The organism is Streptomyces sp. AgN23, assembly GCF_001598115.1.
Lineage (GTDB): Bacteria > Actinomycetota > Actinomycetes > Streptomycetales > Streptomycetaceae > Streptomyces > Streptomyces antimycoticus.
In genome coordinates, this window is record NZ_CP007153.1 from 10,321,040 (window position 1) to 10,376,668 (window position 55,629).

At 69.2% G+C, this 55,629-nt stretch carries 55 protein-coding genes and 5 pseudogenes (2 of these 60 only partly in view); 36 read left to right on the forward strand and 24 right to left on the reverse strand.

The window, feature by feature from the left end:
• The 3 genes in view from AS97_RS43975 to AS97_RS43985 are tightly spaced (each overlapping or abutting the next) and all read right to left on the reverse strand, a layout consistent with a single transcriptional unit that may run on beyond the window.
• Nucleotides 1-634 carry the 5' portion of an acyl-CoA dehydrogenase family protein gene (locus tag AS97_RS43975; protein ID WP_086707353.1) on the reverse strand. The gene continues 356 nt to the left of window position 1, outside the view, so 634 of the gene's 990 nt are visible here — the first part of the coding sequence; its start codon is at nt 632-634; the stop codon falls past the left edge of the window.
• Nucleotides 634-1,803, reverse strand: a complete 1,170-nt coding sequence (locus AS97_RS43980; protein WP_210566878.1) for an acyl-CoA dehydrogenase family protein — start codon at nt 1,801-1,803, stop codon at nt 634-636. The genes AS97_RS43975 and AS97_RS43980 overlap by 1 nt, the downstream gene beginning before the upstream one ends.
• Entirely contained in the window at nt 1,803-2,651 is an 849-nt protein-coding gene (locus tag AS97_RS43985; RefSeq protein WP_210566879.1) for an enoyl-CoA hydratase, read from the reverse strand. The genes AS97_RS43980 and AS97_RS43985 overlap by 1 nt, the downstream gene beginning before the upstream one ends.
• A gap of 80 nt (nt 2,652-2,731) precedes the next feature.
• On the opposite strand from AS97_RS43985, the gene AS97_RS43990 reads away from it, so the two are divergent.
• The 3 genes from AS97_RS43990 (at nt 2,732) to AS97_RS44000 (ending at nt 5,362) form a co-directional block, all read left to right on the forward strand.
• The gene (locus AS97_RS43990; protein ID WP_086707350.1) at nt 2,732-3,523 is read left to right on the forward strand and encodes an SDR family oxidoreductase; all 792 of its coding nucleotides are present in this window, start codon (nt 2,732-2,734) and stop codon (nt 3,521-3,523) included.
• 69 nt (nt 3,524-3,592) lie between these two features.
• On the forward strand, nt 3,593-4,180 hold the full coding sequence (locus tag AS97_RS43995) for a TetR/AcrR family transcriptional regulator (RefSeq protein ID WP_059142366.1): 588 nt from the start codon (nt 3,593-3,595) through the stop codon (nt 4,178-4,180).
• Between the two features lie 24 nt (nt 4,181-4,204).
• Nucleotides 4,205-5,362: an acetyl-CoA C-acetyltransferase gene (locus AS97_RS44000; RefSeq protein WP_125756700.1), complete on the forward strand. Its 1,158-nt coding sequence runs from the start codon at nt 4,205-4,207 to the stop codon at nt 5,360-5,362.
• A gap of 80 nt (nt 5,363-5,442) precedes the next feature.
• Here AS97_RS44000 and AS97_RS44005 read toward each other — a convergent pair whose 3' ends face one another.
• Genes AS97_RS44005 through AS97_RS44020 form a run of 4 tightly spaced genes read right to left on the reverse strand, consistent with a single transcriptional unit; the run spans nt 5,443 to nt 8,889 of the window.
• Complete coding sequence (locus AS97_RS44005) at nt 5,443-6,507, reverse strand: nitronate monooxygenase (RefSeq protein WP_210566880.1); 1,065 nt, start codon at nt 6,505-6,507, stop codon at nt 5,443-5,445.
• Nucleotides 6,504-7,262 carry a CoA-transferase gene (locus AS97_RS44010; RefSeq protein WP_059142280.1) on the reverse strand — a complete coding sequence of 253 codons (759 nt, stop codon included), beginning with the start codon at nt 7,260-7,262 and terminating at the stop codon, nt 6,504-6,506. Before AS97_RS44010 ends, AS97_RS44005 begins: the two co-directional genes overlap by 4 nt.
• Nucleotides 7,259-8,125 carry a CoA-transferase gene (locus tag AS97_RS44015; protein ID WP_059142281.1) on the reverse strand — a complete coding sequence of 289 codons (867 nt, stop codon included), beginning with the start codon at nt 8,123-8,125 and terminating at the stop codon, nt 7,259-7,261. Before AS97_RS44015 ends, AS97_RS44010 begins: the two co-directional genes overlap by 4 nt.
• Nucleotides 8,122-8,889, reverse strand: coding sequence for an enoyl-CoA hydratase family protein (locus tag AS97_RS44020; RefSeq protein WP_125756704.1), 768 nt, complete (start codon nt 8,887-8,889; stop codon nt 8,122-8,124). Before AS97_RS44020 ends, AS97_RS44015 begins: the two co-directional genes overlap by 4 nt.
• Before the next feature lie 76 nt (nt 8,890-8,965).
• Between AS97_RS44020 and AS97_RS44025 the strand changes: the two genes are divergently transcribed.
• The 7 genes from AS97_RS44025 (at nt 8,966) to AS97_RS44060 (ending at nt 15,260) form a co-directional block, all read left to right on the forward strand.
• Nucleotides 8,966-9,748 (forward strand): SDR family oxidoreductase, encoded by a 783-nt coding sequence (locus AS97_RS44025; protein ID WP_247204875.1) that lies wholly within the window; start codon nt 8,966-8,968, stop codon nt 9,746-9,748.
• Between the two features lie 2 nt (nt 9,749-9,750).
• A complete protein-coding gene (locus tag AS97_RS44030) occupies nt 9,751-10,662 on the forward strand; it encodes an SDR family oxidoreductase (protein WP_059142284.1) in 912 nt (303 codons plus the stop codon).
• 51 nt (nt 10,663-10,713) lie between these two features.
• Nucleotides 10,714-10,941 (forward strand): hypothetical protein, encoded by a 228-nt coding sequence (locus AS97_RS44035; protein ID WP_210566882.1) that lies wholly within the window; start codon nt 10,714-10,716, stop codon nt 10,939-10,941.
• Nucleotides 10,942-11,067: 126 nt separating this feature from the next.
• Nucleotides 11,068-11,838 carry an SDR family oxidoreductase gene (locus tag AS97_RS44040; protein WP_059142285.1) on the forward strand — a complete coding sequence of 257 codons (771 nt, stop codon included), beginning with the start codon at nt 11,068-11,070 and terminating at the stop codon, nt 11,836-11,838.
• Entirely contained in the window at nt 11,835-12,287 is a 453-nt protein-coding gene (locus AS97_RS44045; RefSeq protein WP_185929754.1) for an SDR family NAD(P)-dependent oxidoreductase, read from the forward strand. The genes AS97_RS44040 and AS97_RS44045 overlap by 4 nt, the downstream gene beginning before the upstream one ends.
• 520 nt (nt 12,288-12,807) lie before the next feature.
• Nucleotides 12,808-13,344 carry a flavin reductase family protein gene (locus tag AS97_RS44050; RefSeq protein WP_247204692.1) on the forward strand — a complete coding sequence of 179 codons (537 nt, stop codon included), beginning with the start codon at nt 12,808-12,810 and terminating at the stop codon, nt 13,342-13,344.
• Nucleotides 13,345-14,324: 980 nt separating this feature from the next.
• A complete protein-coding gene (locus AS97_RS44060; protein ID WP_059142288.1) occupies nt 14,325-15,260 on the forward strand; it encodes an aldo/keto reductase in 936 nt (311 codons plus the stop codon).
• Nucleotides 15,261-16,445: 1,185 nt separating this feature from the next.
• Here AS97_RS44060 and AS97_RS44065 read toward each other — a convergent pair.
• Nucleotides 16,446-16,790, reverse strand: a pseudogene (locus AS97_RS44065) (winged helix-turn-helix domain-containing protein); the annotation flags it as partial.
• A 91-nt stretch (nt 16,791-16,881) separates the two neighbouring features.
• On the opposite strand from AS97_RS44065, the gene AS97_RS44070 reads away from it, so the two are divergent.
• Entirely contained in the window at nt 16,882-17,028 is a 147-nt protein-coding gene (locus AS97_RS44070) for a hypothetical protein (RefSeq protein WP_156107351.1), read from the forward strand.
• Here the strand turns inward: AS97_RS44070 and AS97_RS44075 are convergent.
• From AS97_RS44075 to AS97_RS44090, 4 genes and pseudogenes are all read right to left on the reverse strand, one after another.
• Nucleotides 17,010-17,245: pseudogene (locus tag AS97_RS44075) on the reverse strand (hypothetical protein). The gene AS97_RS44070 and the pseudogene AS97_RS44075 sit on opposite strands and share 19 nt — an antisense overlap.
• Nucleotides 17,246-17,453: 208 nt before the next feature.
• Nucleotides 17,454-18,371 (reverse strand): NADP-dependent oxidoreductase, encoded by a 918-nt coding sequence (locus AS97_RS44080; protein ID WP_059142289.1) that lies wholly within the window; start codon nt 18,369-18,371, stop codon nt 17,454-17,456.
• A gap of 55 nt (nt 18,372-18,426) precedes the next feature.
• Nucleotides 18,427-18,579 (reverse strand): hypothetical protein, encoded by a 153-nt coding sequence (locus AS97_RS48175; protein WP_247204693.1) that lies wholly within the window; start codon nt 18,577-18,579, stop codon nt 18,427-18,429.
• A 511-nt stretch (nt 18,580-19,090) separates the two neighbouring features.
• Nucleotides 19,091-19,423: an isocitrate lyase/phosphoenolpyruvate mutase family protein gene (locus AS97_RS44090; protein WP_247204694.1), complete on the reverse strand. Its 333-nt coding sequence runs from the start codon at nt 19,421-19,423 to the stop codon at nt 19,091-19,093.
• Nucleotides 19,424-19,644: 221 nt separating this feature from the next.
• Between AS97_RS44090 and AS97_RS44095 the strand changes: the two genes are divergently transcribed.
• The gene (locus AS97_RS44095) at nt 19,645-20,289 is read left to right on the forward strand and encodes a TetR/AcrR family transcriptional regulator (protein WP_210566885.1); all 645 of its coding nucleotides are present in this window, start codon (nt 19,645-19,647) and stop codon (nt 20,287-20,289) included.
• Between the two features lie 614 nt (nt 20,290-20,903).
• Here AS97_RS44095 and AS97_RS44100 read toward each other — a convergent pair.
• Nucleotides 20,904-21,287 carry a hypothetical protein gene (locus tag AS97_RS44100; protein ID WP_210566886.1) on the reverse strand — a complete coding sequence of 128 codons (384 nt, stop codon included), beginning with the start codon at nt 21,285-21,287 and terminating at the stop codon, nt 20,904-20,906.
• Nucleotides 21,288-21,422: 135 nt separating this feature from the next.
• Here AS97_RS44100 and AS97_RS44105 point away from each other — a divergent pair, with 135 nt between their 5' ends.
• Nucleotides 21,423-22,190: an ADP-ribosylglycohydrolase family protein gene (locus tag AS97_RS44105; RefSeq protein ID WP_210566887.1), complete on the forward strand. Its 768-nt coding sequence runs from the start codon at nt 21,423-21,425 to the stop codon at nt 22,188-22,190.
• Nucleotides 22,191-22,513: 323 nt separating this feature from the next.
• Here AS97_RS44105 and AS97_RS44110 read toward each other — a convergent pair whose 3' ends face one another.
• On the reverse strand, nt 22,514-22,981 hold the full coding sequence (locus AS97_RS44110; RefSeq protein WP_125759652.1) for a DUF417 family protein: 468 nt from the start codon (nt 22,979-22,981) through the stop codon (nt 22,514-22,516).
• Between the two features lie 160 nt (nt 22,982-23,141).
• A complete protein-coding gene (locus AS97_RS44115; RefSeq protein WP_247204695.1) occupies nt 23,142-23,810 on the reverse strand; it encodes a class II fructose-bisphosphate aldolase in 669 nt (222 codons plus the stop codon).
• Between the two features lie 483 nt (nt 23,811-24,293).
• On the opposite strand from AS97_RS44115, the gene AS97_RS44120 reads away from it, so the two are divergent.
• From AS97_RS44120 to pgi, 4 genes and pseudogenes are all read left to right on the forward strand, one after another.
• Nucleotides 24,294-26,534: an FUSC family protein gene (locus AS97_RS44120; RefSeq protein ID WP_210566888.1), complete on the forward strand. Its 2,241-nt coding sequence runs from the start codon at nt 24,294-24,296 to the stop codon at nt 26,532-26,534.
• 59 nt (nt 26,535-26,593) lie between these two features.
• Nucleotides 26,594-26,821, forward strand: a complete 228-nt coding sequence (locus AS97_RS44125) for a hypothetical protein (protein ID WP_210566889.1) — start codon at nt 26,594-26,596, stop codon at nt 26,819-26,821.
• Between the two features lie 151 nt (nt 26,822-26,972).
• Complete coding sequence (locus tag AS97_RS44130; RefSeq protein ID WP_210566890.1) at nt 26,973-27,119, forward strand: hypothetical protein; 147 nt, start codon at nt 26,973-26,975, stop codon at nt 27,117-27,119.
• Between the two features lie 69 nt (nt 27,120-27,188).
• Nucleotides 27,189-27,824 (forward strand): annotated as a pseudogene (gene pgi, locus AS97_RS44135) (glucose-6-phosphate isomerase); the annotation flags it as partial.
• Nucleotides 27,825-27,850: 26 nt separating this feature from the next.
• Here the strand turns inward: pgi and AS97_RS44140 are convergent.
• Nucleotides 27,851-28,779, reverse strand: a pseudogene (locus tag AS97_RS44140) (IS5 family transposase).
• 113 nt (nt 28,780-28,892) lie between these two features.
• On the opposite strand from AS97_RS44140, the gene AS97_RS44145 reads away from it, so the two are divergent.
• The 3 genes from AS97_RS44145 to AS97_RS44155 all read left to right on the forward strand — a co-directional run bounded on the left by AS97_RS44145 (nt 28,893) and on the right by AS97_RS44155 (nt 30,598).
• Nucleotides 28,893-29,558: a nitroreductase gene (locus tag AS97_RS44145; RefSeq protein ID WP_125759646.1), complete on the forward strand. Its 666-nt coding sequence runs from the start codon at nt 28,893-28,895 to the stop codon at nt 29,556-29,558.
• A gap of 278 nt (nt 29,559-29,836) precedes the next feature.
• Complete coding sequence (locus tag AS97_RS49130) at nt 29,837-30,268, forward strand: hypothetical protein (protein ID WP_349017627.1); 432 nt, start codon at nt 29,837-29,839, stop codon at nt 30,266-30,268.
• Between the two features lie 3 nt (nt 30,269-30,271).
• A complete protein-coding gene (locus AS97_RS44155) occupies nt 30,272-30,598 on the forward strand; it encodes a SpoIIE family protein phosphatase (protein WP_210566891.1) in 327 nt (108 codons plus the stop codon).
• A gap of 387 nt (nt 30,599-30,985) precedes the next feature.
• On the opposite strand, the gene AS97_RS44160 is transcribed toward AS97_RS44155, so the two are convergent.
• From AS97_RS44160 to AS97_RS44170, 3 genes are all read right to left on the reverse strand, one after another.
• On the reverse strand, nt 30,986-31,441 hold the full coding sequence (locus AS97_RS44160; protein WP_125759658.1) for a cupin domain-containing protein: 456 nt from the start codon (nt 31,439-31,441) through the stop codon (nt 30,986-30,988).
• A 23-nt stretch (nt 31,442-31,464) separates the two neighbouring features.
• Complete coding sequence (locus AS97_RS44165; RefSeq protein WP_185930005.1) at nt 31,465-32,385, reverse strand: NADP-dependent oxidoreductase; 921 nt, start codon at nt 32,383-32,385, stop codon at nt 31,465-31,467.
• Between the two features lie 197 nt (nt 32,386-32,582).
• Nucleotides 32,583-33,011, reverse strand: coding sequence for a hypothetical protein (locus AS97_RS44170; RefSeq protein WP_125759642.1), 429 nt, complete (start codon nt 33,009-33,011; stop codon nt 32,583-32,585).
• Between the two features lie 133 nt (nt 33,012-33,144).
• On the opposite strand from AS97_RS44170, the gene AS97_RS44175 reads away from it, so the two are divergent.
• Together AS97_RS44175 and AS97_RS44180 are read left to right on the forward strand one after the other, a co-directional pair.
• A complete protein-coding gene (locus AS97_RS44175; protein ID WP_086711006.1) occupies nt 33,145-33,390 on the forward strand; it encodes a hypothetical protein in 246 nt (81 codons plus the stop codon).
• A gap of 576 nt (nt 33,391-33,966) precedes the next feature.
• Entirely contained in the window at nt 33,967-35,328 is a 1,362-nt protein-coding gene (locus AS97_RS44180; protein WP_210566892.1) for an FAD-dependent oxidoreductase, read from the forward strand.
• 215 nt (nt 35,329-35,543) lie between these two features.
• Here the strand turns inward: AS97_RS44180 and AS97_RS44185 are convergent.
• Nucleotides 35,544-35,633: pseudogene (locus AS97_RS44185) on the reverse strand (ribose-5-phosphate isomerase); the annotation flags it as partial.
• A gap of 755 nt (nt 35,634-36,388) precedes the next feature.
• Here AS97_RS44185 and AS97_RS44195 point away from each other — a divergent pair.
• Together AS97_RS44195 and AS97_RS44200 are read left to right on the forward strand one after the other, a co-directional pair.
• Nucleotides 36,389-36,991, forward strand: coding sequence for an ALF repeat-containing protein (locus tag AS97_RS44195; protein ID WP_059142291.1), 603 nt, complete (start codon nt 36,389-36,391; stop codon nt 36,989-36,991).
• 198 nt (nt 36,992-37,189) lie between these two features.
• Nucleotides 37,190-37,393, forward strand: coding sequence for a hypothetical protein (locus AS97_RS44200; RefSeq protein ID WP_161500530.1), 204 nt, complete (start codon nt 37,190-37,192; stop codon nt 37,391-37,393).
• 271 nt (nt 37,394-37,664) lie between these two features.
• Here AS97_RS44200 and AS97_RS44205 read toward each other — a convergent pair whose 3' ends face one another.
• Nucleotides 37,665-38,636 carry a MarR family transcriptional regulator gene (locus AS97_RS44205; RefSeq protein ID WP_247204696.1) on the reverse strand — a complete coding sequence of 324 codons (972 nt, stop codon included), beginning with the start codon at nt 38,634-38,636 and terminating at the stop codon, nt 37,665-37,667.
• Between the two features lie 228 nt (nt 38,637-38,864).
• Between AS97_RS44205 and AS97_RS44210 the strand changes: the two genes are divergently transcribed.
• From AS97_RS44210 to AS97_RS48185, 3 genes are all read left to right on the forward strand, one after another.
• On the forward strand, nt 38,865-39,134 hold the full coding sequence (locus tag AS97_RS44210; RefSeq protein ID WP_143670532.1) for a hypothetical protein: 270 nt from the start codon (nt 38,865-38,867) through the stop codon (nt 39,132-39,134).
• 202 nt (nt 39,135-39,336) lie between these two features.
• Nucleotides 39,337-40,470 (forward strand): hypothetical protein, encoded by a 1,134-nt coding sequence (locus AS97_RS44215; protein WP_125759636.1) that lies wholly within the window; start codon nt 39,337-39,339, stop codon nt 40,468-40,470.
• 186 nt (nt 40,471-40,656) lie between these two features.
• Complete coding sequence (locus AS97_RS48185) at nt 40,657-40,824, forward strand: aquaporin (protein WP_247204697.1); 168 nt, start codon at nt 40,657-40,659, stop codon at nt 40,822-40,824.
• A gap of 200 nt (nt 40,825-41,024) precedes the next feature.
• Here the strand turns inward: AS97_RS48185 and AS97_RS44225 are convergent, their stop codons facing one another.
• Nucleotides 41,025-41,918 (reverse strand): LysR family transcriptional regulator, encoded by an 894-nt coding sequence (locus AS97_RS44225; protein ID WP_059142295.1) that lies wholly within the window; start codon nt 41,916-41,918, stop codon nt 41,025-41,027.
• 102 nt (nt 41,919-42,020) lie between these two features.
• Between AS97_RS44225 and AS97_RS44230 the strand changes: the two genes are divergently transcribed.
• From AS97_RS44230 to AS97_RS44250, 5 genes are all read left to right on the forward strand, one after another.
• On the forward strand, nt 42,021-43,127 hold the full coding sequence (locus AS97_RS44230; RefSeq protein WP_079059151.1) for a zinc-binding dehydrogenase: 1,107 nt from the start codon (nt 42,021-42,023) through the stop codon (nt 43,125-43,127).
• A 393-nt stretch (nt 43,128-43,520) separates the two neighbouring features.
• On the forward strand, nt 43,521-43,757 hold the full coding sequence (locus AS97_RS44235; protein WP_148181136.1) for a hypothetical protein: 237 nt from the start codon (nt 43,521-43,523) through the stop codon (nt 43,755-43,757).
• A gap of 255 nt (nt 43,758-44,012) precedes the next feature.
• Nucleotides 44,013-44,555 (forward strand): PadR family transcriptional regulator, encoded by a 543-nt coding sequence (locus tag AS97_RS44240; RefSeq protein ID WP_059142298.1) that lies wholly within the window; start codon nt 44,013-44,015, stop codon nt 44,553-44,555.
• Complete coding sequence (locus tag AS97_RS44245) at nt 44,552-45,391, forward strand: ABC transporter ATP-binding protein (RefSeq protein ID WP_059142299.1); 840 nt, start codon at nt 44,552-44,554, stop codon at nt 45,389-45,391. The genes AS97_RS44240 and AS97_RS44245 overlap by 4 nt, the downstream gene beginning before the upstream one ends.
• A 2-nt stretch (nt 45,392-45,393) precedes the next feature.
• The gene (locus AS97_RS44250) at nt 45,394-47,169 is read left to right on the forward strand and encodes an ABC transporter permease (protein WP_125756982.1); all 1,776 of its coding nucleotides are present in this window, start codon (nt 45,394-45,396) and stop codon (nt 47,167-47,169) included.
• A gap of 29 nt (nt 47,170-47,198) precedes the next feature.
• Here AS97_RS44250 and AS97_RS44255 read toward each other — a convergent pair whose 3' ends face one another.
• Complete coding sequence (locus tag AS97_RS44255) at nt 47,199-48,227, reverse strand: LacI family DNA-binding transcriptional regulator (protein WP_059142301.1); 1,029 nt, start codon at nt 48,225-48,227, stop codon at nt 47,199-47,201.
• Nucleotides 48,228-48,805: 578 nt separating this feature from the next.
• Here AS97_RS44255 and AS97_RS44260 point away from each other — a divergent pair.
• From AS97_RS44260 to AS97_RS44275, 4 genes are all read left to right on the forward strand, one after another.
• Nucleotides 48,806-50,116, forward strand: coding sequence for an extracellular solute-binding protein (locus AS97_RS44260; protein WP_086708767.1), 1,311 nt, complete (start codon nt 48,806-48,808; stop codon nt 50,114-50,116).
• Nucleotides 50,113-51,015 carry a sugar ABC transporter permease gene (locus AS97_RS44265; RefSeq protein ID WP_059142302.1) on the forward strand — a complete coding sequence of 301 codons (903 nt, stop codon included), beginning with the start codon at nt 50,113-50,115 and terminating at the stop codon, nt 51,013-51,015. The genes AS97_RS44260 and AS97_RS44265 overlap by 4 nt, the downstream gene beginning before the upstream one ends.
• A 1-nt stretch (nt 51,016) precedes the next feature.
• Complete coding sequence (locus tag AS97_RS44270; RefSeq protein ID WP_210566895.1) at nt 51,017-51,913, forward strand: carbohydrate ABC transporter permease; 897 nt, start codon at nt 51,017-51,019, stop codon at nt 51,911-51,913.
• Nucleotides 51,914-52,028: 115 nt separating this feature from the next.
• Nucleotides 52,029-54,410 carry a glycoside hydrolase family 3 N-terminal domain-containing protein gene (locus AS97_RS44275; protein ID WP_125756985.1) on the forward strand — a complete coding sequence of 794 codons (2,382 nt, stop codon included), beginning with the start codon at nt 52,029-52,031 and terminating at the stop codon, nt 54,408-54,410.
• Nucleotides 54,411-54,487: 77 nt separating this feature from the next.
• Here AS97_RS44275 and AS97_RS44280 read toward each other — a convergent pair whose 3' ends face one another.
• A protein-coding gene (locus AS97_RS44280) for a fumarylacetoacetate hydrolase family protein (protein WP_059142305.1) crosses the window boundary here: on the reverse strand, nt 54,488-55,629 show its 3' portion. Its footprint extends 46 nt past the window's final position; only the last 1,142 of its 1,188 coding nucleotides appear in the window; its start codon lies beyond the right edge, outside the window; it ends in the stop codon at nt 54,488-54,490.

Below are 55,629 nucleotides of genomic sequence, written 5' to 3' on the forward strand. Positions count from 1 at the left end.
GGTCCAGCAGCGCGCGGCCGAGCCCCAGTGCCTGGGCGGCCGTTGTCAGGGCCGCCACAACGGTGGCGTACGCGGTCGCTGCCCGGACCGCGGGTCCCTCGACGAGGACCGTCGCGCCCGTCGGGCGGGACAATCGGCGGGCCGGGTCGGAGGAACGCTGCGGCGGGCCGCACCCCACTGCCCGCCATACGGTGTCGTCCTCGACGACGAACACGGCGTCGGCCGCGTCCGCGTCGAGTGCGTAGGGGCTCCCGGCATCGGGCGCGCACAGGGATACGAGCGCCGCGCCGGTGGCGATCCGCGGCAGCCACGTCTCGGCAGAGGCGCGGTCGCCGAGCCGGTCGAGGAGGGCCGCCGCGGCGACGGTTTCCACCAGCGGGCCCGGTACGGCGTGGCGGCCCAGTTCGGTGAAGGCGACGGTCAGTTCGACAGGCAGTGGGCCCAGGCCCTCGTGTCGCTCCGGTACGGCGAGGCCGAAGACTCCCGCCTCGGCGAGCCGGCTCCACAGGGTGCGGCCGGGGCCCGCGTCCCCGGCCGCCCAGGACCGTATCGTGCCCGGTGTGTCCGACGATCCGAGCATGCCGTCCAGGGTCTTCGCGAACGCACGCTGCTCGGTGTCGAGGAGGAAGCGCATCACCGGCGTCCTTTCGGCAGGCCGAGCAGCCGCTCGGCGATGATGTCGCGCTGGATCTCGTTGGTTCCGGCGTAGATGGGGCCCGCGAGGGAGAAGGTGTAGCCCTCGGCCCAGCCACCGTGTGCCGGCGCGTCCGTGGCGTCATCGGCGAGCTCCCCATAGGGGCCGAGCAGGTCGAGGGCGGTCTCGTGGAGCGCGATGTCCAGCTCCGACCAGAAGACCTTGTTGAGGCTGGACTCCGCGCCGATCGACTCTCCGGCCGCGATCCGCGAGACGCTCGCGTAGGCGAAGAGTTCATACGCGCGGGCGCCGATCACCGCGTCGGCCACGCGGTCGCGCAGGGCCGTGTCCGCCGGGTCGGCCTCATCGCGCCACAGCCGCGCCAACCGGTCCGCGGCGGCCGTGAAGCGGCCGGGGCTGCGCAGGGTCAGCCCGCGCTCGCTGCCCGCGGTGCTCATCGCCACGCGCCAGCCCTCACCCGGCTCTCCGATGACGTCCTCGTCGGGTACGAAGACATCGTCCAGGAAGAGTTCGGCGAAGGCGGGCTTGCCGTCGAGGCGTCCTATGGGCCGCACCGTCACGCCCGGCGCGTCCAGGGGGAACATCACATACGTCAGCCCCCGGTGCGGCTTGTCCGCCGCCGGATCACTGCGGAAGAGGCCGAAGGCCCGGTCGGCGAAGGCGGCCCGTGATGACCAGGTCTTCTGACCGCTCAGGCGCCAGCCGGCCTCGGTCCGCTCGGCGGTGGAGCGCAGCCGCGCGAGGTCGGAGCCCGCCTCCGGCTCGGACCAGGCCTGAGCCCAGATGACTTCGCCACTCGCCATGGGCGGCAGGACGCGGGCGCGCTGCTGCGGTGTGCCGTGCTCGAAGAGGGTGGGGGCGAGGAGATTGATGCCGTTCTGGCTGACCCGGCCGGGTGCGTCCGCCGCGTAGTACTCCTCCTCGAAGATCAGCCATTGGAGGAGCGAGGCACCCCGGCCGCCGTATTCCTCCGGCCAGGAGACGACCGACCACTGGTCTGCGAAGAGGGCGCGCTCCCACTCCCGGTGGGCGGCGAACCCCTCTGCGGTCTCCAGGGAGGGCAGGCGAGAGGTGGGCACATGCGCGCTGAGCCAGGCGTGGGCCTCCGCCCGGAACGTGTTCTCGGCGGTGCTGAAGTCGAGGTCCATCAGGTGCCGGCCTCCTTCATCGCGCGGATGTCCATGCCGCCCAGCGAGTCCGGGGCGGTCTCCGCGTTGTGCGCGTGGGCGAGATGGTGCAGTCCGAAGACCGAGTCCAGCCCGGTGTGCAGGCCCTGCAGGTCCTCGGCCTGGTTGACGGCGCGTTTGGCCAGCGCCAGCCCCAGGCGTGGCATGTCGGCGATGCGCGTCGCCAACTCCATGGTGCGCTCGGAGAGTTCGGCGCGCGGCACGATTCGGTTGACCATCTGGACTTCGTACGCCCGCTGGGCGCTCATCCGCTCGCCGGTGTAGAGGAACTCCTTGGCGATCCGCGGGGGCATCACCCATGGGTGCGCGAAATACTCGACCCCGGGGATGCCCATGCGGACCACCGGGTCGGCGAAGAACGCGTCGTCGGAGGCGATGATCAGGTCGCAGACCCAGGCGAGCATCAGCCCGCCCGCGACGCAGGCGCCCTGTACCGACGCGATGAGCGGCTTGGGCAGCTCACGCCACCGTCGGCACATGCCCAGATAGACCTCGGACTCGCGGGCGAAGCGGCTCTCCGCGCCCGTCTTGTCCGAGTGGTCCCACCACAGTCCGGCTTTGCGGTCGAACGGCAGATGGGCGTCCCGCTCGGGGGTGCCGATGTCATGCCCGGCGGAGAAGTGTTTCCCCGACCCGGCGAGGATCACCACCTTGATCTCGTTGTCCTCGGCGGCGCGGTAGAACGCGCGGTCCAGGGCGTAGGTCATGGCGGAGTTCTGGGCGTTGCGGTACTCCGGCCGGTGCATGGTGACGAGTGCGACCGGGCCCCGTGTCTCGTAGCGCACCGGTTCGTCATGGGCAGCGGGCATCCCGCACACTCCTTTTCTAACAAGTGTTTGGTAGGTTAGCGTACGGCCATAGCGCCGTCGAGGTTCGAGGAGGCCCATGTATGACTGCCATCGGCCCGCCCCCGTATGTCCCCGGCCACGCCCTGCTCGACGGCCGCACAGCAGTGATCACCGCGGCCGCGGGCGCCGGGATCGGCGGAGCCACCGCGCGCAGATTCCTCGACGAGGGCGCCCGCATCGTCATCGGTGACGCCCACGCGCGCCGGCTGAAGGAGACGTGCGACGCGCTGTCCGAGGAGTTCGGCGTCGACCGGGTCGCGGGCCTGCCCTGCGATGTCACCGACGAGCGGCAGATCTCGGACCTGCTCGACCTCGCCGAGGAGCGGCACGGGCACCTCGACATCGTGGTCAACAACGCCGGGCTCGGCGGCACTGCCCCGCTCACGGAGATGACCGACGAACAGTGGGGCACGGTCCTCGACGTCACCCTGAACGGCACCTTCCGCTGCACCCGCGCCGCGCTGCGCCGGATGAAGTCGGCGGGCGCCGGAGGCGTGATCGTCAACAACGCCTCGGTGGTCGGCTGGCGCGCACAGGCCGGGCAGGCCCACTACGCCGCCGCCAAAGCCGGAGTCATGGCGCTGACCCGCTGCGCCGCCGTGGAGGCGGCCGACTACGGCGTGCGGGTCAACGCGGTCGCCCCGAGCCTGGCGATGCACCCGCATCTGGTGAAGGTGACCACGGCCGAGCTGCTGGCCGAGCTCACCGAGCGGGAGGCGTTCGGCCGCTATGCCGAGCCCTGGGAGGTCGCCAACGTGATCGTCTTCCTGGCCGGCGACTACTCCTCGTACATGACCGGCGAGATCGTCTCGGTCAGCGGCCAGCGGGCGTGAGACGACAATGGCCGGGTGCCGAACACAAGGAACACCAGCGTGCCGGGGACCGGCAAGAAGAAGCCCGCGATGAGCCCGTCGCCCGCGCGACGTGCCGAACTGCTCGCGGTCGCGGCCGACGTCTTCGCCGAGCAGGGCTACAGCGCGACGACCGTCCGGCAGATCGCGGACGCGGCGGGAATGCTGGCGGGCAGCCTCTACTACCACTTCGACTCCAAGGAGTCGATGCTCGACGAGATCCTGTCCGGCTTCCTGGACGAGCTGTGGGCCCGATACGACGCCGTACTGGAAGCGGACCTCGCCCCCCGGGCGACCCTCGAGGCCCTGGTCACCGAGTCCTTCCGGGAGATCGACCGGCACCGCGCCGCCGTGGCGATCTACCAGAAGGAATCCCGGCAACTGTCCGCGCAGCCCCGCTTCGCCTACCTCTCCGCAGCGCAGGAGAAGTTCGAGAAGGCGTGGTTGGGGACGTTGGAACGGGGCGTCGCGGCCCACGCCTTCCGTGCCGATCTGGACGCCCGGCTCACCTACCGCTTCGTACGGGACACCGTCTGGGTCGCCGCGTCCTGGTACCGGCCCGGCGGCCGTCACAGCCCCGAGGAAATCGCCCGCCAGTACCTGTCGATGGTGCTGGACGGGATCGCCGTACAGACATAGAGACCCCGCGAAGGAGCAGCAGCCATGCCCGAGGCATTCATCGTCGAAGCAGTACGCACCCCGGTCGGCAAACGCGACGGCGCCCTGTCCGCCGTGCACCCCGCCGACCTCGGCGCCCATGTGCTGAAGGCGCTGATGGAGCGCTCCGGTGCCGACCCCGCCGCCGTCGAGGACGTCGTCTTCGGCTGTCTGGACACCGTCGGCCCGCAGGCCGGGGACATCGCGCGCACCTGCTGGCTGGCCGCCGGGCTGCCGGAAGAAGTACCCGGGACCACGGTGGACCGTCAGTGCGGCTCCTCCCAGCAGGCCCTGCACTTCGCCGCGCAGGGCGTGCTCTCCGGTACCCAGGACCTGGTGGTCGCGGGCGGGGTGCAGAACATGTCGATGATCCCCATCGCCTTCGCCAGCCGCCGGGCCGCCGAACCGCTCGGCCTCGACGAGGGCCCGTACGCGGGCTCCGAGGGCTGGCGGGCCCGCTACGGAGACCGGCCCGTCAACCAGTTCTACGGAGCGGAACTGATCGCCGAGAAGTGGGGCATCAGCCGGGAGGCGATGGAGGAGTTCGCGCTCCGCTCCCACCAGCGCGCGATACGGGCCATCGACGAGGGCCGCTTCGACCGCGAGCTTGTCCCGTACGGGGAGGTGACGGCCGATGAGGGGCCGCGCCGGGGCACCTCACTGGAGAAGATGGCTTCTCTGGCACCGGTCGTCGAGGGCGGCCGGCTGACCGCCGCTGTCTCCTCGCAGGTCTCCGACGGCGCCTCCGCGCTGCTCGTCGCCTCCGAGCGGGCGGTCGCCGAGCACGGCCTGACCCCGCGCGCCCGCGTCCACCACCTGTCGGTGCGTGGAGAGGACCCGATCCGGATGCTGTCCGCCCCCATCCCGGCCACGGCCTACGCCCTGAAGAAGTCCGGGATGTCACTCGACGACATCGACCTGGTGGAGATCAACGAGGCGTTCGCACCCGTCGTGCTGGCGTGGCTGAAGGAAACCGGCGCGGACCCGGAGAAGGTCAACGTCAACGGCGGCGCCATCGCGCTCGGCCACCCGCTCGGCGCGACCGGCACCAAGCTGATGACGACGCTGCTGCACGAACTGGAGCGCACCGGGGGCCGGTTCGGTCTGCAGACCATGTGTGAGGGGGGCGGCCAGGCCAACGTCACCATCGTCGAACGGCTCTGACGCACACACCCCCGCCTGCCGCCGCCGACCCGGTCACCCGGGTCGGCAACGGCCCGCGGATCGGCCGGTGCGCAGGGCGCTCAGGTGGCCTGAGGCAGGCGTCCCAGCGCGGCATGCGCCTCAGCCATGATCCTCTCGACCAACTCCGCGCACGACGGCAGGTCTTCGATGAGGCCCGCGACCTGTCCCGACGCCATCACTCCGAGGTCCGTGCGGCCGTCGACCATGGAGGCCCGCAGCAGCATCGGGGTGTTGGCGGCCAGCAGGACCTGGCTCCAGGTGAGCTCCTTGCCGTGCTTCATGGCCAGACCGTCACGGACCATCCGCGCCCAGCTCAGGCCGGACAGCTTCCTGAAGGACGCGGCGTGGCGTACGGCGCGCAGCAGCGCCGCCGTCCGGCCGGAACGCTCCAGGGTGTCGACCAGTTCGCTGCGCAGCATCCGGTGGGGGAGCCCGTCCACCTTCGTGGTGACCGTGACGTCCTGGACCGAGGCTTCGAGATAGCGGGCCTGCACGGCGCGTGGGACGGTGCTGTCCGACGTCAGCAGGAATCGGGTGCCCATCGCCACCCCCGCCGCCCCGTAGGCGAGCGCCGCGACCAGGCCACGGCCCTCGAAGAAGCCGCCCGCGGCGACGACGGGGATGTCCACGGCGTCCACGACCTGGGGCAGCAGGACGGTGGTGGCGACGTTGCCGGTGTGGCCGCCGCCCTCGGAGCCCTGGACGACCACCGCGTCGGCGCCCCAGGCGGCGACCTTCTCCGCGTGCCGGCGCGCGCCGATGGACGGGATCACGATGACTCCGGCGTCCCTGAGCCGGGCGATCAGCTCACGGGAGGGGGCGAGGGCGAACGAGGCGACCCGCACGCCCTCCTCCACGATGATCCGTACCCGCTCGGCCGCGTCGCTCGCGTCCGCCCGCAGATTGACTCCGAACGGCGCGTCCGTACGGGACCTGACCTCGCGGACCGCCGCCCGCAGCTGACCCGGTGTCATCGTCGCCGAAGCGAGGATGCCCAGCGCACCGGCGTTCGCCGTGGCCGAGACGAGCCGGGGTCCGGCCACCCATCCCATGCCCGTCTGGACGATGGGATGGCGGACCCCGACCAGTTTGGTCAGTGGCGTCGCGATCGTGACGCCGTTCATGCCCGCACCTCGCGGTCGCGCAGCGCCTTCGGGTCGAGGACCTCCCGGATCAGGCGCAGTTCCTCCGCCGACGGCATACGGGTGTGCGGCACCTCGTCCGGGACGGTCAGTGGGAAACCGGTGGCCTCCCGCACCTGGTCCACCGTGACGCCGGGATGCACGGAGCGCAGCCGCAGCGAGCGGTCGGGGGTGGCGAAGTCCAGCACCGCCAGATCGGTGACGACACGGCGGATCTCGTGGAAACGCCTCGTCGCGGGCTCGGCGGCCGCCGCCCGGTCGTAGCCGACCCCCGAGACCATGTCCACCCGCTCGACGAAGACGCGTGGCGAGTGCCGGGGGACCCAGTAACTCGTCGGGTTGTTGAGCGTGTTGATGGGGGCGCCGCGTACGCCGAGGAGCTGCCGTCGTGGCTTTGCCCAGTCGCCGACGCACGAGATGTTCTGGTTGCCGTAAGCGTCGAGCTGGCTGGCGCCCATCATGACGTGGCGCCGCCCACCGGCGACCATCGCCAGGTGCCGGCGGTACGGCAGCCAGCCCTCGGTCACCTGGGAACCGCTGCCCACCGCCGGGACGTCGCCGATCAGCAGCGCCTCACCATCGGTCAGCAGCAGGTCGGGGGAGAAGGTGAGCTTCGCCAGCCGCGCGCCGATCGTGGGCACGGTGCCCATCGGGCTCGCCAGGATCTCCCCGTCGCCGCGCCACGCCTCGGCGCAGGCCACCACACAGCATTCGGCCCGGGTCACGCTCTCGCTCATGTGGCCTCCTTGGCGAACGCCGCGACAGCGGCCTGATAGGCGTCTTCGTCTCCCGAGAGGAACTGTTCGGCGAACTTCCACCACGCCTCAGGATCGGCGGCGGCCTGCGCGTACGCCCGCTGGAAGGTCTCGTCGCGGCCGTAGTCGGGGACGCATGAGGTGAAGTGCGCACCGCCCGGGGCCTCGACCACTCCGCTGACGAACGCCCGGCTCACCAGCAGGGTCTGCGGGCCGTGTTCCTTGAGTAACTCCGCGCTGTCCACGATCCGTTCACAGGAGAGATACGCCTGGTCCGCGGCCTCGCAGAACAGGTCGTCGAAGTAGGGATCGGGCCCGAGGTACTGGCCGTTGCCCTGCGCGTCGGCCCGGTTGAGGTGGACGAGCGCGGCATCCAGGCGCAGTGCCGGGACGGCGACGAGTTCCTCGCCGTCGTCGTACGGGGAGCGCACCGTGCGCAGCTGCGGGTTGACCCTCATCACATCCGAGCCGAGGCCCGCCCGGATCGGCATGAACGGCAGACGCTGCCCGGCCGCGGTCAGCCCCCACATGAACATCGCCTCGTCCAGCTCCGTCATCTCGAACGCGCCGCGCTCCCGGGCGGAGCGGAAGTGCGGTTCGAGGGGTATGGAGTCGAGCGTGACGAACGCCGCGATCAGCTTGCGGATTTTCCCGGCAGCGGCCAGCAGGCCGACGTCCGGGCCGCCGTAGGAGACAACGGTCAGATCGGCGATGTCCGAGCGCAGGAGGGCCCGTATGAGAGCCATGGGTTTGCGCCGCGATCCCCAGCCGCCGATGCCGATCGTCATGCCGCTCTCCAAGCGGGCGACGACCTCATCGGCGGTCATGGTCTTGTCCCTGCTCATGACTGCCCCTCCTCGCCTCTGTCCTTGTCCGAGCCGAAGGCGGCGCGGACCCGGTCGGCGACCCCGCTGAGGTTCGCCTCGAAGGTGAAGCCCTGCTCGAAGCGGTAGCTGCGCCGGACGTCCACGGGATCGATGCCGTTGATGGCGGCTTTGGCCAGCCGCAGCAGATAGCCGTCCTTGGCGGCGATCTCGCGGGCCAGTTCCCGGGCAGCGCCCAGCAGCTCGGCGCGTGGGACGACCTTCCACACCGAGCCGTGCCGATGAAGCTCCTCGGCGGTGGCGGTGCGCGAGGTGTAGTAGAGGGCGCGCATCAGATGCTGGGGGACCAGCCGTGCCAGATGGGTCGCGGCCCCCAGTGCGCCCCGGTCCAGTTCCGGCAACCCGAAGACCGCGTCCTCGCTCGCCACGATCGCGTCGGCGTTGCCCGCCAGCCCGATGCCGCCACCGAGGCAGAAGCCCTGTACGGCCGCGACGACCGGGACTTCGCACTCGTACACCGCGGCGAACGCCTCGAAGCAGCCGCGGTTGGCTCCGATCAGGGCACCGTGGCCCTCGTCGCGCTGCATTTCCTTGATGTCGACGCCCGCGTTGAATCCGCGTCCGGCGGCGGTGAGCACGACGCACCGCACGCCGGGGTCCCGGCCCGTCACGCGTACCGCGTCGGCCAGGTCGTACCAGCCCCGCACGGGCAGGGCGTTGACGGGCGGAAAGTCCACGCTGACAACGGCGACGCCCTTTTCCGTCTCGGAGGTGGAGACACCCATGAGCGCATCAGCTACCTTTCTACCAAGCATTTGTTAGGCACGGTAGCAGCGGATCGCAGACAGCGGGAGGTCCATGGTGAGCGTGGCCTGCGACCTGTCGGGCCGGGTCGCCGTAGTGACCGGCGGCACCCGGGGTGTGGGCGCGGGGATCGCGCGGGCCTTCCTCGAAGCGGGCGCCGAGGTCGTGGTCTGCGCGCGCAGAACCCCGGACGCCACGGTGGAGGCGGATGGCCGCACGGCCCGATTCCTCCCCGTCGACCTGCGCGATCCGGAAGCCGTGAGGGAACTTTTCGCCCGGGTGGCCGCCGACCACGGACGGCTGGACAGCCTCGTCAACAACGCCGGGGGCACCCCGTTCCGGACACTGGGCAACGGCGGGCCCGAGCGGCACGCCCGGGTGATCGAGCTGAACCTGCTCGCCCCGCTGACCGCTTCCCTCGCCGCGTACGAGGTGATGAGCCGTCAGGCGGCAGGCGGTTCGATCACCATGATCGGCAGTGTCAGCGGCACCCGCCCCTCCCCGGGCACCGCCGCCTACGGCGCGGCCAAAGCGGGACTGGAGAGCCTCGCTCGCTCCATGGCCGTGGAGTGGGCACCGACCATACGGATCAACACGCTCGTCCTCGGCATGGTCCGCACCGAACTCACCCCTTTGCACTACGGAGACGAGGCGGGCGTCGCCGCAGTCGGCCGCACCGTGCCGCTCGGACGCCTCGCGGAGCCTTCCGAGGTCGGCGACGCCTGCATCTTCCTCGCCTCGGACCGCGCCGCGTACATCTCCGGCGCGAGCCTGCTCGTCCACGGCGGCGGGGAACGCCCCGCCTTCCTCGACGCCGCCACAGCCAACAAGGAGACGTGAAGATGACCCGAATCTGCTCCGGACGCGTCGCCGTCGTCACCGGGGCCGGCCGCGGACTCGGCCGGGCACACGCGCTCGCCCTCGCCGCCGAGGGAGCGAAGGTGGTGGTCAACGATCTCGGTGTGGGACTGGACGGCGCCGCGGAGACGGACGGTCCGGCCCAGCGGGTCGTGGACGAGATCAGGGCCCTGGGCGGTGAGGCGGTCGCGCATGGCGGTGACATCGCGACCACCGACGGCGCCGCCTCGCTGATCACGACCGCGCTGGAGGCATTCGGGCGGCTCGACACCCTGGTCAACAACGCCGGGTTCCTCCGCGACCGGATGCTCGTCAATCTGGGCGAGGACGACTGGGACGCCGTCATGCGGGTCCACCTCAAGGGCCACTTCCTGCCACTCAGACACGCCGCCGCACACTGGCGCGCCGAGGCGAAGGGCGGCCGGACGCCCCAGGCGCGGGTCGTCAACACCAGCTCGGGCGCCGGCCTGCTCGGCAGTGTCGGTCAGGGCAACTACTCCGCCGCGAAGGCCGGAATCATCGGCCTCACGCTCGTCGCCGCCGCCGAGATGGACCGCTACGGCGTACAGATCAACGCCATCGCCCCGGCCGCGCGCACCCGCATGACCGAGCACACCTTCGCCGAGACGATGGCGGCGCCGGGCGAGGGCGGATTCGACGCGATGGCCCCGGAGAACGTCTCCCCGCTGGTCGTCTGGCTGGGCTCAGCGGCCTCCACAGGGGTCACCGGGCGCGTCTTCGAGGTGGAGGGCGGCCGGATCACCGTCATGGAGGGCTGGCGGCCCGGGCCGACCGCCGACAAAGGGGCCCGATGGAGTCCGGCGGAGGCGGGCGAGGCGGCGCTGGGGCTGCTCGCCGCCTCGGAAACCCCACAGCCGGTCTATGGCACCCGATGACCGGTCCGCGGCCGATCGGCGCTCACGGCGCGTCGGTGAGCGGAGCCCGGTTTGGACCTGCGGCGGGCGCGATGCGCGGCGCTCGGCGGCGCGGCGGCACGCTCGGTGTGCCGGATCTCGCGTTTTTCGAGATCCATTTTCGAGATCCATGAGGAGTCGGCCGGGGTCGCGGCCGAGGCCGCGAGAACACTGGGCGTCCCCTTGGCGCGGATCAATGTGAACGGCGGGGCGCCGGCCTGCGGGCATTTGCCCGGCATGTCGGGTGCGCGCATGGTCTGACGCCGGCCTACGAGCTGCGGCGGCGCGGCGGCGGTACCGGCGCGGTGGCCGTCCGCGCGGACGACGGGCAGTGCGAGGGGCTACTGATCAATGCATAGGCGCGGCGGCGACACACAGGAGAATCGGATGCGGGACTTCGACGGCCGACCGGGTGCGGCCGTGATCGCTGGTGCCACTGGTGGCATCGGAGCCGCCATCACCCGCATGCTGGCCGAACGCGGCAGCCATGTGGCACTGACGTACCGGAAGAACGCCCAGGCCGGGGCCGCCCTGGTCGCGGAGGCCGAGGCGACGGGCGTCCGAGCGGCAGCCTGGCCGCTGGACCTGTCGGACGCCGACGCGACGGCGCGCGTTCTGGACGAGGCCGCGGACCGCTTCGACGGCATCCACACCCTCGTCTACGCGGCTGGTCCGCATGTGCCCATGGTGCATCTGAGCCGGGTGACGCCGGACCGGTTCCGGCGGCAGATCGAGGCGGACACAATCGCCTTCTTCAACCTGGTGCAGCCGGCCCTGCCGCGGCTGCGCGCGACCAGGGGCGGCATCGTCGCGGTCACCACCGCCGCCACCCGTCGATTCCCGGTCCGGGACGGCCTTTCCGCCGGGCCGAAGGGGGCCGTCGAAGCGCTGGTACGGGGATTCGCCGCGGAGGAGGGCCGGTTCGGGGTGCGTGCCAACTGCGTGGGCCCCGGAATGCTGCTCGACGGAATGGCCGCCCGGCTGATCGGTTCGGGCGACCTGGATGAACGGGCCCTGGAGGTCGCCCGCGGCAACATCCCCCTGCGGCGGTTCGGATCCGCCGGCGACATCGCCGAGGCTGTGTGCTTCCTGGCCTCCGACCGAGCCGGTTTCATCTCCGGTCAGATCCTCGACGTCGACGGAGGTTACGGGGTGTGAGACAGCGCGTCCCGGCTGAAGAGGAAGACCCGCTTGATGTGGCCTCCGACTCTTCACGCCGGGAGGCGGCCGAGCGGGTTCTCGAGATCACCGGCGCAGATTTGAGCGCGGTGCTGCACCACGCGGGCCCTACCACGACAGGGTTCTTCGAGGACCTGTCCGGCGAGCCATGTCGGCACATCCTCGAAACGCATCTGATAGGCGCGATGGATCTCACCCGCCGCCTCCTGTCTGCCGTGAGGAACAACGGATCCGGGCGGATCGAGGTGATCTCCAGCAACGCGGTCAACGTTCCGCATCCGATGTTCTCGGTCTGCGCGGCGGCCACGGTTCTTCGGGGCGGACGTCAGCATGGAACAGCTTGCCACGGTGAGCTTCTGGCAGGACAGGAAGGGGGGCAAGGACATCACGGAGTTGCCGGAGCCCAAGCCGACACTGGCCCCCGATGACCCGTCACTGCTCACCTTCACCTTCGGCGGCGTCCGGATCGACCCGGACGGGGGGCGCTCAGCGCGGACGGGACGCCGGTGCCCGGTCTGTACCTGGGCGGCGAGGCTGTGGGTGGCCTGTTCTACAGCGATTATCCCGGTGGTGCCGCCCTCATGCGCGTCGCGGTGTTCGGCCGTGTGGCCGGAGCCACCGCCGCGCAGGAGACGAAACCTGCTCCTCACCCGGACTGAGGGGCGCGGAGCAGACCGGACAGGGACGGGCCGCGGTAACGCTCGTCGATCCGGCCCACCATCGCCTGGCTGCCTGGCTGCCTGGCTGCCTGGCTGCCTGGCTGGTTGCCCGCCCGCACATCGGGTGGGCGGCCAGGCGGAATCAACCGGTGACCGTCAGCGAAGCCTCGTCCATGCCGGCCGTGGCCCCGTTCGACGAGCGACCGTCGCCGAACGGGTTGATGTAGGGCAGAGCGCGTGTCACCCGTGCAGCACGCGGCCTGCCGGACCAGACATCAGCAAGCGTGCAATGGCCCAAGCACGCGTCTATTGCATAAGCGTGCTTACGCCAGACTCTCGATGCCCGGTCCTCGACACGGCGCGTTTTCGGGCCGTCCTCGGGCACTTCCCCAGTGGTGTCACCGCCATCACGTCGCACGATGCGCGGGGCAGGCCGGTGGGCATGACGGTCGCCTCGTTCACCTCGGTCTCCCTCGCCCCTCCGCTGGTGGCGTTCCTGCCCGGCAAGACGTCATCGACCTTCCCGGTCATCGCCGGGCGCGGCACCTTCTGCGTGAACGTTCTCGCCACCGACCAGGAGTGGATCTGCCGCGCGCTGTCGGTCTCGGGCGGCGACAAGTTCGCCGAGGTGCCCTGGCGGCCCGGGCCGCACGGAGACCCGGTCATCGACGGCGCGGTCGCCTGGATCGGCCGCACGATCGAAGCCGTACACGATGCCGGCGACCACCGCATCGTCATCGGACGTGTCGACGACCTCGACGCCGACAGCACGGCGTCACCCCTGCTGTTCTTCCAAAGCCGCTACAACCAACTCGTATCCGCCTGATCGGCGAGCGCCGCGCAGTCGCACGGGACGACCTCGGAACCGGGGCTGCCTCAGTTCGCTGATCGGAGAAGGGCCATCACCATGGACTGCGGAGTCCCGCGCGAGCTGCTCGACGATCTCACGGCGGAGTTCGACTCGCTGCGGACACTCGTCCCCTCGGGGACAAACCTGCGGCTCCCCACTCCGGCCGTCGGTTGGGACGTTGGAGCCGGCGTGTCGCACCTGATCGGTTGCGACCTTCTGGCCGAGGAGGCGGTGGGCGCCCCCGGTGAATTCCGGCGTGCCCGTCCTGCGACGGACGTGGGTCCGGCCGAGCCCCTGGAAGGTCACATCACGGCCCGCAAAGATCTCCCGGTGGAGCGGCTGCGACAGGAATGGGCCGACGCCTTCGCGGCAATGCTGAGGGCTTTCACGTCCTCGCGTCGGGAGCAGAGGGTTCCCTGGTTCGGGCCGCCGATGAGCCCGGCGACGCTGGCCACCGCTCGTCTCATGGAGTACTTCGTTCACGGCCAGAATGTCGCCGACGTCCTGAAGATCGTCCGCCGGCCCACGGACCGGCTCCGGCACGTCTGTCACCTCGGGTTCGTCACCTTCGAGTTCAGCTTCGCCAACCGCGGCCTGCCCGTGCCGCCGTCTCCACCGCGCGTCGAACTGCGCCTGCCCAGCGGCCGGTCATGGGCCCGCGGCCCGGAAGACGCCGATGCCGCCGACTCCGCCCAGTGCGCCACGGCAGGAGGCTGGAAGGCCGGGTGTCGCGGAACCGGATGCCGCGAGCACCGCCGCGGACAGGGCGCCGTCGCCGCGCTCGAACATGCCCACTGTGCCGGAGATCCCCGGTGCATCCCGTCCCGCGGGTATCCGGGACTCGCTGCTCGCCGCCGAGTTCGCGCGCCGCCGAGGGACCCTCCCTCCGCCCCGTCAGGTACAGAGTGGCCCCCGCCTTGTACCGTGCGGATCTGAACGTCTGAAAGGAAACCGTTGTGAAGACCTTCACCATGCCCGGCACCGACATTCTCGCCCCGAACGTCGTGCTCGGCCTGATGCGTATCGCCGACAAGACCGACGAGGACGTCCGCGAACTCGTCCGCACCGCGCGCGATGCGGGCATCGACTTCGTTGACCACGCCGACATCTACGGCGGCGAGCTGCACGCTTGTGAACGCCGCTTCGCCGACGCGATGGCGCTGAGCCCGTCGCAGCGCGACGAGATCACGATCCAGACCAAGGCGGGAATCGTGACGGACGGGCCGTACTACGACTTCTCTTACGAGCACATCGTCACATCGGTCGAGGGCTCACTCGCGGCCCTGCGGACTGACCGCATCGACATCCTGCTGCTGCACCGCCCCGACGCGCTTGTCGAGCCTGAAGAGGTGGCCCGCGCCTTCGACGAGCTCGAATCCTCGGGCAAGGTACGCGCCTTCGGTGTCTCGAACCACACCCCACGCCAGATCGACCTGCTGCGCAGGTACGTGCGTCAGCCCATCGTGGCCAACCAGCTTCAGCTCTCGATCACACACGCGCCGATCATCGCTCAAGGGGTCGCCGCGAACATGCACGCGGAGCAGCAGTCGGCCACCCTCGACGGCGGAGGGATCGTCGACTACTGCCGTCTGAACGACATCACCATCCAGGCGTGGTCTCCCTTCCAGGCCGGTTTCTTCACGGGTGTCTTCCTCGGCTCGCCGGACTACCCCGAGCTCAACGCCGTTATTGACCGCCTCGCCGACCAGTACGACGTCCCCGCCATCGCGATCGCGACTGCCTGGATCACTCGCCACCCCGCTCAGATGCAGGTCGTGCTCGGCACGACCAGCCCGGAGCGCGTCGTGGGCGCCGCCCAGGGCTCCGAACTTCGACTCACCCGGGCCGAGTGGTACGAACTGTTCCGCGCAGCCGGTCACCTCGTTCCCTGAATCCGGATGCGGGGCACCACCTGATCACCCCACGAACGATGGCGAGGATGGTGTCGCCTGTCGGCGCACCGGTACTTCGTAGCGTGGCGGGATGGAACAGGACGGTGCCGCGGCGGCGCGCAGGCGGTCGTACCGGAAGGGCCCCGAGAGGCGCGCGCAGATCATCGCGCGCGCCATCGAGTCGTTCGCCGTGCAGGGGGTGGGCGCGTCGCTGCGGGCGATCGGCGACTCGACCGGTGTGTCGCATGCGGCACCGTGGTACTACTTCGCGACGCGCGACGATCTGCCGCCGGAGGTGTACCGCGCTCACGAGGCGGGAGGGGACGCCAAGCCGACGCCGGAGGAGGAGTCTCGCTGTCGGGAAGCGTTCCTCCCGGGCCATCGGCTGCCCGCGATGCGGATCAGCTCATCCAGGGTGGCCCCCGCCGGGCAGAGGCGATGGAGCGCGCTGGGTCGGGATGCCTGTTCGCCGCCGGCATGTCTCAGGCGGAGCCGGTCGTGTCAGGTCCGGTGGCCTCCGACCCGACGGTCTCGCCTGGTCGGCAGCCTGGTCACAGGAGGGAAGTGGTTTGTGGCCGCGCTCCGCACGGCCACAAACCGCTGTATCCGGCCGCCTCGGCCGTTCTGGCTGCTTCGACCACGTTGCGGATCCACCCCCGACCTCTGGGGCGGACGAAGTCCGAGCTTCACGAAACCGTTGGTGAACAGTTCGCTGACGATCAGCTCTGTGGACTCGGCTCGTCAGACGTCCTCCGGCGGGACCCCCGTCATGGCCCGGGTGCGGCCAACGGGCCGTTGGCTGACACCGACGGCAGCGACACGGGCGTCCGGTGACTCCGCGCTTGCTCTTCACCCGGGAAAGGCGTTCATGAGCCACAGGGAGACCATCACGGTGCGGTGTCCAGACCGATCAAGCTCTGAGGCGGCGGTTCGACGCGAAGTGGTCCGGTCTTTTGCCGGCCACACCCTGGTCGGGGCGGATCCGGTACCGGAACGAATCCCGGCAGGGACGCTCCCGGACCGGACAGAGGCGCATCCGCCCCGCCCTCGGAACCCCGTCTAGGGCAGCACCCTGCACAGCGCGTCCAGTGCGCCTGCCCACGCGCTGTCCGAGGGCGCCGCGTAGTTGACCACCAGGGCGTCCCGTTCGGGCAACTGCCATCCGCGGTCCGCCACTTTTACTTAGTCGGCGAGTGCGGTGCGCAGCTCCATCCGGCCGCGGGCGTCGCCGTAGCCGAAGGCATCGTGTGGCGCGGCGGTCAAAGCCCGGCGAGCCGCGGCGGTGAGCCGGCCCTCAGCGACCAGCTCCGCGTAGGCCTCGACCACGGTGTGACGCGAGAGGCCGAGATCAGCACCGAGCGAGCGGGAGGCCGGCAGCCGGCTGCCGGGCGCCAGACGCCCCGTCCGCACGGCCTCCCTCAAGGCGTCGGTGAGCTCTGCACGCAGCCCGGGTCCGCGCAGCTCCAGATGCAGGTCGGCACCGAACGCGGAGGGCGGACCGGCCGCGGAACGGGTCTGGAAATCTGCCATGTAAATGAACCGTACTCCCACATGATCCACTGGCCAGTGGTCCCCTTGGGCCGCGCTGCGCCCACCGCAGCCTCGTCGCGGTGACGAGGAGGTGAACGAAGACGACATCGGCAAGACGATCCCGGAGCCGGCGATCCGTCAGCTCGACGCACGACTCGACCTGCTCGGTGAGGCCCTCTCTGTCCTGGAGCTTGTCGCCCCTGATGGGCGTGACGAAGGTCAGGCGCGGCGGCCGTAGGTGCGCGGATCCACGGGCTGCTCGGACTTGGGAAGCCCGCTGACCACGAGACGGTAGGAGTCGATCACGAGCGCCCCGGCATGTTGGTCATGAGCATGAAGACTTTGTCGCGAGCCTTGTAGAGGCGCCAGCCGGCGCCCAAACGATGCTCCAGATCGGTGCCGGGCAGTCCCACAGCGCAGTCGCCCGCGATCTTCTGCAGCTCCTGTCCGTCCAAGGTGATCAACTCCTCTATCGATCGGAGTGCCCTGACCGCCCGGCCAGGGGATCAAGGTGGCGTCTCCCGCGTGGCGGCCACGAACGGCGGCGGTCGGGTCCGACATGGCCTGCGAGCGCGGTGAGTTCGGCGGCGTCGCGGCCGAGCCCCTTCATCTCGTACACCGTGAGGATGACGCGCCCGCCGGTCGGCCTGTGGCCGTCACTGCCTACGGGCGTACGCGGATGACCGTCTTCCCGTTGCGCCGCGTGGTCGGGTTAAGGGCTCCCACGGCATCATCGAAGCTCGCCACGTCATCGATGTTCGTCCGTAGCCGTCCGTCCCGCACTCGCTGCACGATCTCACCCAGTTCGGCACGATCGGCCTCGACGACGAAGTCCACCGCCAGGCCGTCAGCGGGCCGCGCCTCGACCGGGCCGACGATGGACACCAGCGTTCCTCCGGCCTTGATCAGGGCAGCGGACCGCCTCTGAACGTCGCCACCGATGACATCGAAGACCAGATCGACGTCGCCGACGTCTTGCAGCGCGTCGTTGTCGAGGTCGACGAACTCATGTGCGCCGAAGTCGAGCGCCTTCTCACGGTCGGCGGTGCGTCCGGTACCGATGACGTAGGCGCCGGCCTCGCGTGCGAGCTGGGTCACCATCGTCCCGACTGCCCCGGCCGCGCCATGGGCGAGGACGGTCTGGCCGGCCTGAAGGCGGCCGTGCTGGAACAGCCCCTGCCACGCGGTCAGACCTGAGATCGGCAGGGACGCGCCTACAGCGAAGTCGACGTCGCCGGGCAGCGGCGCGAGGTTGCGTGCTTCGATCGCCACGTACTCCGCCAGGGTGCCGTCGCGGTGCCAGTCGGCGAGGCCGAACACCCGCTGCCCGACCGACAGCCCCGTCGTGCCGTAGCCGAGGGCGGTGACCACTCCGGCCAGCTCGTGGCCGGGGATCGACGGTGTCTTGTCACGGCCGGCGCGATCGGCCCAGGTCGATGGCCACTCCAGCTCCGTCGGGACGAAGCCCGATGCGTGAATCTGAACGATGACGTCGTTGATCGCTGCGGGCGGCTCAGGCCGCTCGGCCAGCGTCATCCCGGCGGTTCCCGCGGCCTGGTCGGTTACCACGATGGCTTTCATTGGGATTGTCCTCTTTCTCATATGCGTTGTGGGTTCTGGGTTTCCGAGTGGGTGTTTAGACGAAGGTGGCCTCCAGCGGCGTGGCCTCGTTGCCGAGCTCAGCGGCCGCCATCATGGTCAGGCCCACCGCCAGGTAGGTCTGCTTCTCCATCCAGTGGTTCAGGTCCTTGTAGCCATAGTTGCGCAGATTGAGGAAGTTTCGAGTCATTGATTCCCGCAACTCCTGCTTTGGCAGGTCAGGGAACCGGCCGTCGGCCTTCTCCTTCGTGCACACCGCCTCGAGGTGGCTCTCAGACACATCTGCCCGGGTGGTGAGGAGTGATGGTGTGCGACGCGTTCAGGACCTTCTCGCCGTTGTCCTGGAATCGTTCGCCCCGGTTGTTGGCGAGCCGCTCTTTGCCTTCGGGCGTGGCGAGGACGTAGAAGTGGTTGGGGCTGTACGTTCACCGACGAGGGCGTCGAGCGCAGGAACCTCAGCAGCTGCTGAAGTGTTTCCTCCGGAATGGTCTTGCTGGGGTCGAAATACCTGGTGAGGTGCTTGTTCATGAGCTTGTGGAGGTCCATGTCGGCCTGCCTTCTTCCTGTGATGAATGGGTGAGGAGCGGCGGTTCGCCAGGGGCGGGCTAGTTCTTGCCGCGGGCAAGTAGTTCGCTGATGCGCTCGAAGCTGATTCCTGTCGTCGCGGCGGTGAGGTCACCCGTGACGAGAGCCTTGGCGGCCTATTCGGGTGCCCCCATCGCGTGGGTGTAGAGCGCCGGACCCACGCTGATGCGCTTGACTCCGGCCTTCCGCAGTTCAGCGACGGTCAGTACCTTGTCCGCCGGCGAGATGAGGACGTTGACCGGCGTTGGTGCGACGGCGGTGACGATCGCGGTCAGGGCATCGAGGTCGGGTGGGTAAGGGGCGTAGAGCACATCCGCGCCGACCTCGGCGAAGGCCGTCAGACGCCGGATGGTGGCGTCGAGATCGGGCCGCTGCTGGATGAATGTTCGAGATGAAGCCGAACTGTGCGCCGATGGTGTCGAGGGTGCTCTGCGCGCCGGCGGGGACATCGTCGGGAGCGGGAACGGTTAGCCGTGACATGGCGGATCAGCCTCCGGTGGGTGGGTGAGTGGTGATCGTCGGACCCGGGCCGGGCTCGTGGTGCTGGAAAGGTCCAGTCCCCGTGGTGATTACGGCCGTATCCGCATTTTTTGGGCTGTTCAGCCCACTTCCTAGAGTTAACGTCCCTCGGTCCTGGGCTGTCAAGCCCAATCTGGAGTTATCCTGGACCATGACCACCAACACGGCAGCTCCGGCGCCTGGCAAGCTCACGGCCAAGGGGAAGGCGACGCGTACCCGCATCCTGGAGCATGCTGCTGAGCTGATTTACACAAAGGGTGTCCACGCGACGAACAACGAGCAGCTCCGCCGCGCCGCCGGCGTCAGCGGGTCGCAGCTGAACCACTACTTCCCGAGCAAGGAGAGTCTCGTCCTGGCGGTGATCGCCTGGCAGGCCGAGCGCGTCCTGACCTTCCACCGCAGTGAGCGGTTCACTTGCTTCGACAGCCTCGACGCGTTTCGGGCGTGGGCGGATTTCTACGTCGGCTACGAGCGGGCTTACCAGGAAGGCTGCACCCTCGGCTCCCTCGCGAGCGAGATCATCAAGACGGACCTTGACGTTCACGACGAGCTCGCGAGTGCGTTCGACCAGTGGAGGGTCATCTTCCGTGATGGGATCGCGCGTATGCAGCAACTCGGCCGCATCAGCCCTGAGGCGGATCCCACGCGGCTGGCCAATCTGCTCCTCGCCGCCTTCCAGGGCGGTATGCTGCTCGCTCAGGTCGCGCGGGACATCGCCCCACTGAAAGACGCGTTGCAGTCAGCCATCGACTACGTGCAGACCTTCGCGACCTCTCCCGACCGCGGCGTACTCTAAGCTCGGTAGCCGCTTCCACGTGTATGGGTCAGCGGAGTTTGGCATTACGTGCTTGTCGGTGATCCGGGTGGCTGCCCTTAATCACGTGCGTGACGTGTTGATCCGGGGCCGGACTCGGGCCATGGGTTCTCGAGGACGAGCCGGAATGGACTCACCTGGCTGACCCGGTGCTCGCCCTCAAGGAGGCGCACCGGGTGCTGGGGGTGGGAGGGCTTCTCGCCGTCAGCGCGGTCAGTCGGCACAATGATCCCGCGCTGGCGCCATTCCTCCCGGGCTGGGGGAAGCCGCTGAGCTTCGAGGCGGAGAACGGGCCCGAACAGCTTGGCGGTGTCTTCGATGTCGTCGATGTCCAGCGCTGGGACCGGCCCATGGTCCACCTCTCAGCTGTGGCGCCTTTCGCGAGCCGCGCACAGGGCATCACAACCGCCGACCATCCCAGAAACCAGGCGAGGAAGCAGTACGTCCCGGGCCGCCCCGGCTCCGCGCCGTGCGACCCCGAGGTGTGCGTCGTCCGGCCGGCCGCGCCCTCGCCGCGCGCCTCGGACAGGTCGGGAGAGAAGAAGCGGGCGTATCACCATCGGTGCGCGGAACGTATCGCTGCCGACGCACCCTGTTCAGCCGGTGACCACGGGGCACTCGCCTTCGCCCCGCTCGGGCAGGGCGGCCGCGGCGGTGTGGGGGAGGGCGATGGCCTGAGGGAGGAAGGGGTTGGGGTCGGTGGTACGCCGGGTGGCATAGCCCCGACGGGTGTGGGCGGAGTCGGTGAGCCGGACGAGGCGTGTGCCGGATGCGTCGGGTGAGGTGGAGGTGTCCACGACGGCGAGTTCCGGTGCGATCGCCACCCCCAGGCCATACCGGCACACCGCCACCGACGCGTGCCGGCCGAAGGATCTCCTCGCCGACGAGGTCGCCCAGCGCCGCGAGACCTGGTACGACGTCGACGACGTGGTACGCGCGGTCAACGTCACCGATCCGGAGGACCGCGACGCCTTGCTCACGCTGGTCGATGGCATGCGCGACAGCCCCCGCTTGCCCGGCTGGACCTACGAGGAGCCCGAGTCGCTCGACGACATCCGGGTCTCCGTGTCGCCCGCGCAGACCGTCGCCCACGACAGGACCGCTACCACGACCAGGTGCACGCGGCCTGGCTCGGCCGCGTCGTCGGCTGCAATCTGGGCAAGCCCGTCGAGGACGGCGACCACTGGACCGTGGAGCGCATACGCGACTACCTCAAGCTCACCGATTCCTATCCGCTCACCGACTACGTCGTCGCCCTCGACTCTCAGCCGGAGGGCTTCGCGTTCCGTGAGTGCCGGCCGGAGACCACGCGCGGGAACATCGACGGCTCAGCGGGCGACGACGACATCGACTCCACGATCCTCGGCCTGCATCTGCTGGAGACCCACGGCCGTGGGCTGCGCCCGGAGCACGTGGGCACGGCCTGGACCGAACTGTTCCCGCTGCGGCAGATCTTCACCGCCGAGCGCGCGGCCTACCTCAACCTGGTCAACGGGCTGCGGGTACCGCAGATCGTCTGGGATCTGGCGATCGGGCAGTCCGTCGGGATCAACACGAACTTCAGGGACACCGCGGGCGCCGCCGACTACCTCAAGACGAACAGCGAGTACGCGGCCGACTCCCTCGGACTGCCGACGAGCTGGACATGGAGCAACTTCACCTCGGCGTGGTCCCAGGCCAACATGGGTGCAGGCTTGTGGAACTCGCTGCTGATCGTCCTCTGCACCGGGCGATCACGTGCGTGGTCGCGAGCCTCGCCGCCTATGCCCTGGCGCGGCTCAAGGTGCGCGGGTTCTCGGCGTTCATGTCGACGACCTTCTTCACCTTTCAGCAGGGCTTCACCCAGAACTTCACGCTCATCAGCGCGGCCGGGTTCATCATGATCGCTCCGATGCTCATTCTCTTTCTCCTGCTGCAGCGCAGGTTCATCAACGGCCTCGCCAACTCCGGGATGGGAGGCATATGACCTGAGACCGGGCGGCGCGAGCCGCCCCGCACCCCACGGCTGGTCAGCCACCGATCAGCGCAGCGGTCCGAGTTGCGGAAGCCGCAGAAGCACGATCAATTCAGGAGCGCGGTCAAGCTCGGAGGCTGTGCGAAAGAGTGATCCGCGGAGAAGTGAGCCAGTCCAGGCTTATAGCCGGCCGTCGCAATTCACACCTACATGTGAAAAGGCTCCTGAAATTCGTCGCTATCGCGTTGTGGACTACGTGTGCTGTTCGGCTTGCAGAGATTCGGCAGCCGTGAGCAGGGAAGCCCCCAGCAACACGATGTCTTTTACCAGGAACTGACCGGCGAGAGAGAGCTTTGGTTCTCCGCGCCTCTCCTGCCATGCCTCGGGCGTTGTGGCCAGGAAACTGAGAGTGGTGGCGAATATCCCAGCAGCCCCCAGGCTTCCTAGCGCCGAGGCTTTCGGCGCGAACGGTTTCGCCGCGATCAGTGATCCCGCAACCATCTCTGTCACACCGATGACCCTGGCCAGTTTTTGTTCGCCGAGTTGGGTGAGGAGTCGAGAGAATACAGGGCTCGCGGCGATCAAGGGCCGAATGTTATCGACCTCGTAACTTTCGAACTTGAGCCGTCCAATCGACAGGAGATTGAGCGCCAGTCCATAGCGGATCGTTGAGAATCCTGTGCTCTGAAGGCCCTTACCGGCCGTGGAATACATTCTCATGCGGGTGTCCCTTCACCTGTGCACCGCAGAACTCCCTACAACTGCTCAGCGTACGCCAGGTCCCACCTCCTAGCACGCCGACCCCGGATCCTTTTCCGCATTTACTGAGAGGATGTCTTATCTGGCGAGGTGTCGGTGCTCAGTCGACGTCCTCGCGCGATTACTTCATTTTCTTGCCCGCGGCGCGCAGGTTCTCGCAGGCCACGCCGACCCGGGCCGCCGTGCCTGCCTCGGCGGCCTTGCCCCAGGTGCGCGGGTCGTAGGCCTTCTTGTCGCCGACCTCGCCGTCCACCTTCAGTACCCCGTCGTAGTTGCGGAACATGTGGCCGGCGACAGCGCGGGTGAAGGCGTACGGGGTATCGGTGTCGACGTTCATCTTGACCACGCCGTCGTCCAGGGCCTCATTAATCTCCGCGATCATGGGGCCAGAGCAAATGGAGAGGTTGGCTGCGAGGGGCTCCGCGGAGCCGTTCCGCATGTGTGACTGAAAGAGCGGGTTTTGACCCTGGGCGACGCGCTCGCAGGAGATCGCCAGCAGCGGGCGCACGTAGCCGTCCAGTTTGTCCTTCGGGCAGTGGTCGGTATGGAGGGCGACGTTCACCGGGTACTTCTCAGCCACGATGTGCGCGAACTCCGCCAGCGCGACGGCGCCGGTGACCATGTCCTTGTTGTACTGGCCGCCCAGGAACTCGGCACCGCCAGGTGAGATCTGGACGATGCCGTCGATCTCCGCCTCGGCAGAGCCGCGCAGAGCAGCGCGCAGCGTCTGCGACGAGGTCACGTTGGTGGACGGGTAGGCGAACTTGCCAGCCTTCGCCCGGTCCGGCATCTCGTTGTAGACCTAGGGAGTTGCGATGGGCATCTGTCCGCTCCTCACGGTGCGGCGGGATGGAGCGGGGGAATGCCGGAGACGCCGTCAGCCTTCATCTTCGCAGGCCCCGGTTAGAGTTCCACGGTAACCGTGCCGAGCATCCGAAACACACGTGCTGAGCTTTGCTGTGGAAGCTCCAGGTCAGCGACGGCCGCCAGACCGTGGGCCGGGCAGCAGAGAGCGGCCTCTGCGTTCTGGCCAGGCGGCGTCTCGGGGTCCACAGCGCAGTCGGCGTGCAGGTGCAGCAGTGATTCCAGTCGCCTCATGCGAGACGCTGCCTGTGCGCAGAGAATAGAAGGCGTGGGCGCGGTGTCGCGGGGCTTCGATCCTCCGGAGACCTGGAGGCAACGCGGTCTTGCGCACATGCGGATCTTTCGATGGTTCCGTGTTCGCTCCGCAGGGCCTTCGACGCTGCGACGAGCGGTGCGAATCGGATTTGTCATGCCCGCAGTTGTAGCGATTGCCATCGAGTTCGTCGGCGACCGGGAATTTGCGATCTTCGCGGCATTCGGTGCCCTGGCAGGCTTGCTGTTTGTCGACTTCAGCGGTCCGATGCACGTACGGCTGTCAGCGCAGACCGGTCTGGTGCTGTCCGGGGCCGTGTTGGTCTGCCTGGGAACACTGGCGTCCCAGGTGATCTGGGTCGCTGCGGCGGCCACCCTCGCCATTGTCTCCACGCTTCTGTTCGTCGGCGTGGTCAGCTCTGTGCTGGCCAGCGCGACGACCGCCCTCCTTGTGAGCTTCATCCTGCCGGTCACGATGCCTGGCTCGGTGAGTTCGATCCCGGACCGGCTCGGCGGCTGGCTGCTGGGCGGGGCGGCCTCGCTGATCGCCATCGCCGTGCGCTGGCCGGCACCTGTCCGCGAGCCATTGCGGCTGTCGGCCGCTCGCGCATGCGGATTGCTTGCTCGGCAGCTGCGCGCCGAGGCCGAATGCGTTCGCAGAGATTTTGAGCCGCAGAGCAGAGCGGCGCTCGATGTGCTGACCGAAGAGGCCGCCGCTGCCGTGACGGCCGTACGCACGTCCTTCTTCAGCACATCGTACCGGCCAACCGGACTCAGCACGGCAGCGCGCGCCCTGATTCGGGTGATCGACCAGGTGGTGTGGCTGAATACGATTCTCAAGCGAGCGCCGCTGGAGTCTCAGCCCGAGCCGGCCGCGACAGCGGTTTGCTCAGTGAAGTTGGAATCCGCGGCTCTGCTGGAGCGGGGTGCTGCATTGCTGGAATCAGTCGTCGGTGCTCCGAGCGAGCTGGACGCCGGTCTGAGGCGTCTGGAACAGGCACGGGCAGCCATGGAGCGCACGGTCACGTCTCTCGTTCCACTACACCGCGGCGAGACATGCCCGGGGGCGGTTCCGGACGTGGCGGTGTCGGAGTTTGTCAGGTCATTGCAGCCGAGCTTTCACGCCCAGCAGATGGCCTGCGCGATCTCGGCCATCGCCGTGAATGTCGAAGTCGCCGCGGCCGCCCATCAGCGCAGCTGGTGGCAACACCTTCTGGGGTGTCGGACCGAGGGGGTGGAGTCCCCGCTCTCCTCCGCGCGGGAACGCGTGAGTGCGCAGGCCGAACGGCATTCGGTGTGGCTCCACAACAGTGTGCGCGGGGCGACCGCCTTGTGCCTCGCCGTGCTCGTGGCCGAGTTCACTGGCGTCCAACACTCGTTCTGGGTCGTCTTCGGCGCGCTGACCGTGTTGCGCTCCAATGCGCTGAACACCGGGCAGAACGCCCTAAGCGGCTTGCTGGGAAACGCCGTCGGGTTCCTGATCGGCGGAGGGCTCATCATCGCTCTGGGCACGCACCCGGTAGCCCTCTGGCTGCTACTCCCGCCGGCCGTGGCCTTCGCCGGAATCTCACCCGAAGCTGTCTCGTTCACCGTCAGCCAGGCCGGTTTCAGCACCGCACTGTTGATCTTGTACAACATCGTCGAGCCCGGGGGATGGAACATCGGGCTCGTCCGCCTCGAGGACGTGGCCATCGGCTGCGCAGTGAGCCTCGTGGTCGGGGGGTTGTTCTGGCCACGGGGGGCAGGCTCCACACTCGGCAAGGCCCTGTCCGAGACCTTCTCCGACAGCGCTCGCTACCTGCGCAGCGCGATCGAATGCAGCCTCACCCGCTACGACGTACGCGTGCCGACGGCTCCGATACCAAGCGACGACAGAGACCGTGCAGTATCGGCGGCACGCCGACTGGACGAAGCCTTCCGCGGCTTCCTCGCTGAACGCGGCACGAAGCACGTCCCGCTGGCAGGTGTAACGACATTGATCAATGCGGGCGTCATCATCCGACTCACAGCCGACGCCGTCCTCCACCTCTGGAGGGGTGAGGATTCGGCGTTCAAAGAGGGTCGTACCGCGGAACGTGCAGCGGTCCTTGAGGCAAGCGTGCAGCTTGTCGATTGGTACGAGAAGACAGCGCGAGCGCTGGCGGGCACGGGCACCGTTCCCGACCGCATCGAAAGCCGGCTCCCTACCTGTCTCCTCGTCCAGGCGGTGCGCCGCGACCTCAGCGAAGCGGACGGACGTGGAACCGCAGCAGCCGTGAAGATGATATGGACCGAGGACCACATCGATGCCGTCAGACGCCTGCAGGAAACAATCCTGGGACCCGCGCAAGCAGCGTCTCGGCAGTGCCTGCCCTGGTCATGGCTTGGCGGACGCCGAGCCTCGGCCACTCAAGGATGAGCCCGGGTTCCAGGTGACCAACCAGCGGTATCTGAAGTAGCCCACGATCCTGACGGCCGATGTCGGCACTTTTTGATGCAGCGGCCGACTACGAGGAGTACGCCGACGGCCGTCCGCGTGTCGACGGCGTACGGGCCTTTCCTGACCTCGCGTTGCCCGAAGGCTCGGACGACGAGCCTCCGGAGCTGGAAACCGCGCACAATCTCGGGAACCGCAGGAACGTCCAGCCGCCGGAGCAGATCCACACGCAGGGCGTAGAGGCGTACACGGGCTCGTCCGTACGTTGAGGCCGTGCGGGTGGCCGGACTGTCCACTGCCGTGGTCTCCTCCGGTGCCAACGCTCATGGTGTCCTGGTGTCGTAACCGCACCTGGACACCTTCCTCGAAGCTGCGCATGACCGGGGCGTCGAGCCCGGCGCGGCCGAGGTCTTCGAGGACGTGCCTGTCGGCGTGGAGGCTGGACGGTCAGGCCACCTCGGATACGTCGTCGGAATCGACCTGATCGGTCAGGCGGACGCGCCGCACCAGCACGGCACGGACGTCGTCGTGGGTGACCTTGACGAGGTGGTGGAGGACAGACCGTGATTACGCACTCTGCCTACGTGGTCGAGCCCCGGCGCGTGCGCGAGACCGGGCTCCGCTGGGACGTTCTGGATGCCTTACGAACAGTATCTGAAACGGTTTCCGGCGTACCTACGGCAACTCACCATGGAGTCGAACGGCAAGCACGTGACCGTGGACGGCCACGTGGTCGACTACGACACCGGACCCGTCTACTGGGGAGAGGCGGGTACCAACGGCCAGCACAGCTTCTACCAGCTCATTCACCAGGGAACCCGGCTGATTCCCGTCGATCTGATCGGTTTCGGCAAGAGCCTCAACCCACTGAGCGACCACCACGACATTCTGTCGTCGAACGTCTTCGCTCAGGCTCGAGCGCTCGCCTTCAGCAAGACCGAGCAGGAAGTCCGGGACGAGGGCCCCCCGCCCGACGTCGTGCCGCATCGGGTGATGGAGGGCAACCGCCCCACCAACGTACTGCTCGGCGAGATCCTGACACCCCGTCTGCTCGGGGCTCTCATCGCGCTGTACGAGCACAGCGTGTTCACCCAGGGGGCAGTCTGGGACATCGACTCCTTCGACCAGTGGGGTGTGGAACTCGGCAAGGTACTCGCCGTCCAGATCACCCCCGGACTCACCTCCGCGGTGGAGCCGGAACTCGACCACGACTCGTCGACCAATGCGCTCATCCGCCGTTACCGCGCACTGAAACACCGAGGGCACTCCTAGGGATCTCCTAGGGAGTGTCCTGGCGATCATGCGCGGAGCCAGATGACGAGTGCGGCTGCGGTGACGGTGCCGAGGTAGACATAGCCGTGTTTGTCGAACCTGGTCGCAACCGCGGGGAAAGCCTTCAGCTTGTTGATCGCCCGTTCGACGGTGTTGCGCTTCTTGTAGCGGTCCTTGTCGAAACCAGGCGGCCGACCGCCGGCGCTGCCGCGCCGGGCCCGGTTGGCGGCCTGGTCGGCTTTCTCCGGGATGACGTGCCGGATTCCTCGTCTGCGCAGGTAGCGGCGGGTGCGGCGGTTGCTGTAGCCCTTGTCTGCGCTGACGCTGTCCGGCTTTGTATGAGGCCTGCCAGTGGCGAGCCTCGGCACGCGGATCTCGTCCATGACCGGCTCGAACTGGGTGCAGTCGGCGCACTGCCCAGGCGTGATGACCAGCGAGAGCGCCCGGCAGCGGCCGTCCGCACTCATGTGGATCTTGGTGGTGAACCCGCCGCGTGAGCGGCCGAGCGCCTCACCTCCCGCACCACCTCCGCCAGCCGGTCGATCAGTTCCGCCCGGATCCGAGCGGCTTTGACCGCCCAGACGAAGCCCCTTTTAACAGCGGGCGGCGGAGCCTGCAGGGCGCCAGCGGCGTGGTGGCGCGCGCGCACGGATGTCGAGTCGACCGAGATGTCCCAGTCAATCTCGCCGACCGCGTCCGCCTCGGCCTGGACCCGCTGGAGGAGCATTTCCCACGTTCCATCCGCTGACCAGCGGCGATGCCGCTCGTGCGCCGTCTTCCACGGTCCGTACCGCTCAGGCCGATCACGCCACTGCACGCCCGTGCGTATCCGGTAGAGCACCCCGTTCACGATCTGGCGGTGATCCCGCCACCGACCGCAACGCCCGTTGCTTACTGGTAGAAGCGGCTCCAGCCATTCCCACTGAGCATCCGTCAAGTCGCCTCTGTCTCCCACGGTCCCACCAACGACTGGACTGATCGTCGGGACATCTTCCAGCCTCCGGCGATGTTCGGTGCTGACCGCTGAATACGGTGGAGGGGCCCGGTTGAATGAGAGGACGCGAAGACGTGGATGTGTATGAGGCCGTGGACAGTCGCCGGGCCGTACGGGCGTTCAGCGATGAGCCGGTGCCCAGGGAGGTACTCGAACGAGTGCTGACCGCAGCGATGCGGGCTCCGTCCAGTGGGAACCTCCAACCGTGGCATGTGTATGTCGTGACTGGCGAACCCTTGGCCGAACTGAAGAGACACGCAACCGCCAGGGCACTGGCGGGAGACCCGGGTGATGAGCGGGAGTACCCGATGTACCCGGACGAACTGACCTCGCCGTATCTGGACCGCTTCTCCGCCGCGGCCGCCCAGCGGTACAAATCCCTGGGAATCGAGCGCGACGACCCTGACCGGCCCCAGAAGATCGCCGCCTTGAACTCGGAGGCGTTCGGGGCGCCGGTCGTCCTCTTCTGCTACCTCGACCGGACGATGGGGCCCGGACAGTGGGGTGACGCGGGGATGTACCTGCAGACGGTCATGCTGTTGCTGAGGGCGGAAGGATTGCACAGCTGCCCCCAGGTGATGTGGACCATGTACCGCAAGACTGTCAGCCAGATAGTCGGAGCCGATGACGGGCTCGTGCTCTTCTGCGGCATCTCAGTGGGATTTGAGAAGGAAGGCGTGCCAAGGCTACGTACCGGGCGGGCGGACATGACGGAAACGGTGAGCTTCATCGGAGTGTGACCGCTGACAGCCGAGATCGACAGGACACTGCCTAGGAGCTCAGCGAGATGTTGCACCTACAGCCACGACCGATAAACAGTCAGGCGAACTCCCGTCTTCTCGGTCTATGCGAGGCGCGTCACCGCGTCGTGGGCCATCAAGCCGGATCGATTGACAACGCGTGCTAGAGGAGAGCAGCCATGGCCTGACACCCCGATGCGGCTCGGTATGATCGGGCTCGGCCGGATGGGCGCGAACCTCGTACGCTGGCTGACGTGCGACGGCCACCGGTGTGGTCTATGACGTCAGCGAAAGCGCCGTACAGCGGCTACTGCCTCATGATCGGCGGCGAGCGGGAGCCCGTCACCCGGCTCGACCCCATCTTCCGCACCATCGCGCCCGGCACCGGCATTGCCGAGCCCACACCGAGCAGACACGCCAACGGGTCGGCGCCGGAAGGCTATCTGCACTGCGGTCCCAGCGGGGCAGGCCACTTCGTGAAGATGGTCCACAACGGGGTCGAGTACGGAATGATGGCCGTGATCGTCGAGGGGCTCAGCATCATCGAGCACGCGGACGCCGGCTTGCGCAAGCGCGCCGCCGACGCGGCTCGATATCGGCGGAGACTGGTACGACGCGTTCCTCTTGCCCGACGGTGCGGTCGCACTGGAGACCGGCGACGCCCAAGGGCACGACGTGGAGCCGCAGCTTTCATGGGACAGGTGCGCTAGTCCATGCGCGCGATCACCACCCACGAACCGGGGCCGGGAGCCGTGCTGACACGCACCGACGAGCTGCTCGTCACCATGGACGCACGACGCTTCGCCGACTGCACCATGCTGCGTATCGATCCGCGCGATGGACAGGTCATCGACACCAGCGTAGGCCACGTGCCGCTGCTCTTGGCACGCGACGACCGCAGCCATGACATCCGCATACTTTCCGACGGGCCGGTACTGGGAGTCGTGCCCGAGATCGACTACCCCGAGGAGACCTTCACGTTGGAAAGAACACCGCGCTGGTCCTGGACACCGACGACGTCGTCGAAGGGCCGGGGCTGACCCTGGAAGCCGGGCTGGAACGAGCGGGAACGTAGGCCGGCCAGGCTCGCCTCGACCGCCTCGACCGCCTCGACCGCCTCGACCGCCTCGACGTCGAGGCGACGGCGGACCGAATCCTCGACGCCGCGGTCGCGGTGGATCACCTCGACGACGTGGCCGTAGTGGTGATCCGACGCGCTTAGAGGTCGCGCAGATTGGCCGGCCAGCATTGACCAGTGAGTAGACAGGACAGGCACAGGTTTCGCGATCACAGAGTTGCGACACCCTGTGCTCATCGGGGAGGCGTGTGCCTGTGCTGCCATCACGGCCGGAACGTCGTCGACGACACCGCACCTCACCGACCACCCGGCTTGTCCTTCAGGCTCTACCTCCTTACCACCTGATGGACTACGCCCTCGGGTCGTCGACCTTGAGCTTGTCTCCGGTGTTGGAGACGTAGACCACCAGGAGCTTGGCCCGTTCGGTCCGGCTGGTGTTCTCGGTCAGGAGGTGGTGAGCGCCCGGCCGCTCGACCCAGTTCTCGCCCTGGCGGTAGGTGCGCTCGGGCTTGCCGGCGAGCTGGCTGCGCACGGTGCCTTCGAGGACGTAGGCGTAGACGAACGCCTTGCCGTGCCGGTGCGGCATCGCGCGTGCTCTGGGCGGGAAGTCGACGACCACCGAGGTGAACGTCTTGCCCTGCACATTCGGGAGGGCCTGCTGGAGCAGGGGCTTGACGGTTTCGGTGGGGTGCTTCGATGTCACGGCCGCGGTGGGCGTCTTGGCGTGGGCGGGCTGGTCCGAGGCGGTGCAGGCCGTGGCCGCGGCCAGCGTGGCGACGGCCAGCAGGCCACCGGCGATCCGCATTCCGGTCACGATGGGTCTCCTGTTCAGTCTTCCGCGACGCGGATGATCGCCTTGCCCGGGGTGCGGGTGGCGGGGGCGAACGCGGCGGGTGCTTCGGTGAGTGGCCGTACGGCGCCGACGACGGGCTTGAGCCGGCCGTCCCTCACTCGCGTGGCGAGGTTGGTGAGCCGGGCGCGGTCGGGTTCGACGACGAAGAAGACGGCCCGCCCGTCCTTGGGCTGGACCTTGGGCGGCATGACGACGGTGACCAACGTGCCGCCGGCCCGGACCAGGGCGGTCGAGCGGTCGAGGATGTCTCCGCCGATCACGTCGAACACGACGTCGACCTCGCCGACGTCCTCCAATTTCTCGGTCTGCAGGTCCAGGAAGGTGTCGACGCCCAGCGCGAACGCGGGGTCCCGGTCGGCGGACCGGCCGGTGCCGATGACGCGGGCGCCGGCCTCGCGGGCGAGCTGTACCGCGATCGAACCGACGCCGCCCGTGGCGCCGTGGATGAGGACGGTCTGGCCCGTGGCCAGGCGGCCGTGGTCGAAGAGGCCCTGCCAGGCGGTCAGCCCTGAGATCGGCAGTGCGGCGGCCAGGGTGTGGTCGACGTCCGCCGGCAGCGGCGCGAGATTGCGGGCCTCCACCGCGACGTACTCGGCCAGCGAGCCGTTGCGGGCCCAGTCAGCCAGGCCGAACACCCGCTGGCCGACACTCAAGCCGGTGGTGCCGAACCCCAGCTCTTCGACGACACCCGACAGTTCGTGCCCGGGCACGCTCGGCGTCCGGTCGCGGCCTGCGCGATCGGTCCACGTGCCCGGCCAGTCCAGCTCTCCGGGGGTGATGCCCGCGGCGTGTACCCGCACGACGACGTCGTTCTCGGCCGCGTGGGGGTAGGGCATGTCCGTCAGGGACAGCCCGGCGAGACCGGCGTTACGGTCTCGGACAGTGATGGCTTGCATAATGGTCCTTACTGGGGAGGGGCGCATGAGCGCGCAGCCCTTTCGCGCAGGGCTCATCGCGGCTCGTCGGCAGAGGAACGCAGCAGGTGGAAGCATGCCGTCCGCATGATCGATCTCATCTGCCCGTGAGCGTTCCTTCGTCTGTCCCGATGTGGTTCTCATCAGGGAGACGAGACAGCCCCTCGGGGTGTGACGGCTCAGACGTGAGAAAGCTTGTCCGGGTTGACGACCCTGCGGTACGCGGTTATCAGACCGTCTGTGATCTGCAGCGTGTCCATAAAGTGGACACGGCCCTCCCGGCGGAACACCAGGGCGAGCTCGCCGCCGACCTCGGCGAGGTCGATGCGGTCCGGACGCCACTGGCGGCCCACCCGCACCATCACCTCTGCGACGCGCTGACCACCGTGGATGAGCTTGCGTGCCGCGGCAGCCTTGCCGCCGCCGTCGGTGACGTAGACAGCGTCCGGGTGTAGCAGCCTGACCAGGCCGGGGGGCACGTCCTCGGCATCGGCCACACTCCCCAGCAGCCGGTAGGCCACACCGAAGACCGAGGGCCGATGGCTCTCCCAGTCGGCTCCGAGCACGTCCTCCCGCCCAGACAGCCCCGGTGCGTGCCCGTCACCCATGCAGACGCAACCTCCTCCAACTCGCGGGATCCAGAGTAGCCAGCCGAACTCGTGATCTGCGGTGCGCCGCACCCGGAGGAAGGGCGGATGCCAGGCGCCGCGTTCCAAGGGCCCCTGCGGCTTCAGAGTGCAGATGCCGGACAGACCCGCCGCCGAGCGCGACGAGGAAGCCGTCGCCATATGGCGGGAGGTGACCTGGGCCATTCCCATCGGCGCGGTGCTCGGCAGCCTGCCGTCCGGCACCTTCTCCCGCGGCCACTGCCACGGCCCCATCGTCAGCGGCTGGAGCATGGCCATCACGGGCCTCGGCTTCACCGGGAACCCTGGGTGGCCGCCGCGTTCCTGGCGCTCGCAGGCGTCGCCGGCATGGTCTCCATGATCTTCTGCCGCCGTGCTGGTCCTGGCTTTGACGGCCCTCGCCTCGCGTATGTATCGGATCTGACCGCCCCGCACTACGGCGCCCCGTCACCAGCGAGCACCGAAAACAGCGATTCCCGCAGTGGACCAGGCCTTTTCTCCCGGGGCGATTCCGGTTGAAGGGGGTATCTATACGGCTTGAATGCGGTGAGTCTCGAAATACTTGCTGTGTCGCAGCAACAACTCAACGTATTCCGGACCCTTATCGGTGGCATGGTCGTTTCCGGTGCGCTCGTCCGGGCCGTGCGGCTCGACATGCCGTACCCGTGGCGCGGGCAGTGCGCCCGGCCTTGCCCATCACCCGCCCGCCAGGAAGCTCCAGAATTCCATGGCCGCCGTCCGGGCTCATAGCAGAAGCGTGACCAGTCCCGGTTCCCTTCCCGGAGCTGTCGCTGGGGCCCGAGCCTCCTCATGCCGGCGCGCGCATCGTGTCGTGAGCCACGAGGATGGGTGATAGGAGCCGAATGCCGGAGTCTCGCAAAGCCGGCCGCAATAGTCGGCATCCTGCAAACGCAGCTCCCGAGAAGGGAGGGACACCGTGGGGCGACTCAGGATTCTCGTGGTGGGCGCAGGCTTCGCGGGCGTAGCATGCGTAGGCCGTCTGGAGCGCCGGCTGGCTCCCGCCGACGCGGACATCGCGCTCGTCACGCCGGTCTCCTACCAGCTGTATCTGCCGCTGCTGCCGCAGGTCGCGGCGGGCATACTCACTCCGCAGTCGGTGGCGCTCTCGCTGCGCCGCGGAAGGTACCGCACTAGGATTATCCCGGGCCTTGCCATCGGCGTGGACGCCCGAGCGAAGGTCTGCGTCGTCCGCCGGATCACCGGCGAACTGACGAATGAGCGCTACGACTACATCGTGCTCGCGCCCGGCAGCGTGACCCGCACCTTCGACATCCCCGGCCTGAAGGAACACGGGCGCGGCATGAAAACGCTCGCCGAGGCCGCGTACCTGAGGGACCACGTCATCGCCCAACTCGACCTGGCCGATGCCGCTGTCGACGAGCAGGAAAAGATCTCCCGACTGCAGTTCGTTGTCGTCGGAGGCGGCTACGCGGGCACTGAGACGGCGGCCTGCCTGCAGCGGCTCACCACCCACGCGGTGCGGCGCTACCCACGGCTCGATCCGAGCCTGATCAAGTGGCACCTGATTGACATTGCGCCGAAACTCATGCCCGAGCTGGGCGACAAGCTCGGCCGCAGCGCGATGGAGGTGCTCCAGCGGCGCGGGGTGGAGATCTCGCTCGGCGTGTCCGTCGCCGGGGCGAGGCCGGACCAGGTCACCTTCACCGACGGCCGGGTCGTCCCCTCCCGGACCTTGATCTGGACCGCAGGAGTGGTCGCCAGCCCGCTGGTGGGAACGCTGGGGGCCGAGACGGTACATGGACGGCTCGCCGCCACCGCGCAGATGACGCTGCCTGGCTTCGACGGCGTCTTCGCGCTGGGCGACGGCGCCGCCGTACCCGACCTTACGGGGGGCGACGGCGCCGTCTGCCCGCCCACCGCGCAGCACGCCCACCGGCAGGCCAAGACAGTGGCCGACAACGTCATCGCCGCGCTCCGCGGCGAGCCGCTTCGGTCCTACCGGCACAGGGACCTCGGTCTGGTGGTCGACCTGGGCGGCAGGGACGCGGTCGCCAAGCCGGTGGGCATCGAGCTGCATGGTATGCCCGCGCAGGCGGTGGCCCGGGGCTACCACATGGGGGCGATGCGCACCAATGTCGCCAAGGCGCGGGCGTTGACGAACTGGATACTGAACGCGGCTGCGGGCGACGACTTCGTACGGATCGGGTTCCTCGCGGAGGAACAGCCGTCGCTGCGGCACTTCGAACAGACCGACGCCTACATGACGCCGCAACAGGTGCGGGAGCACACCGCCTCGCTCAACGCCGACCAGGGCTGACGCCGCCGACCCGGCATGTCGTCGAATCGTCATACGACGGACGCCACCCTTAGGCCGTCCGTGGCGGCTGACGGGAGGAGGTTGGTGGGGCATGCCGGGCAGTGCTGCCGCACCGGTGCGTGGACCGGACTGGACCGATCGGGGGTGCTGCCGCCCGGTACGGGTGCGGTGTCGCCCGCGGAGACGGCGGCTCTGCACGCTGAGATGCTCGGGGGCACCGGCTCGTGGCCGGCAGCCGTGAGCCACGCGACGAGGTGGTTCTTGAGTTCATAGCCGGCATGGTCCGAGCCGAGGTGCACGCGCATGCCGCGGAGTGTGCCACGGTCGGCGTTTCGCGCCCGTATTCCTCAGGTGTTGCATGTCGAGTCACCGCCGCTTGGCGGAAGCAGCGATCTGGGAGAGAAACCCGCTGCAGGGCCGGACCACTCCTCGAAGTCGGCGGAGCACGGGAGCCGACGAGCGGCTCTGAGCGATGACACACGACTCGTGGCGAGAACCCGTTGGAATCTGTCAATGGAGCCTATCTCCGTTGTGAACACAGGCTCCTGGCATCGAGGCGGAGTCGGTGATCGTCGGCTCCCGGTCCAATGAAAGTCACTCACATGCACGTCCAGATCGCAATCGGAGGTGCCTCCGATTCATGGTCGCGGCAGACCGCGAACTACGCCTGGGGCCGACGCCCAGCGCAACCGGGACCGCGTCCTCGGGGTGGCGCGCACGGCCTCCGCTGCCGGACGGACGCCGACCCTGGAGGCCACCGCCCGCGAGGCCGGCGTCGGGATCGGCCCCCTGTATCGGCACTACCCGACCCGCGAGGCGCTGATCGAGGCGGTCTACCGCACCGAACCTGCGGAGGGATCCGTCCGACACCGGTCCCTGTGCGCTCGTCGACACCCTGTCGGCTTCGGTGTCGTGGCGGGGCCGCGTTCGCGGCGCGTGCTCGGGCAGGGATTTCAGTGAGTCCGCCGCTCTTTCCCGGATTAACGGATTTCTGGTGCGGTGTTGACGTGCATGGGTGATCATCGGCTTACTCGAAGTTCGATCACGGAGGCGTACATTCATGAGACCGACGCGTGCCGCTCTGCTCGTCGTGGCCACCGCACTGACCCCAGCTCTTCTGTTCACCGCCCCGGCGCTTGCCGCCGGTTCGGCGGCCGGGGCCACCACCACTTCGGTGGCGGCGGTGTCCGGGACACCCGTGGACGAGATGTCGGAGGATGAACTGCGTGCCGCCATCGCGGTCATCCTGGCCGACGAGGACAGCGGCCGGGGGGTCGTCCGGGAGGCCAATGAGGCCCTCAACGGCACCGTGGAGGACATGCGGGCCTTCTTGAAGACCGGCTATCGGCTGGCTCAGGCCGAGGACGACCGGGTCGCCATCGCCCGTATCCTCCACGTGGCAACACAGAACCATGACAAGCGGGTCATCGAGGAGGCCAACAAGCTCCTCGACAGCGATTCTCCGGAGGAGATGCGCGCCTGGCTGGAGACTGGCTATCGGCTGGCCCAGGCCGAGGACGACGCCGTCTACATCGTGCGCATGCTCACGGACCCGAACATCAGCGATGCCCTTCGCGCCGCTGTCAACGCAGCCCTGGACGACGGTTCCCCGGAGACTCTGCGTTACTTCCGTGAGGTGGGGCAGTACGAGGTGGACGGCTAGGCCGAGCCGGGGGCTGCCGCCCGAGGCGTCACGCGGCCACCGGGTCGATGACGCGGTGACGTCCGCCGGCGTGCTGGGGCACCCGGCGACCGGTGCGGCCGTGGGCCCGGCGCGGCAGCCCTGGACCTGCGGGGCGGTCGCGGCGAGGACCCGCCGTACGCCCGGGGTCTCCATGACCGTCTCGCGCACGACGTGGTCGTGGGCGGTGAGCCGGCGCAGGTCGGCACACTGCTCACCGCCGGAGCCGCGGAAGGGGCGCTTTGGGCAGACGTACTCCCCGACGACGTCGTCAGCACCTTGGTGGGCATCTTCCTCGCGACCGACGATCACGAGCAGGCCGGACGCATGCTCGGCCTGCTCGTCGACGGCCTGCGGGCCGGGACGTCGGCGAAGCGCGGCTGACCGGGGATGGCTCTCGCGCCAGCCCCAGGGCTCCGGGCTGCTCGGCCGAAGGTCTGGTCTTGTCGGTGAGGCGCTTGGGCGCGTTTTGAGACAACGGCCGAGACGTCAGTTCGCGTATCGGTCAGCGGCCCCCTCAACGGTCAGCGCCCCGGTGGGGAGTCGTGAACGGGGTGCTGGGGAATGACGTGACGCCGATCATGAAGATCGTGGGACATCGCGTGCCCGTCGACAGGTGTACGGCCCCGCCCCGTGGTCCTGGACTTTCCGGGTTTCAGACCTGAGCCGTGCTGGGTGGGGTGTTGAGGAGGGCGATACCGAGGGTGGTGGGGCTGTGGAGTGCCGTGTTGCGGTGCCGGACGGTACGGATCAGTTGAGCCGCGCGCAGAGTGGTCGCGTGTTCGCTGGCGCTGGGAGGCGCGATGCCGACGAGGGCGGCGAGTTCCTTGGTGGAGCAGCCGGGGTGCTCGGCGATGGTGTGGAGAACGGCGGCTCGGGTCTGGCCAAGAAGGAGGGCCAACGGCGATCGGGCTCCAGGCGGGGGCGAGTGTGCTGGTAAGACGGACAAGGACGGTGGGTCCGAGGGCTGATCGTGGCTGATGGCGTATCGCAGCACGGGCTGTGGCTCGGCGTCGATGTCGATGGCTGGTGCTTCTGCTCCGAAGACCGAGGGGACAAGCATCAGGCCCCGCCCGTCGAGGTGCAGGTCGCCGTCGAAACCCGAGGCCATCGCCATCTCGAGGACGGGCGGATTCCAGCGGATACGCCCCGGGTGGAGCGAGGCGAGCAAGTGATCCATACCGCCGGCGAGCACCTGCCGCATCCGTTTCCCGCGATCTGCTGCGGCTTCGCCCGTGATGTGTCCCCAATGAGGGGACAGCAGCACTTCGTAGACGTGGTTCAGGCTGTCGCACAGCTGCCGTAGCAGGTCGGAATCGTCTGCCAGATGGTGTGCCCACGGCGGGAGCGGCTGCCACTCTGCCACGTGGGCAAGATCCTTACGGATCTGGGAACGGGGTGTGGCCCGTACCCGCTCCAGTAACTCCTGCGGGTTGCCGATGCCGGCGGAGGTGAGAAACGTGGGCGCCCAGCCGCCGGGTGGGATCAGGTCGAGGACCATACGCGCCTCAGGGTCCAGACGGGCGTGGGCGGCATGTCTCCAGGCTTGGAAGCGCAGCGGCCGGCTGCGAGTCTGCAGGTTGCGCACCGCGGCGCCCAGTTCCATCAGCGGCGGGGGCTGCGCCACTCGTGTCCGCGCCAGATCCTCAAGCGTGAAGTGAAGGCGGTAGACCACAGTTCCCCCAGGTCACGTACGGAACGGTCTCGGCTGATTCTTCCGGAAATGCCGTTGTTCGGTCCATACCGAATCTGGTCGAGAAGTGGCCCGCTGATGGGGAGATTGGGCATCGGGTGCCGGTGTGTCCGACACCCGGCCAGTCTTGACCACCGCAGATCAGAGGGGAACATCATGCGCATGCGACGTGCACTGGTGAGCATGGCCCTGGGGGGTGCGCTCGCTCTCGGAGGCACAGCTGTGACGGCCCAGGCGGCCGATGGCACGGCGTCACCGCAGCTCTCGGCCGACGAGACGAACGCTGTTCCGGCCAGCTGGCACTTCTACCGCGCCTACTGGACCAAGGCCGCCTGCCTCACCGAGGGAGACGCTCTCGGCGGCACCTACACGTGCTCCTACGGAAAGGGTAACGACGGCAAGTACAAGTGGTTCCTGTACCGCTGGTACTGATCCCGCACCTCGAACTCTCGTGACGGCGCGCCAGTCCATCTGGCGGGCCGTCACGGCTGTTGGACGGCGCCTTCATAGTCCGTGCGGATGCGCGGGCGGGCGCTGGATCTGGCGTACATCCGGGGAGCTTCTCGCCTCCTGTCGGCACTCTCCCGGTAGCCGGTACCGTGGGTGGCGCTTCGAATACGAACGGGGAGTTGACGTGTGGGGAGACAACGGCCGTACGGCAAGGTCGTTATGGGGCGGCGGTCTCGCGCTGCTGCTGGCCGTGGTGCTCGCGGGCTGCGGGGACGGCGGCGGACAGTCCGAAGGCCCGACCGGCTCGGCGACGGGTGCGCCCAAGGGATCGGCGTCCGGTGGGTCGGGCGGTTCCAGGACCGGGCTGCTCTACCGGGACAAGGAAGTCTCGCTGAGTAATGTCCAGGCGATCAAGAACGGATGCCCGTCCGATTTCAACTTCTATGTGGAGTTCACGGACAGCGGGCCTCGCGTCCTCGGGCCCGATGAGTCGAACCCGCGCCTGAACGACGACGGGGACCAGACGGACGAGGGCAGGCCGCCTGTCCTGTCATGGGAGCCTCCGTGCTCCTGGGACAACGAGGTGTTGGACTTCGACGACGTGCCCGTCGCCAAGGTTGCCGCGGACGCCGGGGACCTCGACCAGGCGGGCTGCCAGGATGCCGCACGGGCAGCGGTCGGCGACGGCACGCACGTCGACCGCTACAAGACCCGGGCCCTGGCGGCGGGGGACCGGTTCTGTGAGGACTTCGCCGCGGGCGGCCGCGTGGTCCTCCTGCGCGTGGTGAAGGTGAGCGGATCCCCCGTCGGGGAGCTGACCTTGTCGGCGACCCTGTGGGCCGGACCGGCGAAGACCGAGGGTGCACCGGCGCAGCCCGGTGACAAGGTCTACGAGAACCAGCCCGTCACGGTGTCCGACGAAGTGGCCAAGGGGCACGGCTGTGTTCTCGGCAGCGTTGGGCTCGGTTCGGACATGCCGGTCGTTACGTACCGGAGCAGACTGAACGGCGGCGGGGGAGACATCGAGTACTTCCCGAGCTGTCTGTCCGGAAGCCCGAAGATGCGGTTCAGCGCATACGTGGCCCGGGTGAAGGGCACCGCCGAACTGGACCTCACCGCTTGCCAGGACGCCGCGGCGCGCGGCGAGAGCAACGAACTCGAGGTACCGGTCTCCGAACTGCGGACCGGGGACCGGTTCTGCAGGTTCGACAGTCTCGACAAGGACGTCGCTCTGCTGAAGGTGACCGCCGTAACCGCCAAGGCCCCCGCCTCGGTGACCTTCTCGGTTACCCGCTGGGAAGCTCCCGAACCGTCGTAGCAGTGACCGGGGGCGGCCCCTGATCTTCACCCCACCCGGCAGGCGCAGCGGAGGGCACATGAATGCCGCCGTGACGGTCGCCCTGTGGCTGGTGGACGCCGTTCCCGGTTCGCGGTGTCCCGCCCTGTGCGCTCGCCCAACTCGCGGGCTCGGTGGCGGGGACAGACCTGGCGCGCCTGGTGCGGGGTGACGCGGTCTCCCTGTCACCGGTCGATTACGGCGCGATCGGGCATCGCTCTCCTCGGCCCCCTCAGCGGAGGCTCGATCAACCCCGCCCGCCAATTCGGGCCTGCCGCGCTCTCCGGGCAGACCAGCGATCTGTGGATCTGTCTGATCGCACCGATCCGCCTCTGAACGAACGAGGCCGCTATGTGATGGTCTGATCACATAAGGCGTTCGGCTCCAGTGAGGCGGGGCCGACAGTGGCTGGAGTGAAGGGAGCCCTGGTGAATTTCGGACTCGCCGGGGAAGCGTCGGCGGTGGCCATGACGGGGCGGGGCGGGGGGATCGTGCGGATGGTGGCCGGGGTCGGCCGGTCGTCCGGGCGGTATGTGTCAGATGGTCGAGGTGATCGCTCGGGTGACGGTGGTGATCGCCGGGGTGGGGTGGCCGGGGAGGCGTGCCACGAGGACACGGCGGATCTCAGGTGGCGCGCCTTCGACGGGTACCAGGCTCACCCCGGGCGGTAGCACCGGTGAGAGCCGCAACGGCACCGTCGTCACCCCGAAGCCGCCTGCGACCAGCTGGAGTTTTGTCAGCCAGTCGCGTGCGCGGTGGACGATGTGCGGTCGTCCGGGCAGGCCGGGCCAGACGCCGAGCAGTGGCTCGGAGTTCGAGGACGGGGTGGCGATCCACGCGGCGTCGACCAGCTCGTCGACGTGCACCGTGGTGCGGCCGGCGAACTTCCCGGTCGACGGCACCGCCACGACCAGTTCCGTGTCCGCGACGGTATCGACGTGCAGGCGCGGCGAGTCGCTGTCCAGGGGCCGGTGGGGCGGGCGGGACGTCAGCACGGCGAGGTCGATCGAGCCTGCCCGCAGCGCCCGGATCAGGGCGGGCGTGGTGCCCTCGGTGGTCGTGACGGTGATCTGCGGGTCGGTTGCGGTGAGGCGGGTGAGCGCGGCGGGCAGGATGATCGCGCCCGCGCTCAGGAACAGTCCGAGCCGCACCAGTTCGGTCCGTGGGACGGTGCCGGTGAGGTCGGACTCGGCCGCCGCGAGGCAGTCCAGGATGGTGCGGGCGTGGCGCAGCAGGGTCAGACCCGCGGGGGTGAGCCGCACCCCGTCGGGGCGGCGGTCGAACAGGGTGGTGCCCGCACTGCGTTCGAGGGAGACGGCCTGTCGTGAGACCGCGGACTGCGTGTAGCCGAGCCTGGCGGCTGCCGCGGTGAAGCTGCCGGATTCGGCGATCTGCTGCAGAACCCGCAGACCCGTACTGGAGATGTCCATGCGTTATACGCATACCACAGATGCCGGATCGTCGCTTCCCGCATGATCGCCGGACTCCTAGTGTCGATGCCGAAGGACCCGGACGAACATGGAGGTCATCGCATGCGAGCAGCGGTATTGACGCGGTTCGGCGCCCCGCTCACGGTGCGGGAGGTGCCCGACCCTGAGGCCGGCGGCGGTGAGGTGGTGGTCGAGGTGCTGGCTACCTGCGTCCCCCCGTACGCGGGCGAGGTCTTCGGCGGCGAACGGAACTACCCCCTGGTCCCTCCCGTCGTGCCCGGGATCGGCGGCGTGGGACGGGTCGTCCACGTCGGCCCGGACGCCACCCGGCTGCGTGCCGGGGACCTGGTGTGGTGCGACTGCACGGTGCGTTCGCGGGACGACGCCCTGACGCCCGACATCACGCTTCAGGGCTGGAGTTCCCGCGGGGAGGGCGGCGCGCGGTTGGCCCGGTACCTGCACGACGGGTCGTTCGCCGAACGTATGCGGGTCCCGACGGAGAACGTCTTCCCGCTGCCCACCGTGGCAGGGGACGACCCGGCCCGCTGGGCCGCGCTCAGTGTGCACACCATCCCTTACGGCGGGCTGCTGGCAGGCGGGCTCGCAGCCGGCGAGACGCTGCTCGTCAGCGGGGCCACCGGCAACCTCGGCAGCAGCGCGGTCGCGGTCGCGCTCGCGATGGGAGCGGGCCGCGTGGTCGCCCCGGGCCGCAACCGGGCAGCGCTCGACCTGCTCGCCGACCGGTTCGGTCCGCGTGTGCGCCCGGTGCCGCTGACCGGGGACGAGGACACGGACCGGGCGGCGATGTCCGCGGCGGGCGACGGCCCGATCGACATGGTGATCGACCTGCTCCCGCCGAGCGCACCCAGTTCCGCGTCGCGTGCGGCGGCCATGACCGTGCGCGAATACGGCCGCGTCGTCCTCATGGGCGGCGTCGGCATGCTCGGTGGCGACGATCTCGCACTTCCGTACCCATGGATCATGCGCAACTCGGTCACCGTGCGCGGTCAGTGGATGTACCCGCGCACAGCGAATGTCGGCATCATCCGGCTCCTCGCCTCGGGCGCGCTGGACCTCGCCCCCGAACGCGTCCGGACCTTCGGTCTCGATGCCGTCAACGACGCCGTCGCGTGCGCCGCCTCCCACGGCGGCCCGTTCGACCGCACCACCCTCGTCCCGGTGGCAACGGTCAGGCCCCCGGGCAGGTGACCGCGACTGTCGTGAGCCCACCGGACCGCGCTCGCGCGGTCCGGCGTGCGGTCGGGTCGCATGAACGCGCTCGCGGTGAGATCGCCCCGCCTCTTCACCCGTCGAGCGGACCGAGTGCCAGGCCGTGGCCCGGGGAGTCGAGCCGTCGGGACCTGCGACAGGGCAGTGGCCCACTTGCTCGCCGCACGGTTCGTCGACGACCACACCTGGCAGCCACTCGTCGAGCGTCCCCTCGGCGGCGCCCCGCGTCCTGCTGATCGAGTGCCGGACGGTCTCGCGTTCGTCCGGGCTGTTCCAGCAGTTCACCAACCGGCGGCATCCGCGACCTCCCCGCGCTGTTCAACGGCCGCGAGCGACACGTGGTGGTCGACACGGCCCCGCCTGCAGCCGACGGTGATCGTCACGGGTGCGGATGCCGGCGACCGCACCGCCGCGCAGGTGCTGCTCGCGCCGGTGGCCGCCGCGCACCGGCGACTGGAGCTCGTCCGGGCGGACGGCAGCCTCATCGCCCGCCGCCTGACCGCGCTCGTCCTGGTGCCGGCGATCGTCGCGGGGCGCCGACATGCCGGTTCGAGGGCGGTCATGGCTCCGGATCGGGTCAGAAAACGGTGGTCCGGGGTTGCCGAATGACCCAGGTTTTGAAGGTCTTGCGGAGTCCAGACGGACCCGCGGGGTTTCCAGTAGGCCGGAGCACGGTCAGGCGGGCACCGGCACACGTGCGTCGTGCTGGGCCACGCTCTTGGCCCGGGGCGAGGGCCACCGTGTGACGGGACACTGCGGCGCGGAGGCGGTACGCCTTCCCGGCCGCGGATGGGGTTCAGAGGCCGGCTTGACGCTCCCTTTAGCTAACCGCTATCTATTGGGGGTCGCAGAGGAGGGTGGTCCGTGCAGGACGTGGTGCTGGCGCTGCTGGTCAAGGAGCCGTCGCACGGGTACGACCTGCGCGCGCGGCTGGTAGCGGCGCTCGGGCCATTGGGGGAGACGCTGAACGCGGGGCAGATCTATGTGACGCTCACCCGGCTCGAAAAGGCGGGCCTGGTCGTCCAGGAGCGTGAGGACGCGCCGGTGCGCGGCCCGCGGCGCAAGGTGTACGCGCCGACCGCGGCCGGGCATGAGCGGGTGGCCGCGTGGATGGCCGAGAGCGCCGGACCCAGAGCGGACGTGACGGAGTTCCACCTGAAGTTGGTGGCCGCCGGTGAGTCTGGTCTGGCCGATCCGCTCGCGCTCGTGGACGCGCGGCGGCGGGAGCTGATGCGCAGCCTCGCCGAAGCCCAGCACGCTGCCCTTGCTCACGACACGGACTCGGAGGCCGGGCTGCTTCTGGAGGGCATAGCGCTCCGGTTGCAGGCCGATCTGCGCTGGCTGGAAGCGTGTGGGCGGACCTGGTCCGCCCGCACACCGCGGGGGAAAGGCAAGGGAAACGGATGACGAGAGACGGTCAGCGGGGCAGGGCCCGGTCGCGGCGGAGGGGTACGGACGACGGCCCGGGCGCGGGATGGGCCGGCCGCCACCCCGGAGAGGCGGCCGGGCCGGTGCTGCGCACGGTCGGCCTGGCCCGGGTGTACGGGGAGGACGAGAGCGCGGTGTGGGCTGTCGGCGGGGTCGACCTCGTTGTTCCCACCGGGCAGACGCTCGCCGTGACCGGGCCCAGCGGCTGTGGCAAGTCCACACTGCTCCAGCTTCTCGGCGGTCTTGACCGGCCTACCGAGGGCGAGGTGTGGCTCGGTGGGCGGCGTGTCGACGACCTCGGCGAGCGGGCGCTGGCCCGGCTGCGCCGCCGCGCCGTCGGGTTCGTCTTCCAGGCGTACCACCTGATGGACGAGCTGACCGCGGCGGAGAACGTCGAGCTGCCCGCGCTGCTCGCCGGCGCCTCACCGCGCACCGCCCGCCGCCGTGCCGCCGAACTCCTCGATCAGGTCGGACTCGCCGACCGGGCCCGGCATCTGCCCTCGGAACTGTCCGGCGGGCAGCGGCAGCGGGTCGCCATCGCCCGTGCCCTGGTCAACAAGCCGCTGGTGGTCCTCGCCGACGAGCCCACCGGAAACCTCGACAGCGCCGCGACCCACGACATCCTCCGGCTCTTCGACGAGCTGCGCACCGCCGGCCAGACCCTGGTCATGGTCACCCACGACGAACGCGTCGCCGCCACCGCCGACCGCATCGTCTCCCTGCGCGACGGCACGCTGGCCGACGACACCCCCCTGAACACCGGCAGCGGCAGCGGCAGCACACGGCTCGGCACGCTCTTGAGCTGGGGGGACTGACGGTGGGACATCTGCTGCTGACGTGGCGCCTGGTCCTGCGCGATATGCGCCGCCGACCCGGTGAGGCCGTCATGTTCCTGCTCGCCGTCACCATCGCCGGTGCCAGCCTGACCCTCGGACTGACGACCAACGACGCGGTGGTCAGCGGGTACGAGAAGACCCGCGCGGCCACCGCGGGGCCCGACATCATCGCCACCACGACGGCCACGAACCCGTCCCACGTGGCCGAACGCCTCGCGGACGCGCCCGGTGTGGCCGCGCGAGCCGACCCGGTCTTCGCGTTCGACACCTACATCAAGGCGCACGGCCGAACCGCGCACTCCTCGGTCGAGGGGCGCGAGACCGCACCATCCGCCGTGGACCGACCGCTGGTGACCTCCGGCACCTGGGTGCGTCCCGGCGGCGCGGTGGTCGAGCGCGGGTTCGCGCAAGCACTCGGCGTGCGCGTCGGCGACCGCGTCACCATCGGCGGACGCGGCTATCCGGTCGCCGGGACCGCGATCAGCGCGGCCACCGGGGTGTATCCAGGGAGCGACGCCGCGCAGGGGGCCGGGCCGTCCGACTACGGCGGCAGGATCTGGCTCACCTCAGCCGACGCCCGCGCGGCGGCGGGGGAGGAGCCCAGCGTCCACCTGATCCTTCTGAAGCTGACCGATCCCACGGCGACGGAACGATGGCAGGACACCGTGTTCGGGCGCGACCGCGAGGTCGACTCCTCGGTCAACGTCCACTACTGGCAGGACGTCCTCCAGTCGGACCTGTCCATGATCCGGGCCATCCAGCCTGCCCTGGTGGTCGGCGGCTGGCTGCTCGCCGCCGCCGCGATGGTCACCCTCGCCGCGCTCGCCACCACCCGCGCTGCCCGCGACAACCGGCGTGCCGCACTGCTCAAGGCCGTCGGCGCCGGACCCGCCACCGTCACCTCCGTCCTGCTGGCGCAGTACCTGCTGCTGACCCTCCTGGCCTCCGCGCTCGGGCTGACCGCCGGAACGCTGGCCGCACCCCACCTGGTCGATCCCAGCGCCGGGCTGCTCAACACCATCAGCCCTCCGGACTCCGGCACCGTCACCGCCGCGATCTTCCTCGCCGTCGTGGTCGCTCTGACCGGTGCGCTCGGCCCCGCGCTGCGCGCCACCCGCACCAGCACCGTCCACTCCCTGGCCGACCCGGCGCACCTGCTCACGCGCCACCCCCGCCTGAACGCCATGACGGCGCATCTGCCCACCTCGCTCCTGCTCGGCATCCGGCTGCTCGCCCGCCGGCCCGGCCGCGCCGTCCTGGCCTCCGCCGGTACGGCCACCACCACCCTCATGGTGACCGCCCTGCTCACCTGGCACACCGAACTCGGCGGGAGGCCCGACTTCAAGCGGTTCGGCCCCGTCGAAGTGCGGGTCGACCTGACCGGCGAGGTGCTGCTCGCCGTCACGCTCACGCTGGTGGCGCTGTCCACGCTCAACACCGTGCTCCTCGGCTGGAGCACCGCCGTGCAGGCCCGGCGCGCCCTGTCCATCGCCCGTACCCTCGGCGCCACACCCGGCCAGGTCGTCGCGGCGCTGTGCGTGGCGCAACTCCTGCCCGCCGTACCCGGAGTGGCGGTGGGTATTCCGACCGGGCTCGGCCTGTACTGGGTGTTCGGCAGCACGGTCACACCCTCGACGACGTGGTTGCTCACCGCCGCCCTCGTCATCCTGCTGGCAGTCGGGGTGTTGACCGCACTGCCCGCGTGGATCCACACCCGCAGGCCGACCGGGCGCGTCCTCACTGCCGAACCCGCCTGACGGGGCCCTACGCTGCCTCTCACCTGCGATTATCTATGCGCCGAAGTCTCTTCGCGGGGCGGCGCCGTCGAGGCGCGTACCACGAGTTCGGTGGCGAGTTCGATGTGATGGGACTCGGCCTTCTCGCCTCTGGCCAGTCGGAGGGCGGTACGCAGGGCGGCACCACCCATCTCCCGTAGTGGCTGGCGCACGGTGGTCAGTGGCGGTGAGGCCATCTGGGCAAGGCTTGTGTCGTCGAAGCCGACCACGCTCAGGTCTTCGGGGACGCGCAGCCCTCGGGCGCGGGCGGTCTCGATGACACCGAGGGCGATCTCGTCGTTGCCTGCGAAGATCGCCGTCGGTGGCTCTTGCAGGCCCAGGAGTTCCGTGGCGCCGAGCAACCCGGTCTCGTACGTGAATTCTCCGGGCCGGACGCAGGCGTCGGGTACCTGCGCTCCTTCCGCCTCCATGGCGGCACGGTAGCCGTGCATGCGTGCCTGGTTGCACACGGCCATGGTCGGTCCGCCGAGATAGGCGATGCGGCGGTGGCCCAGGGAGAGCAGGTGCCGGGTCGCGGCCAGGCCGCCGGCGAAGTTGGTCGCCCCGACGCTGTTGACCCGGCTGTCTGGCAGGTGCAGTGGGTCCAGCACGACCAGCGGCAGCCCGGCCCGGGCCAGTTCGTTCAGGTGCGCTGTGGTGTACACGCTGGTGACCGCGATGACGGCGCGGCGCCCGGCTGAGACCAGGTCCCGGGCCCAGTGTGGGGCGCGGGACGCCTGACCGATCACCACCGAGGCCCCCAATTCGGCGGCGGAGTCGATGATCCCTTCCAGGGCCTCGGCCACGTACGACTTGAGGCCGCCCTTGAACTGCACTTCGATGGTCGGGCTTTCGATGGCCTCGGTGTGGCGGAACACGGGCGCGAGGTAGTGGTGCTGATGCAGCAGTTCCTGTACCCGGGCGCGGGTCCGCGGCGCCACGTCACCGCGACCGTTGACCACTTTGGACACGGTCGCGACGGAGACCCCGGCCGCTTGGGCGATGTCCGCCAAAGTGGTCCGCCTGGTGTTCGGCCGCATCGGTTCCTCCCAGCTGTACGTCCACCGGTGTGGTGAGCCGCCGGTCGGGTCGGCAACGCGGGTGGAACCGGGTAACTGTACGGCAACCGGCACCGGGCCCGTCCGGGGAGGTGCCGACGAGCCCCTCGACCTCGGCACGTCCGACGATCTGCGTGAGCTCGCGTCCGGTGAACGGGGTCCGATCGGCATGCACGCCGACCGGTACGCGTGTGCTTGCGCCCGGCTCCAGCCGTACCTGGGCGAAGCGGGCCGACTGCCGGACTGCCCGGGGCGAGCGCGCGGATGGCGTGGGATCTGCACCCGCGACGTGCCGGTGAGCCGGGTCATCGCGTCACCCCCCGCTCCCAACCAGAATGTTTCGAAAAATTTTCGGTCCCTCCAAGGGTTCCTCGAGGGCCGTTCTCGCCCGATACTACGCAGCCGATTGCTGGCCGACAACGTGCCTGCACATGCCTTGACAGGGTGTCAGTCCGAAACTTAATTTGCACGAACGGAACTCAAAGAAGGTTATTTCGAAAAGTTTTCACTATGGCTCACGAGAAGCCGGTGGCTCTCAAGTGCGGAGAAAAGACATGGCGATCCCCCTCTCTCGACGTACTCTCCTCGGCCTGGCCGCCGGCGTGCCCGTCTCCGCGGCGCTCGCGGCCTGCGGCTCGTCCGGTCCCAGCAAGAGCGGTGGTGGAGCCACGTACTGGTACATAAGCGGCCAGCCGAATGAGGGTGTCAGGGGCGGCGCGGTGGACGCGTTCAACAAGGCCCACCCCAAGGAGCAGATCACAGACACCACCTTCCAGAACGACGCGTACAAGACGAAGATCAAGACCGCCATCGGGGCGGGGAAGGCGCCCACCATCATCTGGGGCTGGGGAGGCGGGACGCTGCGCACCTACGCGAAGGCGGGCCAGGTCGAGGACCTCACCTCGTGGTTCGACGAGCACCCCGAGGTCAAGAAGCGGCTGTTCCCGTCCTCGTTCGCCGCGGCGACCGTCGACGGCAAGATCTACGCGATGCCGTGCGATGTCGTGCAGCCGATCGTCCTCTACTACAACAAGAAGGTCTTCGACCGGGTCGGCGTGGAGCCACCGAAGTCCTGGGACGACATCATGGCGCTGGTGCCCAGGTTCAACGCGAAGGGCATAGCGCCCTTCTCCCTGGGTGGCCAGTCCCGGTGGACGAACATGATGTGGCTTGAGTTCCTGTTCGACCGCATCGGCGGTCCGGAGGTGTTCCAGGCCATCATCGAGGGCGAGAAGAACGCCTGGTCCCATCCGGACGCCATCACCGCGCTGACCAAGGTGCAGGATCTGGTCAAAGCCCACGGGTTCATCAAGGGCTTCTCCTCGATCACCGCGGACTCCAACGCCGACCAGGCGCTGCTGTACACCGGCAGGGCCGCGATGATGCTCCACGGCTCCTGGTCGTACGGCATCCAGCAGACCGAGGGCGGGGACTTCGTCTCCAGCGGCGCGCTGGGCTACATGAACTTCCCGCCCGTTGAAGGCGGTAAGGGCGATCCGAGCAACACCGTCGGCAACCCCGCCCAGTACCTGTCCATATCCTCGAAGGCCAGCGCCGAGCAGAAGAAGATCGCCAAGGATTTCTTCGCCACGGGCGTCCTCCAGGAGGACGAGATGAAGAAGTGGATCGGCAACGGGGCGGTTCCGATCCGGCTGGGCACGGAGAAGCTGCTGGCCGCCTCCAAGAGCGCCGATTTCCTGCAGTTCACCTACGACATCGCCAGCAAGGCCAAGGTGTTCGGCCAGTCCTGGGACCAAGCGCTCAGCCCGGCGGCCGCCGAGGCCCTGCTGGACAACATCGTCAAGTTGTTCCAGCTGTCCATCTCGCCGCAGGGGTTCGCCCGCAACCTCAACGAGGTCACCGGCAAATGAGCGCGCACACCGGCCATCCGCCGCGTCGCGAACCGCGCAGCATCCTGCCGTGGCTGGCCACGCCGGCGCTGGTGGTCTTCGTCGGCTTCGCCGTGATACCGCTCGTCGGTGTCTTCGTGCTGAGCTTCACCACGTGGGACGGGATCGGCGCCATCCACCCGTCGGGGCTGACCAGCTGGCGCACGGTGCTCAGCGACCCCGGGCTGCCGCACGCCCTGTGGGTGACATTCCTGGTGATGGCCGTCTCCTGGGCCGTTCAGACGCCGCTGAGCATTCTGCTCGGCACGTTCCTGGCCGGCCGCCAGCGCTACCGTGCGGTGCTGGGCGTGGTGTACTTCATCCCGCTGATGCTCAGCTCCGCGGCGATCGCGATCGCCTACAAGGCCCTGCTGGACCCCAACTTCGGGCTCGGCGCCGGGCTGAAGATCCAGGCACTCAGCCAGGACTGGCTGGGGCGGCCCGGGCTCGCGTTCGGGGTCATCATCTTCGTCGTCTCCTGGCAGTTCATCCCGTTCCACTCACTGATCTACCAGGGTGGTGTCCAGCAGATTCCGAAGTCCCTGTACGAGGCCGCGCAGTTGGACGGGGCCGGACGGATCCGGCAGTTCTTCAGCATCACGCTGCCTCAGCTGAAATACACCATCATCACCTCGTCCACGCTGATGGTGGTCGGATCGCTGACCTTCTTCGACCTCATCTTCGTCCTGACCGAGGGCGGCCCCGGAGACGCCACCCGGGTCCTCGCACTGGACATGTACAAGCGGGGATTCCAAGCCAGCCTGATGGGACCGGCCAGCGCCATCGCCGTCATCCTGGTCCTGGTGGGTCTGTCCCTCGCCCTGCTGCTGCGCAGGCTCGGGGGCCGGGACGCCGGTGCGAGCCAACTCGAAGGGGCCTGACGTGTCCACCACGCTGATCGAGCCGCGAGGACCGCGGAAGGCCACCCACCGCGAGCGGCGATGCCCCTCCCGTCCGGCGGCCCGCCGGCGCAACTGGGCCGGTGGCCTGGCCGGATGGCTCTGGCTCGCGGTCGTCGCCGTCCCCCTGTACTGGACCCTGATCACCAGCCTCAAGCCCAAGAGCCGTTACTACGCGAGCAACCCGCTGGTGCCCTCGGCTGACCCCACGCTGGAGAACTACCGGCTGGTCGTCGAGTCCGACTTCCTGCGCTACTTCGTGAACAGCGTCGTGGTCACCGCGGGCGCCGTGGTGCCGGCGGTGGCGGTCTCCTTCATGGCCGCCTACGCGATCGTCCGCGGTTGGCGCATGCGGACCCTGCGCGCGATGAACGGGCTGTTCCTCATGGGGCTGGCCATCCCACTGCAGGCGACGGTGATCCCGGTCTACCTGATCATCATCAAACTGCAGCTGTACGACAGTCTGCTGGCGCTGATCCTCCCGTCGATCGCCTTCGCCATCCCGCTGTCCGTGCTGGTGCTCGCCAACTTCATCCGCGACGTGCCCAACGAGCTGTTCGACTCGATGCGGGTCGACGGCGCCACCGAATGGACGACACTGTGGCGGCTGGCGGCACCGCTCACCCGACCGGCCATCCTCACCGTGACCATCTTCAACGCACTGACCATCTGGAACGGTTTCCTGCTGCCGTTGGTCCTCACTCAGAGCCCTGACCGCCGGACCCTGCCCCTCGCACTGTGGACCTTCCAGGGCCAGTACGGGGTCAACGTCCCTGCCGTTCTCGCCGCCGTCGTCCTCACCACTCTGCCCATCCTGATCCTGTACGCGTTCGGCCGCCGCCAGCTGCTGAGCGGTCTGACCGCCGGATTCAGCCGTTGACCGACGCCGACACCGACGCTGTGGCCGGTGGTCGGCCTGTGGTTCGGGCGGCATGCCCTGCATACCTGTTCGCCTGTCCCGCCCTGCCCCAGGGCCCGGCGGGCGTGGGAGGAAAGTGAACGCCAACGTGGCCGTAGAGAACACCCCCGAAGCCTCCCTCTGGAACGACCCCACCCTTCCCGTCACCGCGAGAGTCGACGCCCTGATCGACGCGATGACCCTTCAGGAGAAGACCGCCCAGCTGTACGGAGTGTGGGTGGGCGCCTCCGATCAGGGCGGTGAAGTGGCCCCCCATCAGCACGACATGGAGGAAGCCGTCGATCTTGACGCACTCCTGCCCACCGGACTGGGCCAGCTGACCCGGCCCTTCGGCACGGTCCCCGTCGACCCCGCACTGGGTGCGCTCTCCCTGGCCCGCACCCAGACCCGTATCGCCGCCACCAACCGGTTCGGCATCCCCGCTCTCGCACATGACGAGTGTCTGGCCGGCTTCGCCGCCTGGGGGGCGACGGCCTATCCCGTTCCGCTGTCCTGGGGCGCCACCTTCGACCCGGACACGGTGCGGCGCATGGCCGCCGCCATCGGCCGCGACATGCGTGCCGTCGGTGTCCACCAGGGACTCGCGCCCGTCCTGGACGTCGTGCGCGACGCCCGGTGGGGCCGAGTCGAGGAGACCATCGGCGAGGACCCGTACCTCGTCGGCACCATCGGCACGGCATATGTGCAGGGCCTGGAGTCCGCCGGGATCGTCGCCACCCTCAAGCACTTCGTCGGCTACTCGGCCTCCCGCGCCGGTCGCAACCTCGCCCCCTCCGCCGTGGGCCCGCGCGAACGCGCCGACGTTCTGCTGCCTCCCTTCGAGATGGCGATCCGTGAAGGCAGCGCCCGGTCGGTGATGAACGCCTACACCGACACCGACGGCATGCCTTCCGCGGCCGACGAAAATCTGCTCACCGGGCTGCTGCGTGACACGTGGGGCTTCGACGGTACTGTCGTCGCCGACTACTTCGCCATCGCCTTCCTGAAGACCCTGCACGGCATCGCGGCCGACTGGGCCGGCGCCGCCGGCGCGGCGCTGCACGCGGGTATCGACGTCGAACTGCCCAACGTCAAGACGTACGGCGCGCCCCTGGCCGAGGCCGTCGCCGACGGCCGCATACCGGAGGCGTTGGTCGATCGCGCCCTGCGCCGGGTACTCACCCAGAAGGCGATGCTCGGCCTGCTCGACCCGGACTGGGACCCCGTACCGGCCGCGCTCGACGGGGCAGACCTGGACGACCCGGCCGCCCTGCGCGGCCGGATCGACTTGGACGGTCCCAAGAACCGCGCGCTGGCCCGCACGGTCGCCGAGGAAGCGGTCGTGCTGCTGAGCAACGACGGCACTCTGCCGCTCGCGAGGCCGCGCCGCATCGCTCTGCTCGGTCCCAACGCCGACGAGCCCACCGCCGTACTGGGCTGCTACTCCTTCCCCCAGCACATCGGCGTCCGCCACCCCGGGACCCCACTCGGTATCGAGCTGCCCACGCTGCGCGACACTCTCGCCGCCGAATTCCCCGACGCCGAGATCACGGTCGCCCGCGGCACCGGAATCGACGACGGAGATCTCTCCGGCATCCGCGAGGCCGCCCAGGTGGCACGCGAGGCCGACGTCGCCCTGGTGGTGCTCGGCGACCGCGCCGGGCTCTTCGGGAGGGGCACCAGCGGCGAAGGATGCGACGCCGAGGCGCTGGTGCTGCCCGGTGCGCAGCAGCAACTGCTCGACACGCTGCTCGACCAGGAGACACCCGTGGTCACCGTGCTGCTCGCGGGACGGCCGTATGCCCTCGGCCGCGCAGTGGAGGAGTCCGCCGCGATCGTGCAGTCCTTCTTCCCGGGTGAGGAGGGCACGCACGCGATCGCCGGGGTGCTCAGCGGCCGTACCAATCCCTCCGGACGTCTCCCGGTCAGCGTGCCGCGCGGGCCGGGCTCCCAGCCGGCCACGTACCTCGGGGCGCGGCTCGCGCACGCCAGCGAGGTGTCCAACATCGACCCGACCCCCGCCTTCGCCTTCGGCCACGGCCTGTCCTATACGCGGTTCGAGTGGGCAGACCTGAGCGTGGACGCCCAGGAGGCTCCGACGGACGGCGAGTTCACCTTCGCCTTCACCCTCCGCAACGCAGGCGCACGGTCCGGAACCGAGGTCGTCCAGCTCTATCTGCATGACCCGGTCGCCTCCGTCGTCCAGCCGGTGCAGCGCCTCGTCGGCTACGCCCGCGTCGAGCTGAAGCCGGGCGAGACCCGCCGCGTCCGGGTCACGGTCCCGGCCGACCTCGCTTCCTTCACCGGACGTGACGGTCGGCGCGTCGTCGAACCGGGCGAGCTGGAGGTGCGGTTGGCCGCCTCCAGCGCGGATCCGCGTCTGACGGCCAGGGTCACGTTGACCGGAGCCGAGCGCCACGTGGACCACACGCGGCGGTTGCACGCCACGTTCGGCCAGGAGCTGGTCGCCCGGGCATGAGCCGGTTGTGCGCAGCGCACGCCGCGGCAGCGGCAGCGCTGCGCACACCGGACCGCGCGGCCATGCCTGCGGTCACCTCACAGCACGCCGCGCCGGGCGAGGTTGCGCATCAGCGCTCGTACGCCGATCGTCCACGGCGTGGCCTGCTCGCTGGGGATCACGGTGTTGACCAGAGCGCCGAGCCGCGGGCTGGAGATCCGCACGATGTCGCCGTACTCGTGGGTGAACCCCGCGCCGGGTGCCTGTCGGTCCTCGGTGGGGGCGAACAGCGTTCCGGTGAACAGCACGAAGCCGTCCGGGTATTGATGGTGCGGACCGTACGTGGCGGCCACCAGGTCCAGTACGTCGCGGCTGATCTCGCGCATGGAACTGCTGCCGTGCAGCACGTAGCCGTCCGTGCCGTCGATCCGCAGGTCGATGTCGAGCCCGCGTACGGTGTCCAGGTCGAAGCCGTCGTCGAGCAGGCGGATGAACGGGCCGATCGCGCAGGAGGCGTTGTTGTCCTTCGCACGGGACAGCAGCAGGGCGCTGCGTCCCTCGACGTCGCGGAGGTTGACGTCGTTGCCGAGCGTCGCGCCCCGTACCCGGCCGCGTGAGTCCACGACGAGGACGACCTCGGGCTCAGGGTTGTTCCACACCGAGGCGCCGAGCACCCCGATGTCGGCGCCGGTGCCGACCGCGGACAGGACCGGGGCCTTGGTGAATACTTCCGGGTCAGGCCCGATCCCGACCTCCAGGTACTGCGACCACAGTCCTTCGGAGACGAGCAGTTCCTTGGCCTTGTCCGCTTCCGGCGATCCGGGACGGATGCCGTCGAGCGCGCCGCCCACCAGCTGCTGTACGCGGGCCCGCACCCGCGCGGCCTGCGCCGGATCGCCGCCCGTGCGCTCCTCGATGACGCGTTCCAGCAGACTCCGGGCGAAGGTGACGCCCGCGGCCTTGATCACCTGCAGGTCGAGGGGGGCGAGCAGATGCGGCACGTCACGGCGGCCGGCCGGTGCCTGCAGCAGTTCGTCCAGGTGCCAGGCGTGTCCGCCATCGGCTTCGCGGACGATTGCCGCCGCGTCGTCGCGTTCCATCAGGTCGGAGACGGTGGGGGTGACGGCCGTCAGGTCGACGACCTGATCGCCGCGGACCGCGGCCACACACGGTCCGTCCGATTCCGGGTGGTGGACGCGCGCGACGAGGGCGGCTCGGCCGAAGTCCTCCGGCAGGACGG

Excerpts from the sequence above, each read along its gene's own strand:
- AS97_RS43980 (WP_210566878.1), bottom strand. The coding sequence starts at position 1,803 with ATGGACCTCGACTTCAGCACCGCCGAGAACACGTTCCGGGCGGAGGCC.
- AS97_RS43985 (WP_210566879.1), bottom strand. The coding sequence starts at position 2,651 with ATGCCCGCTGCCCATGACGAACCGGTGCGCTACGAGACACGGGGCCCG.
- AS97_RS43990 (WP_086707350.1), top strand. The coding sequence starts at position 2,732 with ATGACTGCCATCGGCCCGCCCCCGTATGTCCCCGGCCACGCCCTGCTC.
- AS97_RS43995 (WP_059142366.1), top strand. The coding sequence starts at position 3,593 with ATGAGCCCGTCGCCCGCGCGACGTGCCGAACTGCTCGCGGTCGCGGCC.
- AS97_RS44000 (WP_125756700.1), top strand. The coding sequence starts at position 4,205 with ATGCCCGAGGCATTCATCGTCGAAGCAGTACGCACCCCGGTCGGCAAA.
- AS97_RS44005 (WP_210566880.1), bottom strand. The coding sequence starts at position 6,507 with ATGAACGGCGTCACGATCGCGACGCCACTGACCAAACTGGTCGGGGTC.
- AS97_RS44010 (WP_059142280.1), bottom strand. The coding sequence starts at position 7,262 with ATGAGCGAGAGCGTGACCCGGGCCGAATGCTGTGTGGTGGCCTGCGCC.
- AS97_RS44015 (WP_059142281.1), bottom strand. The coding sequence starts at position 8,125 with ATGAGCAGGGACAAGACCATGACCGCCGATGAGGTCGTCGCCCGCTTG.
- AS97_RS44020 (WP_125756704.1), bottom strand. The coding sequence starts at position 8,889 with ATGGGTGTCTCCACCTCCGAGACGGAAAAGGGCGTCGCCGTTGTCAGC.
- AS97_RS44030 (WP_059142284.1), top strand. The coding sequence starts at position 9,751 with ATGACCCGAATCTGCTCCGGACGCGTCGCCGTCGTCACCGGGGCCGGC.
- AS97_RS44040 (WP_059142285.1), top strand. The coding sequence starts at position 11,068 with ATGCGGGACTTCGACGGCCGACCGGGTGCGGCCGTGATCGCTGGTGCC.
- AS97_RS44050 (WP_247204692.1), top strand. The coding sequence starts at position 12,808 with ATGGCCCAAGCACGCGTCTATTGCATAAGCGTGCTTACGCCAGACTCT.
- AS97_RS44080 (WP_059142289.1), bottom strand. The coding sequence starts at position 18,371 with ATGAAAGCCATCGTGGTAACCGACCAGGCCGCGGGAACCGCCGGGATG.
- AS97_RS48175 (WP_247204693.1), bottom strand. The coding sequence starts at position 18,579 with ATGACTCGAAACTTCCTCAATCTGCGCAACTATGGCTACAAGGACCTG.
- AS97_RS44090 (WP_247204694.1), bottom strand. The coding sequence starts at position 19,423 with ATGTCCCCGCCGGCGCGCAGAGCACCCTCGACACCATCGGCGCACAGT.
- AS97_RS44095 (WP_210566885.1), top strand. The coding sequence starts at position 19,645 with ATGACCACCAACACGGCAGCTCCGGCGCCTGGCAAGCTCACGGCCAAG.
- AS97_RS44110 (WP_125759652.1), bottom strand. The coding sequence starts at position 22,981 with ATGAGAATGTATTCCACGGCCGGTAAGGGCCTTCAGAGCACAGGATTC.
- AS97_RS44115 (WP_247204695.1), bottom strand. The coding sequence starts at position 23,810 with ATGCCGGACCGGGCGAAGGCTGGCAAGTTCGCCTACCCGTCCACCAAC.
- AS97_RS44120 (WP_210566888.1), top strand. The coding sequence starts at position 24,294 with ATGCCCGCAGTTGTAGCGATTGCCATCGAGTTCGTCGGCGACCGGGAA.
- AS97_RS44125 (WP_210566889.1), top strand. The coding sequence starts at position 26,594 with ATGTCGGCACTTTTTGATGCAGCGGCCGACTACGAGGAGTACGCCGAC.
- AS97_RS49130 (WP_349017627.1), top strand. The coding sequence starts at position 29,837 with ATGACGTCAGCGAAAGCGCCGTACAGCGGCTACTGCCTCATGATCGGC.
- AS97_RS44155 (WP_210566891.1), top strand. The coding sequence starts at position 30,272 with ATGCGCGCGATCACCACCCACGAACCGGGGCCGGGAGCCGTGCTGACA.
- AS97_RS44160 (WP_125759658.1), bottom strand. The coding sequence starts at position 31,441 with ATGCGGATCGCCGGTGGCCTGCTGGCCGTCGCCACGCTGGCCGCGGCC.
- AS97_RS44165 (WP_185930005.1), bottom strand. The coding sequence starts at position 32,385 with ATGCAAGCCATCACTGTCCGAGACCGTAACGCCGGTCTCGCCGGGCTG.
- AS97_RS44170 (WP_125759642.1), bottom strand. The coding sequence starts at position 33,011 with ATGGGTGACGGGCACGCACCGGGGCTGTCTGGGCGGGAGGACGTGCTC.
- AS97_RS44175 (WP_086711006.1), top strand. The coding sequence starts at position 33,145 with ATGCCGGACAGACCCGCCGCCGAGCGCGACGAGGAAGCCGTCGCCATA.
- AS97_RS44195 (WP_059142291.1), top strand. The coding sequence starts at position 36,389 with ATGAGACCGACGCGTGCCGCTCTGCTCGTCGTGGCCACCGCACTGACC.
- AS97_RS44210 (WP_143670532.1), top strand. The coding sequence starts at position 38,865 with ATGCGACGTGCACTGGTGAGCATGGCCCTGGGGGGTGCGCTCGCTCTC.
- AS97_RS44225 (WP_059142295.1), bottom strand. The coding sequence starts at position 41,918 with ATGGACATCTCCAGTACGGGTCTGCGGGTTCTGCAGCAGATCGCCGAA.
- AS97_RS44230 (WP_079059151.1), top strand. The coding sequence starts at position 42,021 with ATGCGAGCAGCGGTATTGACGCGGTTCGGCGCCCCGCTCACGGTGCGG.
- AS97_RS44245 (WP_059142299.1), top strand. The coding sequence starts at position 44,552 with ATGACGAGAGACGGTCAGCGGGGCAGGGCCCGGTCGCGGCGGAGGGGT.
- AS97_RS44255 (WP_059142301.1), bottom strand. The coding sequence starts at position 48,227 with ATGCGGCCGAACACCAGGCGGACCACTTTGGCGGACATCGCCCAAGCG.
- AS97_RS44265 (WP_059142302.1), top strand. The coding sequence starts at position 50,113 with ATGAGCGCGCACACCGGCCATCCGCCGCGTCGCGAACCGCGCAGCATC.